General features: G+C 71.4%; 52 protein-coding genes, 2 tRNA genes and 1 pseudogene (1 of these 55 only partly in view). 37 read left to right on the top strand and 18 right to left on the bottom strand.

What is annotated here, in order from left to right; all coding sequences use genetic code 11:
• The 4 genes from ACFSE6_RS18570 to ACFSE6_RS18555 form a co-directional block, all read right to left on the bottom strand.
• A protein-coding gene (locus ACFSE6_RS18570) for a branched-chain amino acid transporter permease (protein WP_388010962.1) crosses the window boundary here: on the bottom strand, positions 1–191 show its 5' portion. It extends 130 nt beyond the left edge of the window; only the first 191 of its 321 coding nucleotides appear in the window; it begins with the start codon at positions 189–191; its stop codon lies off the left edge, out of view.
• Positions 184–882 carry an AzlC family ABC transporter permease gene (locus tag ACFSE6_RS18565; RefSeq protein WP_388010959.1) on the bottom strand — a complete coding sequence of 233 codons (699 nt, stop codon included), beginning with the start codon at positions 880–882 and terminating at the stop codon, positions 184–186. Before ACFSE6_RS18565 ends, ACFSE6_RS18570 begins: the two co-directional genes overlap by 8 nt.
• A 57-nt stretch (positions 883–939) precedes the next feature.
• Positions 940–2,910, bottom strand: coding sequence for an acetate--CoA ligase (acs, locus tag ACFSE6_RS18560; protein WP_388010956.1), 1,971 nt, complete (start codon positions 2,908–2,910; stop codon positions 940–942).
• Positions 2,911–3,028: 118 nt separating this feature from the next.
• The gene (locus tag ACFSE6_RS18555; protein WP_388010953.1) at positions 3,029–4,057 is read right to left on the bottom strand and encodes a hypothetical protein; all 1,029 of its coding nucleotides are present in this window, start codon (positions 4,055–4,057) and stop codon (positions 3,029–3,031) included.
• 215 nt (positions 4,058–4,272) lie between these two features.
• Between ACFSE6_RS18555 and ssd the strand changes: the two genes are divergently transcribed.
• The 7 genes and pseudogenes from ssd to ACFSE6_RS18520 all read left to right on the top strand — a co-directional run.
• Positions 4,273–5,292: a septum site-determining protein Ssd gene (ssd, locus tag ACFSE6_RS18550; protein ID WP_388010950.1), complete on the top strand. Its 1,020-nt coding sequence runs from the start codon at positions 4,273–4,275 to the stop codon at positions 5,290–5,292.
• Entirely contained in the window at positions 5,289–6,476 is a 1,188-nt protein-coding gene (locus tag ACFSE6_RS18545) for a TadA family conjugal transfer-associated ATPase (protein ID WP_388010947.1), read from the top strand. The genes ssd and ACFSE6_RS18545 overlap by 4 nt, the downstream gene beginning before the upstream one ends.
• Positions 6,473–7,252, top strand: a complete 780-nt coding sequence (locus ACFSE6_RS18540) for a hypothetical protein (protein WP_388010944.1) — start codon at positions 6,473–6,475, stop codon at positions 7,250–7,252. The genes ACFSE6_RS18545 and ACFSE6_RS18540 overlap by 4 nt, the downstream gene beginning before the upstream one ends.
• On the top strand, positions 7,249–7,806 hold the full coding sequence (locus ACFSE6_RS18535) for a secretion system protein (protein ID WP_388010941.1): 558 nt from the start codon (positions 7,249–7,251) through the stop codon (positions 7,804–7,806). The genes ACFSE6_RS18540 and ACFSE6_RS18535 overlap by 4 nt, the downstream gene beginning before the upstream one ends.
• A gap of 157 nt (positions 7,807–7,963) precedes the next feature.
• Complete coding sequence (locus ACFSE6_RS18530; RefSeq protein ID WP_388010938.1) at positions 7,964–8,182, top strand: DUF4244 domain-containing protein; 219 nt, start codon at positions 7,964–7,966, stop codon at positions 8,180–8,182.
• The gene (locus ACFSE6_RS18525) at positions 8,182–8,637 is read left to right on the top strand and encodes a TadE family type IV pilus minor pilin (RefSeq protein ID WP_388010935.1); all 456 of its coding nucleotides are present in this window, start codon (positions 8,182–8,184) and stop codon (positions 8,635–8,637) included. The genes ACFSE6_RS18530 and ACFSE6_RS18525 overlap by 1 nt, the downstream gene beginning before the upstream one ends.
• A pseudogene (locus tag ACFSE6_RS18520) lies at positions 8,634–9,026 on the top strand (Rv3654c family TadE-like protein); the annotation flags it as partial. The gene ACFSE6_RS18525 and the pseudogene ACFSE6_RS18520, both read left to right, overlap by 4 nt.
• Positions 9,027–9,109: 83 nt before the next feature.
• Here ACFSE6_RS18520 and ACFSE6_RS18515 read toward each other — a convergent pair.
• Entirely contained in the window at positions 9,110–11,536 is a 2,427-nt protein-coding gene (locus ACFSE6_RS18515) for a DEAD/DEAH box helicase (protein WP_388010932.1), read from the bottom strand.
• 211 nt (positions 11,537–11,747) lie between these two features.
• Here ACFSE6_RS18515 and ACFSE6_RS18510 point away from each other — a divergent pair, with 211 nt between their 5' ends.
• Entirely contained in the window at positions 11,748–14,060 is a 2,313-nt protein-coding gene (locus tag ACFSE6_RS18510; RefSeq protein ID WP_388010929.1) for a sodium-translocating pyrophosphatase, read from the top strand.
• 45 nt (positions 14,061–14,105) lie between these two features.
• Here the strand turns inward: ACFSE6_RS18510 and ACFSE6_RS18505 are convergent, their stop codons facing one another.
• Together ACFSE6_RS18505 and ACFSE6_RS18500 are read right to left on the bottom strand one after the other, a co-directional pair.
• Positions 14,106–14,663 (bottom strand): DUF421 domain-containing protein, encoded by a 558-nt coding sequence (locus ACFSE6_RS18505; protein ID WP_388010926.1) that lies wholly within the window; start codon positions 14,661–14,663, stop codon positions 14,106–14,108.
• A gap of 129 nt (positions 14,664–14,792) precedes the next feature.
• The gene (locus ACFSE6_RS18500; RefSeq protein WP_388010923.1) at positions 14,793–16,673 is read right to left on the bottom strand and encodes a BCCT family transporter; all 1,881 of its coding nucleotides are present in this window, start codon (positions 16,671–16,673) and stop codon (positions 14,793–14,795) included.
• A gap of 365 nt (positions 16,674–17,038) precedes the next feature.
• On the opposite strand from ACFSE6_RS18500, the gene ACFSE6_RS18495 reads away from it, so the two are divergent.
• From ACFSE6_RS18495 to ACFSE6_RS18470, 6 genes are all read left to right on the top strand, one after another.
• Entirely contained in the window at positions 17,039–17,893 is an 855-nt protein-coding gene (locus ACFSE6_RS18495) for an SDR family oxidoreductase (RefSeq protein WP_388010920.1), read from the top strand.
• Positions 17,894–18,086: 193 nt separating this feature from the next.
• Complete coding sequence (locus tag ACFSE6_RS18490) at positions 18,087–18,968, top strand: phosphatase PAP2 family protein (protein ID WP_388010917.1); 882 nt, start codon at positions 18,087–18,089, stop codon at positions 18,966–18,968.
• 108 nt (positions 18,969–19,076) lie between these two features.
• The gene (gene topA / locus ACFSE6_RS18485; protein ID WP_388010914.1) at positions 19,077–21,836 is read left to right on the top strand and encodes a type I DNA topoisomerase; all 2,760 of its coding nucleotides are present in this window, start codon (positions 19,077–19,079) and stop codon (positions 21,834–21,836) included.
• A gap of 2 nt (positions 21,837–21,838) precedes the next feature.
• Complete coding sequence (locus tag ACFSE6_RS18480; protein WP_388010911.1) at positions 21,839–22,123, top strand: hypothetical protein; 285 nt, start codon at positions 21,839–21,841, stop codon at positions 22,121–22,123.
• A gap of 14 nt (positions 22,124–22,137) precedes the next feature.
• The gene (locus ACFSE6_RS18475) at positions 22,138–22,401 is read left to right on the top strand and encodes a hypothetical protein (RefSeq protein WP_388010908.1); all 264 of its coding nucleotides are present in this window, start codon (positions 22,138–22,140) and stop codon (positions 22,399–22,401) included.
• A gap of 84 nt (positions 22,402–22,485) precedes the next feature.
• On the top strand, positions 22,486–23,514 hold the full coding sequence (locus tag ACFSE6_RS18470) for a Gfo/Idh/MocA family protein (RefSeq protein ID WP_388010905.1): 1,029 nt from the start codon (positions 22,486–22,488) through the stop codon (positions 23,512–23,514).
• A 44-nt stretch (positions 23,515–23,558) separates the two neighbouring features.
• Here ACFSE6_RS18470 and ACFSE6_RS18465 read toward each other — a convergent pair whose 3' ends face one another.
• The gene (locus ACFSE6_RS18465) at positions 23,559–24,179 is read right to left on the bottom strand and encodes a mycothiol-dependent nitroreductase Rv2466c family protein (RefSeq protein ID WP_388010902.1); all 621 of its coding nucleotides are present in this window, start codon (positions 24,177–24,179) and stop codon (positions 23,559–23,561) included.
• A 58-nt stretch (positions 24,180–24,237) separates the two neighbouring features.
• Here ACFSE6_RS18465 and tmk point away from each other — a divergent pair, with 58 nt between their 5' ends.
• From tmk to ACFSE6_RS18430, 7 genes are all read left to right on the top strand, one after another.
• Positions 24,238–24,915, top strand: a complete 678-nt coding sequence (gene tmk, locus ACFSE6_RS18460; protein ID WP_388010899.1) for a dTMP kinase — start codon at positions 24,238–24,240, stop codon at positions 24,913–24,915.
• Entirely contained in the window at positions 24,912–26,081 is a 1,170-nt protein-coding gene (locus tag ACFSE6_RS18455; protein ID WP_388010896.1) for a DNA polymerase III subunit delta', read from the top strand. The genes tmk and ACFSE6_RS18455 overlap by 4 nt, the downstream gene beginning before the upstream one ends.
• A gap of 64 nt (positions 26,082–26,145) precedes the next feature.
• On the top strand, positions 26,146–27,714 hold the full coding sequence (locus ACFSE6_RS18450; RefSeq protein ID WP_388010894.1) for an alpha/beta hydrolase: 1,569 nt from the start codon (positions 26,146–26,148) through the stop codon (positions 27,712–27,714).
• Between the two features lie 87 nt (positions 27,715–27,801).
• A tRNA-Thr gene (locus ACFSE6_RS18445) sits at positions 27,802–27,874 on the top strand.
• Between the two features lie 458 nt (positions 27,875–28,332).
• Positions 28,333–28,503: a hypothetical protein gene (locus ACFSE6_RS18440; protein ID WP_388010891.1), complete on the top strand. Its 171-nt coding sequence runs from the start codon at positions 28,333–28,335 to the stop codon at positions 28,501–28,503.
• Between the two features lie 145 nt (positions 28,504–28,648).
• Complete coding sequence (locus ACFSE6_RS18435) at positions 28,649–28,975, top strand: histone-like nucleoid-structuring protein Lsr2 (protein WP_388010888.1); 327 nt, start codon at positions 28,649–28,651, stop codon at positions 28,973–28,975.
• A gap of 80 nt (positions 28,976–29,055) precedes the next feature.
• The gene (locus ACFSE6_RS18430) at positions 29,056–29,793 is read left to right on the top strand and encodes a phosphoglyceromutase (protein ID WP_388010885.1); all 738 of its coding nucleotides are present in this window, start codon (positions 29,056–29,058) and stop codon (positions 29,791–29,793) included.
• A 115-nt stretch (positions 29,794–29,908) separates the two neighbouring features.
• On the opposite strand, the gene phoU is transcribed toward ACFSE6_RS18430, so the two are convergent.
• On the bottom strand, positions 29,909–30,589 hold the full coding sequence (phoU, locus tag ACFSE6_RS18425; RefSeq protein ID WP_388010882.1) for a phosphate signaling complex protein PhoU: 681 nt from the start codon (positions 30,587–30,589) through the stop codon (positions 29,909–29,911).
• A 188-nt stretch (positions 30,590–30,777) separates the two neighbouring features.
• Between phoU and ACFSE6_RS18420 the strand changes: the two genes are divergently transcribed.
• Together ACFSE6_RS18420 and ACFSE6_RS18415 are read left to right on the top strand one after the other, a co-directional pair.
• Entirely contained in the window at positions 30,778–32,121 is a 1,344-nt protein-coding gene (locus tag ACFSE6_RS18420; RefSeq protein ID WP_388010879.1) for a sensor histidine kinase, read from the top strand.
• Positions 32,118–32,810, top strand: coding sequence for a response regulator transcription factor (locus ACFSE6_RS18415; RefSeq protein ID WP_388010876.1), 693 nt, complete (start codon positions 32,118–32,120; stop codon positions 32,808–32,810). Before ACFSE6_RS18420 ends, ACFSE6_RS18415 begins: the two co-directional genes overlap by 4 nt.
• Before the next feature lie 70 nt (positions 32,811–32,880).
• On the opposite strand, the gene ACFSE6_RS18410 is transcribed toward ACFSE6_RS18415, so the two are convergent.
• Positions 32,881–33,393 carry a hypothetical protein gene (locus tag ACFSE6_RS18410; protein ID WP_388010873.1) on the bottom strand — a complete coding sequence of 171 codons (513 nt, stop codon included), beginning with the start codon at positions 33,391–33,393 and terminating at the stop codon, positions 32,881–32,883.
• Between the two features lie 197 nt (positions 33,394–33,590).
• On the opposite strand from ACFSE6_RS18410, the gene ACFSE6_RS18405 reads away from it, so the two are divergent.
• The 3 genes from ACFSE6_RS18405 to ispF are packed head-to-tail and all read left to right on the top strand — an operon-like array spanning position 33,591 to position 35,349.
• Positions 33,591–34,073, top strand: a complete 483-nt coding sequence (locus ACFSE6_RS18405; RefSeq protein ID WP_388010870.1) for a CarD family transcriptional regulator — start codon at positions 33,591–33,593, stop codon at positions 34,071–34,073.
• Between the two features lie 50 nt (positions 34,074–34,123).
• Positions 34,124–34,858, top strand: a complete 735-nt coding sequence (gene ispD, locus ACFSE6_RS18400; RefSeq protein ID WP_388010868.1) for a 2-C-methyl-D-erythritol 4-phosphate cytidylyltransferase — start codon at positions 34,124–34,126, stop codon at positions 34,856–34,858.
• Positions 34,859–34,863: 5 nt separating this feature from the next.
• On the top strand, positions 34,864–35,349 hold the full coding sequence (gene ispF, locus ACFSE6_RS18395) for a 2-C-methyl-D-erythritol 2,4-cyclodiphosphate synthase (protein WP_388010986.1): 486 nt from the start codon (positions 34,864–34,866) through the stop codon (positions 35,347–35,349).
• A gap of 122 nt (positions 35,350–35,471) precedes the next feature.
• On the opposite strand, the gene ACFSE6_RS18390 is transcribed toward ispF, so the two are convergent.
• On the bottom strand, positions 35,472–36,161 hold the full coding sequence (locus ACFSE6_RS18390) for a DUF998 domain-containing protein (protein ID WP_388010865.1): 690 nt from the start codon (positions 36,159–36,161) through the stop codon (positions 35,472–35,474).
• Between the two features lie 101 nt (positions 36,162–36,262).
• On the opposite strand from ACFSE6_RS18390, the gene ACFSE6_RS18385 reads away from it, so the two are divergent.
• On the top strand, positions 36,263–36,742 hold the full coding sequence (locus tag ACFSE6_RS18385) for a MarR family transcriptional regulator (protein ID WP_388010862.1): 480 nt from the start codon (positions 36,263–36,265) through the stop codon (positions 36,740–36,742).
• Positions 36,743–36,951: 209 nt separating this feature from the next.
• A complete protein-coding gene (locus tag ACFSE6_RS18380; protein WP_388010859.1) occupies positions 36,952–38,010 on the top strand; it encodes a hypothetical protein in 1,059 nt (352 codons plus the stop codon).
• A 27-nt stretch (positions 38,011–38,037) separates the two neighbouring features.
• Here ACFSE6_RS18380 and ACFSE6_RS18375 read toward each other — a convergent pair whose 3' ends face one another.
• Positions 38,038–39,384, bottom strand: a complete 1,347-nt coding sequence (locus ACFSE6_RS18375) for an MFS transporter (RefSeq protein ID WP_388010856.1) — start codon at positions 39,382–39,384, stop codon at positions 38,038–38,040.
• An 82-nt stretch (positions 39,385–39,466) separates the two neighbouring features.
• On the opposite strand from ACFSE6_RS18375, the gene cysS reads away from it, so the two are divergent.
• The 6 genes from cysS to ACFSE6_RS18345 all read left to right on the top strand — a co-directional run bounded on the left by cysS (position 39,467) and on the right by ACFSE6_RS18345 (position 45,522).
• Positions 39,467–40,909: a cysteine--tRNA ligase gene (gene cysS / locus ACFSE6_RS18370; protein WP_388010853.1), complete on the top strand. Its 1,443-nt coding sequence runs from the start codon at positions 39,467–39,469 to the stop codon at positions 40,907–40,909.
• Positions 40,909–41,904 (top strand): 23S rRNA (guanosine(2251)-2'-O)-methyltransferase RlmB, encoded by a 996-nt coding sequence (gene rlmB, locus ACFSE6_RS18365; protein ID WP_388010850.1) that lies wholly within the window; start codon positions 40,909–40,911, stop codon positions 41,902–41,904. Before cysS ends, rlmB begins: the two co-directional genes overlap by 1 nt.
• A 42-nt stretch (positions 41,905–41,946) precedes the next feature.
• Positions 41,947–42,339 (top strand): PPOX class F420-dependent oxidoreductase, encoded by a 393-nt coding sequence (locus ACFSE6_RS18360; RefSeq protein ID WP_388010847.1) that lies wholly within the window; start codon positions 41,947–41,949, stop codon positions 42,337–42,339.
• Between the two features lie 165 nt (positions 42,340–42,504).
• Complete coding sequence (locus ACFSE6_RS18355; RefSeq protein WP_388010844.1) at positions 42,505–43,200, top strand: response regulator transcription factor; 696 nt, start codon at positions 42,505–42,507, stop codon at positions 43,198–43,200.
• A complete protein-coding gene (locus tag ACFSE6_RS18350; protein WP_388010841.1) occupies positions 43,193–44,554 on the top strand; it encodes a sensor histidine kinase in 1,362 nt (453 codons plus the stop codon). The genes ACFSE6_RS18355 and ACFSE6_RS18350 overlap by 8 nt, the downstream gene beginning before the upstream one ends.
• On the top strand, positions 44,551–45,522 hold the full coding sequence (locus ACFSE6_RS18345) for a TAXI family TRAP transporter solute-binding subunit (protein WP_388010838.1): 972 nt from the start codon (positions 44,551–44,553) through the stop codon (positions 45,520–45,522). The genes ACFSE6_RS18350 and ACFSE6_RS18345 overlap by 4 nt, the downstream gene beginning before the upstream one ends.
• Before the next feature lie 251 nt (positions 45,523–45,773).
• Here the strand turns inward: ACFSE6_RS18345 and ACFSE6_RS18340 are convergent, their stop codons facing one another.
• The 4 genes from ACFSE6_RS18340 to ACFSE6_RS18325 form a co-directional block, all read right to left on the bottom strand.
• The gene (locus ACFSE6_RS18340; protein WP_388010835.1) at positions 45,774–47,015 is read right to left on the bottom strand and encodes a DUF4032 domain-containing protein; all 1,242 of its coding nucleotides are present in this window, start codon (positions 47,013–47,015) and stop codon (positions 45,774–45,776) included.
• Between the two features lie 89 nt (positions 47,016–47,104).
• Positions 47,105–48,229: an ABC transporter ATP-binding protein gene (locus ACFSE6_RS18335; RefSeq protein ID WP_388010832.1), complete on the bottom strand. Its 1,125-nt coding sequence runs from the start codon at positions 48,227–48,229 to the stop codon at positions 47,105–47,107.
• Positions 48,230–48,372: 143 nt separating this feature from the next.
• Positions 48,373–49,275 carry a trehalose-phosphatase gene (gene otsB / locus ACFSE6_RS18330; RefSeq protein WP_388010829.1) on the bottom strand — a complete coding sequence of 301 codons (903 nt, stop codon included), beginning with the start codon at positions 49,273–49,275 and terminating at the stop codon, positions 48,373–48,375.
• Positions 49,272–50,831: an alpha,alpha-trehalose-phosphate synthase (UDP-forming) gene (locus ACFSE6_RS18325; RefSeq protein WP_388010826.1), complete on the bottom strand. Its 1,560-nt coding sequence runs from the start codon at positions 50,829–50,831 to the stop codon at positions 49,272–49,274. Before ACFSE6_RS18325 ends, otsB begins: the two co-directional genes overlap by 4 nt.
• Before the next feature lie 220 nt (positions 50,832–51,051).
• Between ACFSE6_RS18325 and ACFSE6_RS18320 the strand changes: the two genes are divergently transcribed.
• The 3 genes from ACFSE6_RS18320 to ACFSE6_RS18310 all read left to right on the top strand — a co-directional run bounded on the left by ACFSE6_RS18320 (position 51,052) and on the right by ACFSE6_RS18310 (position 53,822).
• Positions 51,052–52,893, top strand: a complete 1,842-nt coding sequence (locus ACFSE6_RS18320) for a serine/threonine-protein kinase (RefSeq protein WP_388010823.1) — start codon at positions 51,052–51,054, stop codon at positions 52,891–52,893.
• A complete protein-coding gene (locus ACFSE6_RS18315) occupies positions 52,890–53,672 on the top strand; it encodes a DsbA family protein (protein ID WP_388010820.1) in 783 nt (260 codons plus the stop codon). Before ACFSE6_RS18320 ends, ACFSE6_RS18315 begins: the two co-directional genes overlap by 4 nt.
• 77 nt (positions 53,673–53,749) lie before the next feature.
• Positions 53,750–53,822, top strand: a tRNA-Thr gene (locus ACFSE6_RS18310).
• Positions 53,823–53,910: 88 nt separating this feature from the next.
• Here the strand turns inward: ACFSE6_RS18310 and ACFSE6_RS18305 are convergent.
• Both ACFSE6_RS18305 and ACFSE6_RS18300 read right to left on the bottom strand, forming a co-directional pair.
• Positions 53,911–55,218 carry a D-arabinono-1,4-lactone oxidase gene (locus ACFSE6_RS18305; protein ID WP_388010817.1) on the bottom strand — a complete coding sequence of 436 codons (1,308 nt, stop codon included), beginning with the start codon at positions 55,216–55,218 and terminating at the stop codon, positions 53,911–53,913.
• Positions 55,219–55,294: 76 nt separating this feature from the next.
• Positions 55,295–55,546 (bottom strand): hypothetical protein, encoded by a 252-nt coding sequence (locus tag ACFSE6_RS18300; protein ID WP_388010814.1) that lies wholly within the window; start codon positions 55,544–55,546, stop codon positions 55,295–55,297.
• Positions 55,547–55,845: the final 299 nt, after the last annotated feature.

Below are 55,845 nucleotides of genomic sequence, written 5' to 3'. Positions count from 1 at the left end.
GCCGTCACCTCCACCTCCGAGAGCGTGTAGACCACGAGGATCGCCATGACGCCGAGCGGCATGGTCCGCGCGAGGTAGTCGACGACGGCGGACTCGCGCACCGTGGCCAGAGCCACGAACGGCGCCAGCCGCAGCGCATAGGTGACGGCGAAGATCACCGCGAGGGTGAGCAGGATCCGGGAGTCAGGCAACGCGGCGCCTCCGCAGTGTGTAGCGGCCCAGCAGGACGAACAGGAACGCGGTCAGTGCCGCGACGAGCATTCCGCCGGGTACGAACGCGAGGGCGAGTGCGGCGCAGCCCAGTGCGAGCACCAGGGTCCCGACGTCCGGCGCGCTGCGGTAGGCGTCGATGGTGAGCACGACGAACAGGGCAGTCAGCGCGAATCCCAGGCCCTCGACGTCGAGGCCGACCCCGGCGCCGAGCAGCGCACCGAGCGTCGAGCCGGTGAGCCAGTAGAGGTGGCAGAGGATCTGGGTCGCGAGCACCTGTGGCCCGGTCAGCTGTGCGTGGGGCCGGGTGGCGAGCAGCGCGTAGGCCTCGTCCGTCAGGGCGTGCACGCCGTAGAGCCGCCCGATCGGCGACCGGACCTTCAGCAGGGGGAAGCTCAGGCCGTAGAAGACGTGCCGGAAGTTGACGAAGAACGTCGTCGCCGCGACCTGCGCCAGGCCCACGCCGCCGGTGACCAGGCTGATGGCGAGGAACTCCATGGACCCGGCGTAGATGACGACCGAGAAGATCGGCGCCCACCACCACTCGAGCCCGGACGTGACGAGGAGGATCCCGAAGGCAGCACCGAGCGGAACGTATCCCATCCCGACGCCGGCGCTGTCCCGCAGTGCGGTGACGACCTCGTCCCGGGTACGGACGGGTCCAGCTGGCATGCCGACCAGCGTAAGTCAGCGCCCACCGTCCAGCCCAGGACTGGTGCGAGGACGGTCTCAGCCGGCCTTCATGCCCTGGGTGATCTGCTCCATCACGGACGAGTCGGCGAGCGTCGTCACGTCACCGGCCTCGCGGCCCTCGGCGACGTCCTTGAGCAGGCGCCGCATGATCTTCCCGGAGCGGGTCTTCGGCAGCTCGGAGACCACGAGGATGGACCGCGGCTTGGCGATCGGGCCGATCTCCTTGGCGACGTGGTTGCGCAGCGCCGCGACGGCCTCCTCACCGGCCGCGTCCTCGCCCGCGGCGGCGCGCAGGATGACGAACGCGACGACCGCCTGACCGGTGGTGTCGTCCTTCGCGCCGACGACGGCGGCTTCCGCGACGGAAGGGTGCGAGACCAGCGCGGACTCGACCTCCGTCGTCGAGAGGCGGTGTCCGGAGACGTTCATGACATCGTCCACGCGGCCGAGAAGCCAGATGTCACCGTCCTCGTCCTTCTTCGCGCCGTCGCCGGCGAAGTACATGCCCTCGAACCGCGACCAGTACGTCTCCTTGTACCGCTCCAGGTCGCCCCAGATCCCGCGGAGCATCGACGGCCACGGCTCGGTGAGCACCAGGTAGCCTCCGTGCCCGTTCGGGACGGACTCGCCGGCGTCGTTGAGGACGTCGACGGATGCTCCCGGCAGCGGCACCTGGGCCGAGCCCGGCTTCGCGGCCGTGACCCCGGGCAGCGGCGAGATCATGATCGCGCCCGTCTCGGTCTGCCACCAGGTGTCCACGATCGGGGTCTTCCCGCCGCCGATGGTGTTGCGGTACCAGATCCATGCCTCGGGATTGATCGGCTCCCCGACACTGCCGAGCAGCCGCAGCGAGGACAGGTCATGGCGACCCGGGTACTCGTCACCCCACTTCATCGCGGCCCGGATCGCCGTCGGCGCGGTGTACAGAAGGGAGACCCGGTACTTCTCGACGATGGCCCACCAGCGGTCCTTGTCCGGAGTGTCCGGGGTGCCCTCGTAGAGTACCTGGGTGGCGCCGTTCAGCATCGGGCCGTAGACGATGTAGCTGTGGCCGGTGACCCATCCGACGTCGGCCGTGCACCAGTACACGTCGGTCTCCGGCTTGTGGTCGAAGACGTAGCGGAAGGTGTAGGCGGTCTGAGTGAGGTAGCCGCCGGTGGTGTGCAGGATGCCCTTGGGCTTCCCGGTGGTGCCGGAGGTGTAGAGGATGTAGAGCGGATGCTCGGCCTCCACCTCCACCGGCGTGTGCTCGGGCGAGGCCGCCTCGAGGGCTTCGGCCCACCTGACGTCGCGGCCCTCGGTCCAGTCCACGTCTTGGCCGGTGCGCTCGACCACGAGGACATGACGCACATCGGTGCCCTTGGCCAGGGCCTCGTCCACGGCCGGCTTGAGTGAGCTCGGCTTGCCGCGGCGGTATCCGCCGTCGGCGGTGATCACCACGCGCGCGTCCGCGTCGATGATGCGGCTGTGCAGCGCCTCGGCGGAGAACCCGCCGAAGACCACCGAGTGAGGGGCACCGAGGCGCGCGCAGGCGAGCATCGCGATGATCGTCTCGGGGATCATCGGCATGTAGATCGCCACCCGGTCGCCGGTGGCGACGCCAAGGTCGGCCAGAGCGTTCGCGGCGCGGGAGACCTGTTCCTTGAGGTCGGCGTAGGTCAAGGTGCGGGTGTCGCCCGGCTCGCCCTCGAAGTGGATGGCCACCCGGTCGCCGTGGCCGGCCTCGACGTGCCGGTCGACGGCGTTGTACGCGGCATTGAGCCGCCCGTCGCCGAACCAGCGCGCCACCGGCGCGCCGGAGAAGTCCAGCCCCTCGGTGAACTCGGTGGACCAGGACACCAGACTGCGGGCCTGCTCGGCCCAGAAGGCCCCGCGGTCCGCCGCGGCCACCTGGTACAGCTCGGCCGTGGCGTTGGCCTGGGCGGCGAACTCCTCGCTGGGCGGGAACGTCCGCGTCTCGTGCAGAAGGTTCTCGAGGTCGGCCTCGGGGGCGTCGTTCTGGGACATCTACGTCCTCCTCTGACGAGGGTGGTGGTGGGCGGCGGCGGTCAGCCGGGGCCCGCAGCAACTTGTCGAGAGCAACATATCGAAGATGCCACGGCGTGCAGCGCGGGCCGAGTGCTGCTCACGCCGAGCGCTTGCGGCGTTCGTACGCCTCCCGGCGACGCTGCTCGGCGCGGCCGTGGCGGCGGGCGCCGGCAGCGACGACGCCCACCAGGAGCAACGTCAGGCCGTACAGCGCCAGCCGGCCGCTCGGGCCGTCCTCCTGCACGTGATGCGCCACGTTGCCGCCGAAGGCGTTCCAGTCCTCCAGCCACGTGAGGACCGGGTCGAGGGACGTCGCGGTCTGCGCGGGGACGGCGATGAAGGCGGCGCCGGCGAGGAGGACCACGACACCCATGACGGTCGCTCCCAGAGCGGACCATCGTGCCGCGAGCAGCACGACGGCGACCACCACCAGACCGGCAGCCAGTTCGATGACCGCGGCGACCGAGATCTCACCGGTCGCCCACGGGCTGTCCTCACCCAGGGTCAGTCGTGCTCCGGCGTCGGCGACCAGATACCAGGCCACCGGTGCGAGCAGGACGGAGATGATCAGGCTCCACCAGTGCGCGGGTGCACGGGAACGCGGCTTGGCCTGGGTGGCGCCGGCGAGCACAGCGTCCGACGAATCGGCGGTGCTCTCGCGGTCCTCGCCACTCCAGCGGCGCCGCAGCTCCTCGTCCGAGCCGGACAAGGGTTCGGTGCGGGCCGGAGATTCGGCCGGCACCGGCGATCGGGACGAGGTCGCCACGCCCGGCGCCGTTTCGGACGAGGTCGACCCGGTCGCGGACGCTCGCGGGGAGGCGGGCGTGGCGGTGCCTGCGGTCGCGGGCTCGGCGGCGGGTCGCGACGGCGTCGCCGCGTCCTGCGGCGGCTCGGTCTCGGCCCGGTGCAGACCGAGGAAGCCCTGCCGCCGGTCGGCCGTGGACGTGGGGTCGTCCTCGTCCGTGCCGGTGGCCACCGTGTCGTGGCCGGTGCCGGATTCGTCGGGCTCGGTGAGCCAACCGGGACGGCGTCGCGCGGGCGCAGCGTCCGGGGACCCGCCGCGCGTGCTCGCCTCGGCGGGCCCCTCGTCGGGCGCGTCGTGGCGGTGGGGATCGGGACTCGTCACGGGTCCTCCTCGGTCGGATGGGCGTCGTCCACGCTACTCAGGACCCCGCTCGGGACCTCGCCGGACGCGCCGAATCCACAGCAAGTGGTCGATCTGACGCCTCATCCACAGCCCGCTCGCCGGCCCTTGGGAGCGGCCTGGTGTGTTCGCCATCCTCGAGACCGACCGCAGCTCGACGAGACGAGGCCACCGTGACGACATCCGCGAGGACTCCCATGCTGCTGGCACCCGAGCAAGGCCCGCCGTCAGCGGGCCGAGGGGCGCCGGCGGTGGTGCGTACCGACGACGAGGACATGGTCCAGCAGGTGAGCCGGCTGGCCGACCTGGCCGGCGTCGAACTCAGACGCGTCCACGGCGGCCTGCCGCTGCCTCCAGCGGCGGTGCTACTCGACGACGAGGGCGGGGTGCTGGCCGTCCGGGTAGATCCGGAGCGCGCCGCCGCGGCCGAGACGCCGATCCCGGGGCGGCTACGGATTCCCGGGCAGGAGTCGCATCTGCTCGATGTGCTGGTCACCGCCGCGACTGCGCACCGCGCGCGTGTGGTCGGGGTGCTCGCGGCGCACGGCGGTGCCGGGGCCTCGTCGCTGGCGGCGGTCCTGGCTCGGGCGTGCGTCTCCGCCGGCGGCGCGACCGCACTGGTGGACCTGGACCCGGCCGGCGGCGGGCTTGACGTGCTGCTGGGGCTCGAGTTCGACCCCGGACGCCGGTGGGCGGACGTGCGGGAGGAGCGCGGCGCGTTCGTGCCGGAACGGCTCGCCCTGGCGCTGCCGACGTGGAACCTGGTCCGGGTCCTTTCCGGAGATCGCCGAGGTGGCGCCGACGTGGACGACCTCGCGGTGCGCTCGGCCGTCCGGGCGCTCGGGCAGGGGCATGATGTCGTCGTCCTCGACCTGCCTCGACAGGTGCTGGCCCCGGGCGCCGCCCGAGAGGTGTGGCTCGGCCGGTGTGACGACGTCGTCCTGCTCAGTTGCGGCGGCGTCCGTGCCGGTGCCGCCGCGATGGCCGCCGCGCCGCTCGCAGCCGCGGGCTGCACGGTGCATCTGGTGGTCCGGGCGGCGCGTGCCGAGGCGGAGGAGGTCGCCACCTCGGCCGGGCTACCGCTTGCGGCAGCCATGGGCGTCGAGCGCAAACTCGCGGCCGATATCGAGCACGGCCTGCGCCCAGGGGACCGGCGCCGGGGCCCGCTGATGACGGCGGCGCGCTCCCTGGTCGGCAGGTTGGAGCTGGTGCCATGACGGCCGAACCGGTCAGCCGGGTGCGGCGCGCGCTCGTGCGTGGCGAGCCACTGGCGGGCGCCGTGTCCGGAGCGGATCACGTCGCGGCCGGGGAACTACTGCACCTCGACAGCGCGGTGCGCGCCGAGATCCGTGGCGCGGGGCCCCTGCAGGGTCTGCTCGATGACCCGGCGGTCACCGATGTGCTCGTCAACGGCGGCGAGGGCGGCGTCTGGGTCGACCGCGGCACCGGGTTGGAGCCGTGCCACATCGAGGGACTCGACGCCGCGGCCGTGCGCGGCCTGGCCACGCGGCTGGCCGCGGCGAGCGGTCAGCGCCTCGACGACGCCAGCCCGGTGGTCGACGGCACATTGCCGGACGGCACGCGCCTGCATGCCGTGCTCCCGCCGCTGTCCGCGACGGGCACGCTCATCTCCCTGCGCGCGCACCGCCCGCGAGCGTTCACCGTGGAGGAACTGGTCGCCGGTGGCACGGTGCCGCGGCCGCTCGCGCCCGTGCTGCGCGCCATGATCGACCGGCGGGCCAACGTCCTCGTCTCGGGCGCCACCGGCTCGGGTAAGACCACCCTGTTGGCAGCGCTGCTCTCGCTGGTGCCGCCCACCGAACGGATCGTGTGCATCGAGGAGTCGGCCGAGCTGCAGCCCGCGCATCCGCACGTGGTCCACCTGCAGGTCCGGCGCGCCAACGTCCAGCAGGTCGGCGGCGTGCCGCTGGCCGACCTCGTGCGCGCCGCCATGCGAATGCGGCCCGACCGGCTGGTGCTGGGAGAGTGTCGCGGCGCCGAGGTCCGTGACGTGCTCGGTGCGTTGAACACCGGCCACGAGGGCGGCTGGGCCACCGTCCACGCGAATACGGTCACGGACGTCCCGGCCCGGCTCGTCGCGCTCGGCTCCTTGGCCGGGCTCACCGAGGCCACCATGACGGCGCAGGCCGTCAGCGCGCTCGATGCCGTGGTGCATCTGCGTCGCGGTCGCGACGGGCTGCGTCGCCTGGACGAGATCGGCGTCCTGGTCCGCGACGGCGGGCAGTTGCGCTGTGACCAGGCGGTGGTCGCCGACGCCACCGGCCCGGTCCCTGGCCCGGCATGGGACCGTCTCGCCGCCCGCCTGGAGGTGGACCTCGCACATGCCCATGCCCCGGCCACCGCCAGCGGCCGCCGCCGCGGCCGGCACGCCGGCACATGAGTACCGCCGCCGTCGCGGTGGCCGTGGGTCTCGCCGTCCTGCTGCTGCTCACCCCGCGCCGGACCGGCGGCTCGCCGGCCGGGCCAGGCCCCCGCCGCCGGCCGACGTGGCGACGACGACCGCGCCGCGCCACGACCGACCTCGATCTCGGCGTGGTCGCGACCGAGGTCGCCACGCGGCTGCGGGCCGGTGCTCCGGTGGACCAGGCCTGGCGGGAGACACTGGCCCGGACGGGCGTCCCCAGTTCCGGCGGGACGCCGAGGGCCACCGAGCACGGCGTACCCCTGGACCTGCTCGAGCTGGCGGCACGCCCGGTCCGCACCGGCCGCCTCCGACGGCGGAGTGCCCCTGGCCTCGGTCCCGCGACAGCCGGGGCGATCCCGTCCACCGTGGCGGCGTGCCGGCTCACCCACGAGCTGGGCGCGCCGTTGGCGGACGTGCTGCAACGGTGCGCCGACGGCCTCACCGAGGCGGGCAACGCCCAGGCGGCGCGTGCGGTGGCGCTCGCCGGCCCGCGCGCCACCGCACGCCTGCTGGGCTGGCTGCCTGCCCTTGGCCTCGTCCTCGGGCTGGCGGTCGGCGCCGATCCGCTGACCGTCCTGCTCGACGGCGGTGCCGGAACCGTCTGCCTCGTCCTCGGGATCGCCCTGGCCGTTGCCGGACGCCGCTGGGTCGCCTCGTTGGAGCGCACGGCCAGGGCGGCCGGCTCCGTCGGGGGAGCGGATGCGTCGGTCGCCAGAGGTCGGAGACGTGGTACGGAACCCGATCACTCATGACGCCCGCGGTCGTCCTGGTTCTCGGTGTGGTGGCCGTCCTGCCGTGGCTCCTGACGCGGCGGGGACCGCTCCCGCCGCGCCGTCCTGCACCGGCGACGACGTCGGTCGGCGGCGTCGATGTCGCCGTTCTTCTCGATCTCGCCGATGCGGCGCTCTCGGCCGGGTCCTCGGTCCCCGGCACACTCACCGCACTGGGGCGGGCCGTCGACCCGGCACAGGGCGCGGGCACCACCGGAACGACCCTCGCCGAGGCAGGACGGAGCCTGCTGCTCGGAGCGCCCTGGGCCGAGGCCTGGGACGACGCGCCGCCTTCTCTGCACCCGCTGCGGGACGCGCTGGAGCCGGCCTGGGTGGACGGCGCGGCGCCCGGGCCGCTGCTGCGCCAGGCGGCGGCCGGCCTCCGCGCCGCGCGCACCCGGCAGGCCCAGGAGGCCGCGGCACGGCTCGGGGTCCGGCTCGTGCTCCCGCTCGGCCTGTGCTACCTCCCGGCGTTCGTGCTCGTCGGCGTGGTGCCTGTGGTGCTCGGTGCCGGTTGGCTCGTCCTCGGCAGCTGACGCCGCATGCACACCGGGCGGGGCTTGCGCCGCCGCGTCCACAACGTCACCACCGGCGCCTGCGGCGGTGGGCGGTCGACCCGCAGGCTCGGTGTCGACCGGCATCCACGCCGGTCGGCGTCCCGGGCGCCGGACCCGGGGAGAAAGGAGAGAACCGATGACCGTACGACGTCGGGCCGGCCGGGTGCGCGCTTCCCTCACCCGCCGCGTCCGAGCACTGCGAGCGACCGGGGACGGTGGGATGGCGACCGCGGAGTACGCGCTGGTCATGGTCGCGGCCGCCGCCTTGGCCGGCATCTTGCTGCTGGTGATCCGAAGCCCCTTCGTCCAGGAACTCCTGGAGGCGTTGTTCCGCCGGGCACTCGGAGGCGGGTGATGACCGGGGAAACCGGCCCGCCGGCGGGCGGACAGCACCGCCGGCCGGCGGGCCACCGGCCGGCCGGCCCCGCGACCGCGTCACCCTGGGCGATGCCCCGCCGGTGGACCGGGCCGCGGGACCGGGGAGGCGCCACCGCCGAGTTCGCCGTCGTGCTGCCCGCGGTGGCCATGATGCTGGTCGTCGTCCTGGTCGCGGGTGCCGCTGTGCTCACTCAGGTACGGGTCGCCGACGCCGCGCGTGCCGGTGCGCGGGCGGCTGCGCTGGGCGAGAGCGAGAGCGAGATCGCCGCACTCGCGCACCGCATCGCCGGCCCGGACGCGCAGATCGACCTCCGGATGGACGGCGACCTGCTGCTGGTCGAGGTCTCCCGCCGGGTACCCGGGCCGTTGCAGCTGGCCGACCTGGAGGCGAGTGCGCAGGCGCGAGCGATGCCGGAACCGGGCGAGGCATGACGGGCGCCGACGCTCGGAGGAAGCGGACAGGCCGGCACCGTGCGCGCACCGGGAAGGACCGTGGATCCGCCACCGTGCTCGCCGTCGGCCTCCTCGCCGTCCTCGCGGTTCTCGCCCTCGCCGCGGCCGGACTCGGCCGCGCGGTCCACGCGCGTGGTACGGCACAGGCGGCGGCCGACCTCGGCGCGGTCGCCGCCGCCACGGCACTGCACGCCCCGACGGCGGAGGTGGACCCGTGCACGGTGGCGGAGCGGGTGGTCAGCGCTAACGGCGCCAGGCTCACGGCGTGCTGGATCGCCGGGCGGGACGTCGAGGTCGCCACCACGGTGGTGCTGATCGGCGCCGTCTGGCCGGTCGAGGGCCGGTCCTTGAACGCCCGAGCGCAGGCCCGCGCCGGTCCCGAGCGTGAGGCTGCCTGGGGCAGCCCCGGGCGGCTCGGGGTGGGGTCCGGCGCGCACGGCCGGCGCGCGCGTCACGCGGGCGCGGACCGCAGGAGGAGGGACAGCACCGTGATCGCGCCGGCCTTGTCGAGCGGTGAGTTCCCGTTCCCGCACTTGGGGGACTGCACGCAGGCGGGGCATCCGTCGGCGCAACCGCACGAGACGATGGCGTCCCGCGTCGCCCGGACCCACTCCAGGGCGGCGCGGTAGCCACGCTCGGCGAATCCCGCGCCGCCGGGATAGCCGTCGTGCACGAACACCGTCGGCACCCCGGTCTGCGGATGGAGTGCGGTCGACAGGCCGCCGATGTCCCACCGGTCGCACGTGGCCAGCAGCGGCAGCAGACCGATCGAGGCGTGCTCCGCGGCGTGCAACGCACCGGGCAGGGCGTCCTTGCCCACGCCTGCCTCGGCGCAGGCCTCGGCCGAGAGCGTCCACCACACCGCCGTCGTCGGCAGCACCCGCTCCGGCATGTCGAGCGGGTAGGAGCCGACGATCTCCAGGCCGGGCAGGCGGCGCCTGTCGTACCCGGTCACCCGGCTGGTCACCTCGACGTCCCCGAAGCGCCAGGTCACCTCGGCGGGTTCACCCTCGCGTCCCGAACCCCACGTCTGCTCGCGGCGGACGGACAGGATCCGTACCGAGGACTCGGACCTGGCCTTGGTGCGGTACGCCAGGTCGGTCTCCTCGTGCACCAGGGCGACGTCGTCCTCGAGATCCTCGACGACGAAGGTCCGGCCCTGGTGCAGGTAGACGGCGCCCGGATGGACGGTGGCGTCTGCCCGCGCACCGTCGACGGTGCCGAGGACCGCCCCGGTGCCCGACTCGACGATCTGCACCGGCGGTTCGCCGCCCCCGCGCAGGTCGGTCAGGTCTTGCGGCCGCTCGGGCCGGGCGATGTTCCAGAACCAGCCGCGCGGGCGCCGTCGCAACAGGCCGCGCCGTTCCAGCTCCGCCGGCAGCGCCTCGTCGGGGAGGCCGAACAGCGGCAGGTCGGCGTCGCTCAGGGGCAGCTCGGCGGCTGCCGCACACAGGTGGGGGGCGAGCACGTACGGATTCGTCGGGTCGAACGTCGTCGCCTCGACCCCGAAGATGGTCTCCGGGTGGTGCACGACGAAGGCGTCCAGCGGGTCCTCGCTCGCCACGAGCACCGCGACGCCGTCGGTGCCCGCCCGTCCTGCCCGGCCGGCCTGCTGCCACATCGACACCCGGGTGCCGGGCCAGCCCGCCATCACCACGGCGTCCAGGCCGGACACGTCCACCCCGAGTTCGAGTGCATTGGTGGTGGCCAGCGCCAGCAGTTCGCCGGTGCGCAGGTCCTCCTCCAGGGCGCGCCGCTCCTCGGGCAGGTACCCGCCGCGGTAGGCCGCCACCCGGCCGGCCAGCTCGCCGTCGACCTCGCGTAGATGACGGCGCGTCTGCTCGGCGACCACCTCGGTCCCGTAGCGCGAACGGACGAACGCGAGCGAACGTGCGCCTGCCGTGACGAGGTCCGCCAACAGGTCCGCGGTCTCCGCGGTCGCGCTCCGCCGGGGCCCGTCGACCTCGCCCGTGAACGGCTCGTCCTGTTCCGCTCGTGCGGGCAGATCGACGCCTTCGGCGGGCCACCCCTCGGTCAGAGCCGGCTGCCACAGCGCGATGGTCCGCCTGCCCGCCGGTGCGGTGTCCTCGGTGACGGCCGTGATCTCCTCCGGTGCCACCCCCACGAGCCGCGCGGCTGTCAGCGCCGGCTCCGCCGTCGTCGCCGAGGCGGCCACCACCGTGGGGTCGGCGCCGTAGGAGCGTGCCAGCCGGAGCAGCCGGCGCAGCACCAGGGCGACGTGCGCCCCGAGGACGCCCCGGTACGCATGACATTCGTCGACGACGACGTACCGCAGCCCCTTGAGCAACCGCTGCCATCGGCGGTGGGCCGGCAGCAGGGAGAAGTGCAGGAAGTCCGGGTTGGAGAGCACGACGTCGGCGTGGTCACGGATCCAGTCCCGCTCGGTCAGCGCGGTGTCCCCGTCACAGGTGGCCACGCGCACGTCGCGCACCTGTGCCGCGGCCAGCAGACGCTCCAGCCCGGCGAGCTGATCGGCGGCCAGCGCCTTGGTAGGGGAGAGGTACAGCGTGCTCGGGCGCCGTCGATGACCGGCGATCCCTGTCGCGGCGGCACGTTCGCGGTGGTCGGACCGTACCGCCGTGACCGCCGGCAGCCAGGCGGCGAGTGACTTGCCCGATCCGGTGCCTGTGGCCAGGACCGTGTGCCGCCCGGCGTGCACGGCGTCGGCGGCGAGGACCTGGTGCTGCCACGGCTGTGCGACGCCCAGCCGCCGATAGCCCTCGACCAGGTCCGGGTCGGCCCACTGCGGCCAGTCAGCGGTTCTGCCGGCGCGGCCCTCGATGACCTCGAGGTGCACCAGTCGGCCGTCTCGGGCGCCGGTGGCGCGCAGCAGGTCGACGGGATCGGCAGCGGGCACCCGACCAGTGTGCGCCACGACGCCGCCGCCCGGGGGACACCGGCCCGCCGCAGGCAGCGGACCGCTCATGGCCGCAGAACGACCGCTCATGGGACTGAGAGCCAGATTGTCGACACGAATGTCGTGAAACCTCTGGTGCCAGGTAGGCTCACCCGCGAACTACAGCGCCGCGACGCCGTCGTCGCAGGTGGAGCGTTGCCGAGGAGGGTGGATGCTGGAACTGGGGACCACGAGCCTGACGATCGTGAGCGTCATCGCGGTGATCGCGATCGTCGCACTGGTCGTCGCCGTGCTGCTACGACGTCAGGTCCTGGCGGCGGATGCCGGATCACCGAAGATGCAGGAGATCGCCGGCGCCATCGAGGAAGGGGCGCAGGCCTACCTGCGGCGGCAGTTCCGCACGCTCGGCGTCTTCGCCGTCGTCGTCTTCGCGCTGCTCTTCCTCCTTCCCGCCGACCTCTCGGTGCGTATCGGCCGCGCGGTCGCCTTTCTCTTCGGTGCCGGCTTCTCCGCGGCGATCGGCTACCTGGGCATGTCCCTGGCCGTGCGGGCCAACGTCCGCGTCGCCGCCGCGTCCGAGAAGCCCGGGGGGCGCGCGTTCGGTGCCCGCATCGCGTTCCGCTCCGGCGGGGTGGTCGGCATGTGCGTGGTCGGGCTCGGCCTGCTCGGTGCCGCCGGCGTGGTGCTCGTCTTCCGCGGTGACGCCCCGGCCGTCCTCGAGGGCTTCGGCTTCGGCGCCGCGCTGCTGGCGATGTTCATGCGTGTCGGCGGCGGCATCTTCACCAAGGCCGCGGACGTCGGCGCCGACCTCGTCGGCAAGGTCGAGCAGGGCATCCCCGAGGACGACCCCCGCAACGCCGCCACCATCGCCGACAACGTCGGGGACAACGTCGGGGACTGCGCCGGCATGGCCGCCGACCTGTTCGAGTCCTACGCCGTCGTCCTCGTCGCCTCCCTCATCCTCGGCACGACGGCACTGGGCGAGCAGGGCCTCGTCCTCCCGCTCCTCATGACGGCCATCGGGGCCGTCGTGGCCGGCCTCGGCGTGGTCATCACCCGGGTGCGGGGCAGCGAATCCGGACTCACCGCGATCAACCGCGGCTTCTACATCTCCGCCGTCGCCGGGGTCGTGCTCGCCGCAGTGGTGGCGGTGACCTACCTGCCCTCGAGCTTCGCCGACATCGAGGGCGTCAGCGCCGACCTTGCCGATCACACCGGCAACCCGCAGCTCATCGTCGTCGCGGCGGTCGTGGTCGGTGTGGCGCTCGCCGGCGTCATCCTCTGGCTGACGGGCTACTTCACCGGCACCGAGTCGTTCCCCACCCGGAACGTCGCCGCCACCTCCCGCACCGGCGCGGCCACCGTCGTCCTGTCTGGCATCGGTGTCGGGTTCTCCTCGGCCGTCTACACCGCCGGGATCATCGCTGCCGCCATCTGCGGTGTCTTCCTCATCGCGGGCGGGAGCGTCTGGCTCGCGCTGTTCCTGGTGGCCCTGGCCGGCTGCGGCCTGCTGACCACGGTCGGCGTCATCGTCGCGATGGACACGTTCGGCCCCATCAGCGACAACGCGCAGGGCGTCGCCGAGATGTCCGGTGAGGTCGGCGAGGAGGGGGCGAAGGTGCTCACCGACCTCGACGCCGTCGGCAACACCACCAAGGCCGTCACCAAGGGTATCGCCATCGCGACGGCGGTGCTGGCGGCCACGGCGCTGTTCGGCTCGTACGCGGACGCCGTCAGCTCTGCCCTCGAGGAGGTCGGCGCCGCCGGAGCCCAGGCCGCCGACGACGTCGTCGCTGCCATGGTGGCGTACGACATCATCTCCCCGATCACCCTGGTCGGCGTGATCCTCGGCGGTGCCACGGTGTTCCTGTTCTCGGGTCTCGCCATCGACGCCGTCACCCGGGCCGCCGGCGCGATCGTCTTCGAGGTCCGCCGCCAGTTCCGTGAGATGCCCGGGATCATGACCGGCAAGGATCGGCCGGACTACGCGCGCGTGGTCGACATCTGCACGAAGGACTCCCTCCGCGAACTCGCCACTCCGGGCCTGCTGGCCGCGTTCGCGCCCATCGCCGTGGGGTTCGGCCTCGGTGTCGGACCACTGGCCGGCTTCCTGGCGGGCACCATCGGGGCGGGCGTCCTCATGGCGGTCTTCCTCGCCAACTCCGGTGGCGCCTGGGACAACGCGAAGAAGATCGTCGAGGACGGTCACTACGGTGGGAAGGGCTCGGAGGCGCACGAGGCCACCGTCATCGGTGACACGGTGGGCGACCCCTTCAAGGACACCGCCGGTCCTGCGATCAACCCCTTGATCAAGGTGATGAACCTCGTCTCGCTGCTCATCGCGCCCGCGGTGATCCAGCTCAGCGTGCCCGAGGACGTCAACCACGGCATCCGCATCGCCATCGCGCTGGTCGCCGCCGGGATCGCCGGCTTCGCCGTGCTGACCGCGCGGCGTCGCGGTGGGCGGGTCGACATCGACGGCGGTGCGGACGAGAGGGAGTCGCTCGCGAGCGAGTCAGCCTGAGCCTGCCTGAATCGGGGCGGCTCGCCGAGGCGGTGCGCCCGTCCCTCACGCGGCCGGACGGCGCAGGTCTGCGGGGAGACGGTCCGCGCCGCGGACCTCGGCCAGCAGTCGCGGGTCGATGGGCTCGCCGCGGCGCAGCACGCTGATGGCTCCGGTGGGCTCGAGCACCACGGCCGCGACCTCACCGGGATGCCGGACCCCACTGATCCGCAGGCGTGAGCGTAGCTCGGCCTCGGTGATGTGGGCCCGTTCGAGGTGACCGGTGAGGACCTCGGTGCCGGCCATGAGCAGCAGCGGCGGGTTGCACAGCACGCGCTCGACCCAGTCGAACCGACGCAGCACGCCGATCAGCCCTTCGAGGGCGACGAGGGTCAGCAGCGCGATCAGGCCGCCGGCGAGGGTGGGACTGTGGCCCATCGCGGCCCGGCCGAGGATCGCACCGAGCACGATGACGACGGCGACGTCGAGCGTGGACAGCGTGGCCAGGACACGCTGGCCCAGCAGCCGGGTGAGGGCCACGAACGCCGCGTACAGGACGCATGTGGACAGGACGACCGCGAAGGCGTGAGGCGGCGTGATGCCGACGAGATCCCACAGGTTCATGGCGGCAGGATGCCACCGTCGCAGGTCACGGCATCGGCAGCCGGTGCCCCGTGAGACGAGAACGAGGTTGCCGGACCCGGTGGATGACTCACCGGATCCGGCAACCTCGTCGCCTCGGGCCGGAGCGGACTACCGGCGTCGGCGGAAGCGTGACATCCGCTGCCCGCCGGAGGTCCCGGAGCCGCGCGAGCCGGAGCTGCCGGAGCCGAGGCTGCCGCCGTTGCTCTCGGTGACCTCGGAGATGGCCTCCTCGAAGCGCTCGTCGAAGCGCTCGTCGAACTGCTTCTCCACGTGCTGTTCGACGTGTTGCTCCACGTGCGGCTGCATGCGGTCCTGGAGCTCGCGCTGCAGCTCTTCGCGGCGCTGCCGCCGTTGTGCGCGGAGCAGGACGGAGTGCTCGGCGCTGAACGCGCGGTAGGTCGCGATACACATACCGACCATCACCACGGAGACCGGGATCGCCGTGAGGATGGCGGCGTCGCGCAAGGCCGTCAGGCCCCCGCCGCCTGCGAGCAGCAGCGTGATCGCCACCGCGCCTTCGAGCAGGGCCCACATCGCGCGGCTCCAGCGCGGCGGGTCCGGGTCACCGCCGGAGGAGATCATGTCGACGACGAGCGAGCCCGAGTCGGAGGAGGTGACGAAGAAGATCGCCACCAGCAGGGTCGCCACGACGGCCAGGATGATCGAGACGACGTCCGAGGAGTGGACGACGTCGATGTAGTTGAACAGCACCTCTTCCGGCTGCTCACCGACGGTCGGCAGGTAGTCGGGGTCCCACAGACCGCCGATGCCGTCCTCCCACGCGCGGCGGATGGCGCCGCCGCCCATGACGGTGAACCACACGAAGGTGATGGCGGTGGGAACGAGCAGCACGCCGCCGATGAACTCCCGGACGGTGCGGCCCTTGGAGATGCGGGCGATGAAGACGCCGACGAAGGGCGCCCAGGAGATCCACCAGCCCCAGTAGAAGACGGTCCAGAAGCGCTGCCAGGACAGGCCGGCCTCGCCGGTGTAAGTGGAGGTGTTGAACGTCAGGCCGACGGCGTCCTGCAGGTAGGCCCCGATCGACTGGACGAGGTCACGGAAGAGGTAGAGCGTCGGGCCGAGCAGCAGCAGCGCGACGAGGAACACGCCGGCCATGCCGAGGTTCGCGTTGGACAACCACTTGATGCCCTTGTCGACGCCGGTGAGGACCGAGGTCAGGGCGATGAGCGAGATGATCGTGATGAGAATGACCAGGACGGTGTTCTCGGCCCGGCCCTCGGCGTTGATCTGGCTGTCGGGGATGAGCCCCAGATACGTCAGGCCGGCGGAGATCTGCTGGACGCCGAGGCCGAGCGATGTCGCGACGCCGAACAGGGTGCCGATGACGGCGATGACGTCGATCGTGTCGCCCATCCAGCCCTTGACACGGTCGCCGAGCAGCGGTTCGAGCGCCCAGCGGATCGAGACCGGCCGCCCGCGGCGGTGGATGGCGTAGGCGAGGGCGAGACCGATGACAGCGTAGATCGCCCACGCGTGGAAGCCCCAGTGCAGGAACGTCTGGTTCATCGCCGCCTCGGCGCGGACGCCGGCGGAGGCGTCGGCGGAGAGCGGCGGCTTGGGGTTGGTGAAGTACTCCAGAGGCTCGGCCGCGCCCCAGAAGACCAGACCGATGCCCATGCCGGCGGCGAAGAGCATGGCGAACCAGGACAACAGCGAGAAGTCCGGCGAGTCCTCGTCCTTGCCGAGCTTGATGTCACCGAACCGGCTCAGACCCATCCACAGCGAGAAGATGATGAAGCCGGCGACGACGATGACGAACCAGGGCCCGAGGGCGGCCACGACGTCGTACATGGCGGTGTCCAGCGCCGCCGCCGTGCGGTCCGGCCAGAAGAAGGCGACGAGCACCGCCGCGACGATGATGATGGCCGCGGGCCAGAAGATCCGGGGCGCCGCAATGAGGCGGGATCGTCGCTCGCCGGGCGGCGGCGAGGCCGCCTCGGCCGTTCTCTGCGATTGTTCGCTCATCGAATCTCCTCGGTCGGGGTCTTCCGGCCGCGCCGTCACGGCACGGTTCGGGGCGAGCCGCCGTGCAGCCGCCGGGAAAAGTCCGCCCCAGACCGTAACGAGGGCCGGTTCCGTCCGGCCAGCCCCTCGCTCGCCGTCGCAGGAACGTCGCAGCGTGTCACGAGGCGACCTTGCGGTGCCCTGAAGCGGAAAGCCGGTGGCACGTCGCTTTCCTGTTTTGCCTGGAAATTACACCAACATGTGAGATTGTTCGCTGAATTGCTCCCGCGCGGCGGCGCACCGGACGCGGCCGCCACCGTACTCGCGGCTGCGGGCGCGGCGGGCTCCGCGTGCGCGCGGCGGGCGCGCACGACACGATGAGGCGCATGAGCGATCTCAGCGCGATCCCCCCGCAGCATCAGACCTGGCCCGGCAGCACCTCCGAGTTGGAACCTGCGCCGGACCACGGCGAGACGTCCTATGTCGGCAAGGACCGACTGGTCGGCAAACGTGCCCTGATCACCGGCGGCGACTCGGGCATCGGGCGGGCCACCGCCATCGCCTTCGCCAAGGAGGGGGCAGACGTGGCCATCGCCTACCTGCCCGAGGAGCAGGCCGACGCCGAGGAGACGCAGCGCCACGTGGAGGCCGCCGGCCGCCGCTGTGTGCTCTGCCCGGTCGATCAGCGCACGGAGCAGGCGAACGTCGAGCTTGTGTCACGGGCGGTGCACGAGCTCGGCGGACTCGACGTCCTCATCAACAACGCCGGGTTCCAGATGGCGCACCAGGCGTTGGAGGACTTCCCGGGTGAGCAGGTCGAGCGCACCTTCGCCACCAACGTCTTCGCGACCTTCTGGCTCACCAAGGCCGCCGCCCCACATCTCGGGGCCGGCTCGAGCGTCATCAACACCACCTCGATCCAGGCCTTCCAGCCCTCCGACCGGCTCATCGACTACGCCGCGACGAAGGCGGGGCTGAACAATCTCACCGTCAACCTCGCGGCCGAGCTCGGTCCCCGCGGCATCCGGGTCAACGCCGTCGCCCCCGGTCCGATCTGGACACCACTCATCCCCTCGACCTTCGACGGCGAGAAGGTGGACGGGTTCGGCTCGGACACTCCGCTCGGCCGGGCGGGCCATCCGATCGAGGTGGCAACGGCGTTCGTCTACCTGGCCAGTGACGAGGCGAGCTACGTCTCGGGAACGGTGCTGGGCGTCACCGGCGGTAAGCCGGTCTTCTGACGAACCCGAGCGAGGAACGAGCGGAGGGTGAGGAGGAAGGCCAGTCGAGTCCGGTCTTCTGACGAACCCGAGCGAGGAACGAGCGGAGGGTGAGGAGGAAGGCCAGTCGAGTCCGGTCTTCTGACGAACCCGAGCGAGGAACGAGCGGCCGGGTCGCGACCACGCACCGGCCGGCCGGCCGTACTGTGGCCGCGTGAGCCCAGGTACGCGCGACGGTGGCCGCCGGGCGGCCGGTTTCGTCCTCGCCGCCGCGGCGGCCGGGGCGGTGCTGCTTCTGTGGTGGGTGTTCGTCAACCATCCCGGCGGCCAGCGTCTCGAACAGGTGGCCTACGAGGGCTCCTCGATCGGGCGGACCCGGCTGGAGGACAGCGCCCAGCAGATCCTCGACGTCGTCTCGGTGCCGTTCCTCGCCGTCGTGATCGTCGTCGGGATGTCCATCTCGCTGATCCGAGGCCGCGGCCGGGACGCGCTCGCGGTCGCCGTCGTCGTGGCCGGTGCGAACGTGACCACCCAGGTGCTGAAGTACCACGTTCTCGAGCGGCCGGATTTCACCGGCGCCGCACAGATGCATTGGAACTCTCTGCCCAGCGGGCACACCACCGTCGCCGCGACGGTCGGCGCCGCGGCGCTGCTCGCCACCGTCCCGCGGTGGCGCTGGCTCGCGACCCTGCTCGGCTTCGCCTACGCCGGTGGCACGGGGATCTCGACCATGATCGGTGGCTGGCACCGTGCCAGCGACGTCGTCGCCGCCTTCTTCGTCGTCGTGGCCTGGATAGTGCTCGTCAGCGCGGTCCTGCGGATCGGCGGGGACCCGGTGCCGGCGGGTACGCCGTCATGGATGGTGGCGGCGGACCGCTACACCCGCCGCCTTTTCCTCGTGGTCGGCCTCGCCGCCGGCTTCGCCGCCCTGCTCAGCCTCATGCTCACCACGCAGAGCGACGGATCGAGCCGCGCGGAGCTGCTGATCGCGTACGGTGGCGCGAGCGTCGGGGTCCTCTCGGTCGCGTGCCTGACGGCCTTCGTCGCGCTCTGGTTCGCCGGTCCGAGGCCGGCCTCGCCACGTCCCCGCGGCTGAGCGTGCCGCTGTCCGGAGGGATCCGCGCGCCTGCGGACCCGTGAGGTGACGAGGTACCGTCAGCGGGTCCCGGTCCCTGAAGCGACCACCACCAGAAGGAAGGTCCGTGTGGCCACTACCCGCAAGCTCGTGATCGTCGAGTCGCCCGCCAAGGCGCGCACCATCGGTGGCTATCTCGGGGACGACTTCGACGTCGAGGCCAGCGTGGGCCACATCCGTGACCTGCCGCAGCCCTCGGAGCTGCCGGCGGACATGAAGAAGGGACCGTTCGGCAAGTTCGCCGTGGACGTCGAGGGCGACTTCGAGCCGTACTACGTGGTGGCCTCGGACAAGAAGAAGAAGGTCACCGAGCTCAAGCGGGCGCTGAAGGACTCCGACGAGCTCTACCTCGCCACGGACGAGGACCGGGAGGGCGAGGCGATCGCCTGGCACCTCCTCGACGTGCTCAAGCCCAAGGTTCCGGTCAAGCGGATGGTCTTCCACGAGATCACCCGCGAGGCGATCGCACGCGCGCTGGAGAACACCCGCGACGTCGACGACCGGTTGGTCGACGCGCAGGAGGCCCGTCGCATCCTCGACCGCCTGGTGGGCTACGAGCTCTCCCCGCTGCTGTGGCGCAAGATCAAGCCCGGCATCTCCGCCGGTCGCGTGCAGTCCGTGGCGACCCGGATGGTGGTCGAGCGCGAACGCGAGCGGATGGCCTTCCGTGCCGCCTCCTACTGGGACGTCACTGGCACGTTCACCGGCACCTCCGCCGAGGACCCGTCGGACAGCGGTCAGTTCCGGGCCCGGCTGGTCACGCTCGGCGGGAAAAAGATCGCCACCGGCCGCGACTTCGGGGACGACGGCGCGCTGAAGGCCTCGGCCGAGAAAGCCGGCACGCTGCATCTCGACGAGACTGTCGCCACCGAGGTCGCCACGGCCCTCGAGCAGGTCCCGGCGCACGTCGTCTCCATGGAGACCAAGCCGTACACGCGCCGCCCCGCCGCCCCGTTCACCACCTCCACGCTGCAGCAGGAGGCCTCACGGAAGCTGCGGATGAGCTCGCGGGAGACCATGCGTACGGCGCAGTCGCTCTACGAGAACGGCTACATCACCTACATGCGTACCGACTCGCCGGTGCTGTCCTCGCAGGCGATCTCGGCCGCCCGCCGCCAGGCCGCGGAGCTGTACGGCCAGGACTACGTCAATGACAAGCCGCGCACCTACGGCAAGGCCAAGGGCGCGCAGGAGGCCCACGAGGCCATCCGCCCTGCCGGAGACTCCTTCCGCACGCCAGGACAGGTGGCCGGTCGACTCAACCCCACCGAGCTCAAGCTCTACGACCTCATCTGGAAGCGCACGGTCGCCTCTCAGATGGCCGATGCCCGTGGTTCGACCGCCACGATCCGCCTCGGTGCTGACCCGGTCCTCGCCGACGGCAACACCACCCGCGCCGAACTGACCGCCTCCGGCACCGTCATCACCTTCCGCGGCTTCCTGGCCGCCTACGAGGAAGGCCGGGACGCGGACCGGTACGACACCGGCCGCGACGACGCCCGCCTGCCGGCCCTGAAGGAGGGTGACGCCGTCGTCACCGACGAGGTGACCGCCGAAGGGCATGAGACCACCCCGCCGCCGCGATACACCGAGGCGAGCTTGGTCAAAGCGATGGAGGAACGCGGCATCGGCCGCCCGTCCACCTACGCCGCGACGATCTCCGTGATCACCGACCGTGGCTACGTGGACCGGCGCGGGCAGGCCCTGGTGCCCACCTGGCTCGCCTTCTCCGTGGTGCGACTGCTCGAACTGAACCTTCCGCGTCTGGTCGACTACGACTTCACGGCCGAGATGGAGACCGACCTCGACCGGATCGCCGCCGGCGACGAGCAACGGGTCGACTGGCTCGCCCGCTTCTACCGCGGCGACGACGGCGCCGACCGGCCGGGGCTGCGCGCCCTCGTCGCCGACCTCGGCGACGACATCGACGCCCGCGCCATCAACAGTATCGATATCGGCGAGGGCATCACCCTGCGGGTGGGGCGCTACGGCCCCTACCTGGAGGGGCCGGACGAATCCGGCGAGCAGCGCCGCGCGTCCGTGCCCGAGGACATCGCGCCGGACGAGCTCACCGTCGACGTCGCCCGGGAGCTCCTCACCAAGCAGGCCGACGACGGGCGCGAGCTCGGCGTCGACCCGGAGACCGGGCACACCGTCGTGGTCAAGAACGGGCGGTTCGGGCCCTACGTCACCGAGGTGATCCCGGAGATGACCGAGGAGCAGATCCAGGCCCACCTCGACGCGCAGCCCACCGAGTACTACAAGAACGGCAAGCCCAAGCCGAAGAAGAAGCCGGCCCGGCCCAAGCCGCGCACCGCCTCGCTCTTCAAGTCCATGCAGATGGAGACGGTCGACCTCGACCAGGCACTGAAGCTGCTCTCCCTGCCGCGCGTGGTGGGCACCGACCCCGACGGCGTGGAGATCACCGCGCAGAACGGCCGGTACGGGCCGTACCTCAAGCGTGGGACGGACTCGCGGTCCCTGGAGACCGAGGAGCAGATCTTCGACATCACGCTCGAGGAGGCCCTCGCGATCTACGCCCAGCCCAAGCGTGGCCGCGGCGCGACCTCGCGGCCGCCCCTTCGGGAGCTCGGCGAGGACCCGACCTCGGGCAAGCCCGTGGTCGTCAAGGACGGACGGTTCGGCCCGTACGTCACCGACGGCGAGACCAACGCGACCTTGCGCCGGGACGACGACGTCGAGTCGATCACTCCCGAGCGTGGTTACGAGCTCCTCGCCGAGAAGCGCGCTCGTGGTCCGGCCAAGAAGCCCGCCCGCCGGCGCAGCTCGGGCGGGACACGGTCGCGGTCGACAGCGAAGAAGGGATGACGATGAGTGCTGGTCCCGACGGAGCCAGTCAGCGGCTCACCCGGTTCTTCCTGACCTTCGCCGTGATCGAAGGAGCTGTGCTCGCCGCCGTCGTGGTGCTCTTCGCCATCGGCGTGATCGAGCAGGGAATCTTCGTCGCGGCGGTGGCTGTGGTCGCGGTTGTCGGGGGCCTCGTGGTCGTGTCCTACCTGCTGCGTCACCAGCGGCGTCTCCGGGACGGGGCGGCGCCCTCGAGCGACCCGACCGAGACCGGCGAGGGCTACGACCCGATGTCGAAGTTCCGCTGAGCGAAGGGCTGGGCATGAGCAGGCTCAGGGAAGGCCGGCGGGGACCGGACCGACGGCTGGGCTATCTCGGGGTGCTTCTGCTCGCCGCCGGGGTGACCGTGGTGATCCTGTACCTCACTGGCATCCTCGACGCACCCCGCCTCATCGGTGCGATGGTCGCCCTGCTCGGCCTGGCCAGCATCCTTGCGCAGCGGTTACGGCGGCCGGCACGAGGTCGTCGCCGGCCACGACGGCCGACCCCGGACAACAGGCCGCCGCATCGGGGCGGCACCGACTGAGTCTCATCCTGCAGCCGCCCGCCGGCATCCCGCGGATCGAATGCCGCCCGTGGCATGGGCTCGACCCCGCTAGATTCGGGGCACATGAGCACCCTGGCGACGCGGACGCACCTGCAGACACCTCCCGACCCCCGTGAGGCACCGCCGCTGCGGTGGGGGATCCTCGGGGCCGGCGGCATCGCCGGACGGTTCGCCCGCGAGGTCCCGGCGCTGTCCGCCCAGCAGGTGGTCGCCGTCGGGTCGCGGGACCTCGCACGGGCCGAGGCGTTCGCCCAGACGCACGCACTGGCGCGCGCGCACGGTTCCTACGCCGGGCTGGTCACTGATCCCGAGGTCGACGTCGTCTACGTCGCCACACCGCACAGTCACCACCATGCTCACGCGATCCAGGCCCTCGAGGCCGGCAAGCCGGTCCTCGTCGAGAAGGCGTTCACCCGCAATGCCGCCGAGGCGCGTGAGGTCTTCGCGGTCGCGGAGCGGCAGGGCCTGTTCGCGATGGAGGCGATGTGGAGCCGGTTCCTGCCGCACATGGTGGCCCTGCGTGACCTGGTCGTCTCCGGCCGGCTCGGGGAGATCCTGGCCGTGCACGGTGATCACGGCCAGCGGCTGCCGCACGTCGAACGGCTGCGCGAGCCGTCACTGGCCGGAGGCGCGTTGCTCGACCTCGGTGTGTATCCGATCTCGTTCATCCACAGCCTGCTCGGTCGACCCGGTTCGGTGCACGCCGTCGGCATGCTCTCCGAGCTGGGCGTCGACGTCCACGAGGCCGTCACCCTGGCTTACGGCAACGCCGTGGGCCTGGCGACGGCGAACATGTGGGCGCGTACCCGCACGGCGGCGTCCGTGATCGGTACCGAGGGCCGCGTCGACATCGACGGTGTCTTCTACGTACCCGGGCGGCTGTCCGTCACGCCCGCCGACGGCGAGGTATGGACCTGGCCCGACGGCGAGCCCGCCCCCGGCGGGTTCCAGTACCAGGCCGCCGAGGTGGCCAGGCGGGTGAGCGCCGGCGAGCGCGAGTCCGGCGTGATGCCCTGGTCGGCAACCGTCGAGGTCATGGAGATCATGGACGAGGTCCGCCGTCAGCTCGGGGTGGTCTACCCGGGGGAGTAGGCATGGCCGGAGTCGCGGCCTGCGGCGGGCGTCGACTGGCAGTGTCAGTACGTCGGGTCGAGCTCCGGTTCCGCGTGTGGGCCGCCCTTGAGCTCGTGGAATCCCGGTATGGCCGCGACAAGTACCGCCCCGTCCCAGAGCCGCCCGGCATCCTCGCCGGTGGGCACTCGTGATATCACGGGGCCGAAGAATGCGGTCGAGCTACCCTCGGGCCCTGTCGTCCGGACCACTGGTGTGCCGACGTGCTCACCCAGCTGCGCGATCGCCTCCGCGTGCGAGGCCCGGACCGCGGCGTCGTGCACCGTTGAACCCCCCGCATGGGCGAGGGACTCCGGCAGGTCGGCGGCACGCAACGCGGCGTACAGGTCGCCGAGCCAGTCGCCCGTGCGCGCCGTCGTCCACATGGCCGCGTACAGGCGGGCGAGCGCCGCCTCGCCGTGCTCGCTCAATGTGGCCATGCACACTCGCACGGGTACCCACAGGTAACCCGCTGAGTCTCCCTCGGGATCGTCCTCCCGGTCCTCGTTGAGCACCGACAGGCTCATCAGGCGCCAGCGGATGTCGACCGGTCGGACCCGTGCGACCTCCACCAACCATCGCGAGGTCAACCAGGTGTACGGACAGGACGGGTCGAACCAGAACTCCGCCGTCGTCCGCCCGGTCATGCCGTCCACGGTAGCCCCGTCGGCGCGCCGTGTCGTGGTGTCCGACTACTCTGACCGCGTGAGTCCTGAGGTTCCCGCCGGCATACCGGCGCTGGCTTCCGGTGCGGCCGGGCAACTCGCGGGCTGCTTCATCTCGCTCGAGGGCGGGGACGGCGCGGGTAAGACCACCCAGCGCGACCTGCTGGGGCGGTGGTTGACCGACCTCGGTCACGAAGTGGTCCTCACCCGCGAACCCGGCGGCACCGACCTGGGTCGGGTGCTGCGTGAGGCGGTGCTGCACGGCGACGACGTCGACCCACGCACCGAGGCGCTGCTCTACGCGACCGACCGGGCCCACCACGTCCACCACCTGGTGCTGCCCGCGCTGGAACGCGGCGCCGTCGTCGTCACGGACCGCTACCTGGACTCCTCGGTGGCCTATCAGGGGGCCGCACGGGACCTCGGCCCGGAGGAGATCCGCGGGCTCAACCTGTGGGCCACCCGCGGCCTGCTCCCTCACCTGACGGTGCTGCTCGACCTCGACCCGGCGATCGGTGCGCAGCGCCGCCACGGCACGCCGGATCGGCTCGAGCGTGAGTCGCTCGACTTCCACATCCGCGTGCGACACCACTTCCTCGACCTCGCCGCAGCGGATCCGGACCGGTTCCTCGTCGTCGACGCGGCGGCCGCTCCGGAGGACGTCCATCACGCCGTCCGTGACCACCTCAGGCCCATGCTGCCGGAGCCTGCCCGATGAGCGTCTGGGACGACGTCGTCGGGCAGGACGCGGCGGTGGCGACCTTCAAGGAGGCGGTGCTCGCCTCCCGGCAGGCCGGCGGCGGCGACGCGAGCATGACGCACTCCTGGCTGATCACCGGTCCTCCCGGGTCCGGCCGCTCGGTCGCCGCCCGTGCGTTCGCCGCGGCGCTGCAGTGCAGCGATCCGGACGAGCCCGGCTGCGGCCGCTGCCATGAATGTACGACGGCGCTGTCCGGGTCTCACGCCGACGTCACGCTGATCGGCACCGAGAAGGTCGTCTTCAGCATCGACGAGATCCGGCCCCTCGTCTCTCAGGCCCAGCGCTCCCCGGCGCGCGGCCGTTACCGCGTGATGCTCATGGAGGACGCCGACCGGATGGTCGAGCGCACATCGAACGTGTTGCTCAAGGCGGTCGAGGAGCCACCCCCGCGAACCGTGTGGCTGTTGTGCGCGCCGAGCCCGGAGGACGTCCTGACCACGATCCGCTCGAGGTGCCGCGGCGTCCACCTGCGCGTTCCGGCCCCCGGGGCGGTGGCCGACCTGCTGGTCCGCCGGGACGGCCTCGACCCGGACGTGGCGCTCGCCGCCGCGCGGGCGACGCAGTCGCACATCGGGTTGGCTCGGCGGCTGGCGAAGGACCCCGAGGCGCGGGAACGCCGACGCCGCCAGCTTGCCGTCCCGGCGGGGATCCGCGGTGTCGGCGACGCCGTGCTCGCCGCCGCGGAGCTCATCGAGACTGCGAACGCGGACGCCAAGGCGGCCACCGAGGAGCGCGACGCCGAGGAGAAGGCCGAACTCCTGCGCAGCCTGGGAGCCGAGGCGGGATCACGGTTACCGCCCGCCCTGCGCACCCAGGTCCGGCAACTCGAGGACGAGCAGAAGCGGCGTGCCACCAGGGCGCAGCGCGACGTACTCGACCGCGCCATGGTCGATCTGCTGTCTCTCTACCGCGACGTCCTCGTGGTCCAGCTCGAGGCCGGGGTCGACCTGGTCAACACGGACCTCGAGCGGGAGGTGCGGCGGCTCGCGGCGGATTCCACGCCCGAGCAGACCGTGCGTCGGATGGACGCGGTGGGCGTCGCACGGGAACGGCTGGAGGCCAACGTCGCGCCGTTGCTCGCCGTCGAGGCCATGATGGTGGCGCTGCGCCCGCAGGCCGGCTGACGGGCTGTCCACAGGCCGGGCCGCCTGTTCGGGGGCCGGGGCGGGTGCCAGGTAGCGTGGCCGGGTGCGCCGAGTCCCGCTGACCACGTCACTGGCTGCCGTCGCCGCGGCGGTCGCCGTCCTGACCGGTTGCTCGTCCCCGACGCCGATGGATCGTGTCGAGCCCACCGGCGGCGAGGAGCGCGGGAGCGGAGCTGCGGAACAGGAATCCTCCTCGGGCGAGCCAGAGCCCGATCCCGAACCGGCCGAGCTGGCGGAGTACTACGGTCAGCAGCTCGACTGGCAGGAGTGCGGAGCTCGTGAGTGCGCCACCGTCACGGTCCCGGTCGACTACGCCGAGCCGGCCGGCGAGACGATCGAGCTCGCCGTCCAGCGGCGCAGCGCCGACGGGGAATCTCTGGGATCGCTCGTGATCAACCCGGGCGGCCCTGGCGGTTCCGGCCTGGAGATGCTCACCACCGTGGATCAGATGTTCTCCGGCGACCTGCTCGCCCGGTACGACGTCGTCGCGTTCGATCCTCGCGGTGTCGGCGAGTCCGCGCCGGTCGACTGCGTCAGCGACGCCGAACTCGACGAGTTGCGTGCGGCCGACTACGAGATGGACACCCAGCAGGGAATTGCGGACTTCCGGGCGGATGCGCGGCGCATCGCCGAGGGATGCGCTGCGGGTTCCGGGCCAGTCCTGCGGCACATCGACACACGATCGGCGGCCCGGGACATGGACGTCCTACGGGCCTCCCTGGGAGAGGACGACCTGGACTACCTCGGCTACTCCTACGGCACGCTGCTCGGGTCGGTGTATGCCGAGACGTTCCCGGGGCGGGTCGGCCGGATGGTGCTCGACGGCGCGATGGACCCGAGTCTGACGGCCTCGGAGATCTCGCGAGACCAGGCCGAAGCCTTCGAGCAGGCGCTGCGGGCGTACGTGGAGGACTGCCAGGCGGGACCGCAATGTCCGCTCGACGGCGACGTCGAGGACGGCATGGAGCAGATCCGCACCCTGCTCGACCTCGCGGGTGAGGACCCGTTGCCCACGGCCGACGGGCGCGAGCTCACGGCTCCGCTGGCGCTGTCCGGCATCCTCACCGCCCTGTACAACGTCGGGAACTGGCCGGTGCTGACCAGCGCCCTCGAGCAGGCGATCGGTCAGTCCGACGGATCCCAGCTGATGTTCCTCGCCGACTTCCAGGCCGGACGGACCGAGGACGGCAGCTACCGGGACAACTCGACCGAGGCGAACTGGGCGATCAACTGCCTGGATCACCCCGTACGGGGCAACCTCGAGCAGTGGCGCTCCGAGGCAGAGGATCTCGCCGAGGCTGCTCCGACTTTCGGCCCGTCGCTGTCCTACGGCGACCTGTTGTGCGAGCCGTGGTCGGTCGACGGTGACGGCGTCGAAGGACCGGTGCAGGCGGCCGGCGCGGCCCCCATCCTCGTCGTCGGCACCACCGGTGACCCGGCGACGCCGTACCGGTGGAGCGAGAGCCTGACCGAGCAGCTCGCCAGCGGCACACTGCTCACCTACGAGGGCGAGGGGCACACCGCGTACGGCAGTTCCAACGCGTGCGTCACCGAGGCGGTCGACGCCTATCTCATCGACGGCGTCGTCCCCGAGGACGGCACCATGTGCTGAGTGTCGTACGTGTCACGGTCCCAGGCTTTGAAGACCCTGCCACGGGGCTTGTAGAGTGATCTGCGCTGAGACGCCGCTCGGCGTCGTGCCGCCTTAGCTCAGTCGGCAGAGCGATTCACTCGTAATGAATAGGTCGTGGGTTCGATTCCCACAGGCGGCTCCGAGACGGCCCGGCACCATGTGCCGGGCCGTCGCTGTCTATTCCGCCGTGTCCCCATTAGTCCGGCGGCGCCGAGCCGGACGACGGCGGCAGCAGAAAACATGCAGCGTGAACATTTCGTCCGATCAGCGATCGCGCCGTGACGAGGAAATGTTCGCGCAGCTTGGACGCCGATGCGGCGTATCGGTCGTGACGTGTCGGGTAGGGCGCCGCATTGTCGAACGTATTGTCCGTTTGGAGCACGGTCCCAGCAGGTGCCGCATTCGGTGGGCTTACCGGGCGGTCAACGTCGGTGCATTGGCAGTGATGTATTGACCCGGAGTCCGCACGCCGGCGCTCGTCTGGGGAGAGGACGCGCCCGTTACGGCACTGCGATGTCTCCCAGCGCGGTGAGGGCTTGCCCACAATGCTCGCCGCTCGCCACGACGCCGCACGGGTGCTGGACGTAGACTTCCAGCGTGGACTATCTGGTGGCGCTCGTCCCGTCCATCGGGACCGGAATTCTCTTCTATGTGGCCATCCGCGCCATCGTCACCGCGGACCGTAAAGAGCGCGCCGCCCTGCGCGAGCAGGACCGCCAGGACGCTGCGCAGGTGAGGAAAACGCAGCCCAGGCGCGCGACCGAATAGTTACCGACCGCGCTCGCATAGTTACCTCCGAGTGAGTGCGGCATGACAATTGCGGGCGAAACAATTACGCTGGTGACACGTCGGGGAACACACGGCCGTGCGTACCCGAGAAATGAGCTACTTAACGTGATGCAGGGGAGAACACATGGCCCAGAAGGTGCAAGTCCAGCTCATCGACGACATCGACGGATCCTCGGCGGACGAGACCATCACGTTCGCGCTCGACGGCGTCACCTACGAGATCGACCTGTCCGAGGAGCATGCGAAGGCGCTGCGTGAGTCGTTCTCCGAGTGGGTCGGGCACGCACGCCGTGCCGGCGGACGCCGCAACGCCCGCCGGTCCTCCCGGTCGGGTTCGAGCTCGGACGCGGGCAAGATCCGCGAGTGGGCGCGCAAGCACGGCTACGAGGTCTCCGAACGGGGCCGGATCTCGGCCGAGGTTCGCCAGGCCTACGAGAAGGCCAACGGCTGAGCACCTTCGCGCGAACTCACTGACGGCCGGCCGCCCGCACGGGTGGCCGGCCGTCGTGGTCCTCGTGGTGGAATGGGACCATGACCTACACCCTGGTACTGCTCCGTCATGGCGAGAGCGATTGGAACGCGCAGAACCTCTTCACCGGCTGGGTCGACGTCCCGCTGTCCGAGAAGGGCACCGAGGAGGCGCTGACTGGTGGTCGGCTCATGGTCGATGCCGGCGTCCTGCCGGACATCGTGCACACCTCCCTGCTGCGGCGGGCGATCTCCACGGCCAACCTCGCGCTGGACGTGGCCGACCGTCACTGGATCCCGGTCCATCGTCACTGGCGACTGAACGAGCGCCATTACGGCGCCCTGCAGGGCAAGAACAAGAAGGAGATCCGCGACGAGTACGGTGAGGAGCAGTTCATGCTCTGGCGCCGTTCCTACGACGTTCCGCCGCCGGAGATCGAGCCCGGCACCGAGTTCTCCCAGGACGCCGACCCTCGCTACGCCGGCGAGCCGATCCCACGTTCGGAGTGCCTCAAGGACGTTCTGGAGCGTGCCCTCCCGTACTGGAACGAGGCGATCGTCCCGGACCTGAAGAGCCGAAAGGTCGTGCTAGTGGCCGCGCACGGCAACTCGTTGCGTGCGATCATCAAGCACCTGGACGGCATCGACGACGAGACGATCTCCGGGCTCAACGTGCCCACCGGTATCCCGCTCGTGTACGAGCTGGACGAGAATCTCACCCCCACACAGCCGGGTGGGCGCTACCTGGACCCTGAGGCGGCCAAGGAGGCCATCGCGGCTGTGGCCAACCAGGGCCGGTAGGCGACGACGCGCGCCCGAGACGTGGCCGGGCCGGTGGCTGCAGGTATCGCCTGCATCCACCGGCCCGGCTCGTCGTCGGCCCGCTCCGGCCCCGCGGTCGGGGGCGGGTCAGGGGTCACTGCACGTCGGTGCCGTTTGTCTCCGTCGCCACTGCGTTGGTCAGGTCTCCGGTGACGAGGAACGAGATCCGCCGGGCGATCGAGACACCGTGGTCGCCGAACCGCTCCAGGTAACGGCCGAGCAGCACGACGTCGACGATCTCCTGGCGCGGTAGCTCGACCGTCTCGTCCAGCACGACCTGGAACGACTCCTCGTGGAGCTGGTCGAGGACCGAATCCTCCGACTCGATGCTGGCGGCGAGATCGAGGTCCTGGGTGTTGACGAGGCGGACCACCTGGTCTCCGACGTTGACCGCCTGTCGCCCCATCCGCATGAGCACGTCATGACCGGCACCGCGGGCGGCCGTCTCCGGGTAGCGGCCCCGGGCGACGTCGGCGACGTGCCGCGCGAGGTCGCCCATCCGCTCCAGCGTCGAGGACATGCGCAGTGCAGTGATCACCACGCGCAGGTCGGTCGCCACCGGCTGCTGGCGAGCCAGCAGCGAGACGGCCTGCTCGTCGATGTTGTGCTGGATCGCGTCGATCTTCTCGTCGGCGTCGATGACCTGTTCGGCCAGCGCCAGGTCCGCCTGCTCCAGCGCCGTGACCGCCTTGCCGATGGCCGTGGACATCTGTTCGGCCATGCTCGCCAGGTCCAGGCCGAGCTGTTCGATTTCCTGCTTGAAGATCTCTCGCATCGCGGGCTCCTTGCGCGGTCGACTGTCCGCCGTCGGCCGGGTGCCCCGCACCGCGCCGCGAACGGTACTCCTGTGCCAACCGTAGCCAAGTGGCTGGCCGTGTACGACCGGTGGCGCCGGGGTGAACGTCACGTGTCCCGCCCGGGTGGGGTCGGTGAACGCCGATCGAGCGGCATACGCTGACCCGTATGGAGCTCTGGCAGATCCTCGGCATCGTGCTGCTGGCTCTGCTCGTGGTCGCCGCCGGAGTCATCGCGTTCCTGCTCAGCGAGCGTGAGCGGCGCGGGCACGACCAGGGCGACGGCGACGGTCTCGACGACGTCGTCTCGGTGCTGTCCGTCCTGCCGCAGGCCGTGGTCGTGCTCGAGCCCGACGACGAGGTCCAGCGCGCCAGCGCGGCCGCACACTCCTTCGGCCTGGTGCGCAACGACGTGCTCGCCCACGCCGAGATCCGCGACATGGTCACCGCACTGCGCCGGGACGGAGAGATCCGTGATGCGGAGGTCGCCCTGGCCCGCGGGCCGATGGACGCCGGGGCGACATTGCGGATGGACGTGCGCGTCGCACCGCTGCGGCACGGCCGTGTCCTGGTCCTCGCCGAGGACCGGACGGAGGCCCGGCGGCTGGAGGAGATGCGGCGCGACTTCACCGCGAACGTCTCCCACGAGCTGAAGACGCCCGTCGGCGCCCTGTCGCTGCTGGCCGAGACCATTACCGAGGCGGCGGACGAACCCGATACCGTGCGGCACTTCGCCGACCAGATGCGCAAGGAGTCCGCCCGGCTGGCGACCCTCGTGCAGGAGCTCATCGAGCTCTCCCGGCTGCAGGAGCCGGACGCGCTGGTCGACGCCGAGCTCGTCGACGTCGACGAGGTGGTCGCGGAGGCGACCGATCGGGTACGTGTCGAGGCGGAGGCCCGCCGTGTGACGTTGGTGCACGGAGGGACGCGTGGCCTCAAGGTCTACGGCGACAGTGCCCTGCTGACCACGGCGGTACGTAACCTGCTGGACAACGCGGTCCGGTACTCCCGCCCGGCGGGACGGGTCTCCGTCGGCGTCTCCCGGAACGACGCCCTGGTACGCATCGCCGTCGTCGACCAGGGCAAGGGGATCGCGCCCGAGCAACGGGACCGGGTGTTCGAGCGGTTCTTCCGTGGTGACGAGGCCCGTTCGCGTGAGACCGGCGGTTCCGGCCTCGGCCTGAGCATCGTCAAGCACATCGTCAACGATCACGGGGGAACGGTGGAACTCTGGTCGACCTCCGGCAAGGGCTCGACCTTCACCATCGTGCTGCCCGAGGCGTACGCGAGTGCCGAGGACGCGCGGGCGGCCGAGCGCGAGGAGGACCCCGCGAACCAGGAGCCCGCCGGGCCTCCCTCCGCCCCGGAGGGGCGCCGCCGGGTGGCAGGACCCGGGGACGGATCGACGAACCAGGCGACGAACGACCGCAACGAGCCGGCCCGCGAGGCCGACCGGACCGCCCGGCGTACCGTGCGCGCCGGACGCACGACGATGGAGGACACCTACCGATGACGACGATCCTGCTCGTGGAGGACGAGGCCTCGTACCGGGAGCCCCTCACCTTCAAGCTCGAGCGTGACGGTTACGAGGTGATCGCGGTCGCCGACGGCCACGACGCCCTCACCGCGTACGACCGGGGCGGCGTCGACATCGTCCTCCTCGACCTCATGCTGCCCCGACTGTCCGGCACCGAGGTCTGCCGCCAACTACGCCAGCGCGGCAACGTGCCGGTCATCATGCTCACCGCCAAGGACAGCGAGATCGACAAGGTCGTCGGACTGGAGATCGGAGCGGACGACTACCTGACCAAGCCGTACTCCTACCGCGAGCTCGTCGCCCGCGTGCACGCCGTGCTCCGCCGTGGCGGCGCTCAGGACGACCTTTCCCAACCGTCGGTCCTCAGCGTCGGCCGCGTGCGGATGGACGTGGACCGGCACGAGCTGAGCGTCGACGACGAGCTGGTGCCGATGCCGTTGCGGGAGTTCGAGCTGCTCGAGCTGTTCCTGCGCAACCCCGACCGGGTGCTCACCCGCGGCCAGCTCATCGACCGCATCTGGGGCTCGAACTATGTCGGCGACACGAAGACGCTGGATGTCCACGTCAAGCGGGTGCGCGCCAAGATCGAGGAGGACCCCGCCCATCCGACGATGCTGCAGACCGTCCGCGGCCTCGGCTACAAGCTCGTCACGCCGGAAGAGTGATCACGGGGTACCGGGACACGGCGCAGCGGGAGTCGACGGTCACGGGCGACGACGGCCGCACCGTTGACCTTCACTCGGCGGCGGTCGGCGTCCACTCCTCACCGTTCTCGACGGCTTCGAGGTAGTCGTCGTAGGGCGGGATCGTGCCGTCCAGCACCGGAACCTGCACCGTCATGTCACCGCTGCTCTCGCTGCTGACGACGGACGGCACCACGGCTCCGGGCTCGGCCTCGAGCGACTCGGCCGTGATGCCCGCGTTGGTGAGGTTGACCTCGTCCTGGGCGTCGATCCGGACCGGGATCGGGCTACCGCCTTCCCCGATCGTCAGGGAGACCTCCGCCGGTTCGTTCGACCGGTTCACCACGGCACCGAGGATGTGCCCGGACGTGCCGTCGCCGTCGGTCAGCACCATGAGGTTCTCCACCACGAGGGCCTGATTGAGCGGGACCCTGATGCCGTCGCTCGGCGCGTACGGGTGGGCGGTGGTGATCGGGTTCATCACCGCGCAGCCGCCGGCCAGTGCGGTGACGGCCGCGGCGCCGACGCCCAGGGCGACCAGGCGGGTGCGAGCAGTGCGGGGCACGGACATTCTCCTTCGGGCGGGGATCGGGGATCGGCGCTCGGCCCTCCCGGAGCGAGATTACCTGAGAGGTCCCAGACGGCGGCGCCACGCACGTCCGGAGAGTGCTTCCCGCACGAGTGCGGGGCTGTGGGAGCCGCAGAATCACGCCATTTCGGCGTGGTAGACTGGAGGCCTTCACGACCGAGGAGCACAACACAATGACCTTCGCTGTCGGCGAGACTGTCGTCTACCCCCATCACGGGGCCGCGCTCATCGAAGACATCTCCACCCGAGTGATTCGTGGCGAGGAGAAGACCTACCTTCACCTCCGAGTAGCCCAGGGCGATCTCACGATCCAGGTCCCCGCGGAGAACGTCGATCTCGTCGGCGTCCGCGACGTCGTCGGCAAGGAAGGGCTCGAGAAGGTCTTCGACGTCCTGCGCGCGCCGTACACCGAGGAGCCGACCAACTGGTCGCGCCGGTACAAGGCGAACGTCGAGAAGATCGCCTCCGGTGACGTCATCAAGGTCGCCGAGGTGGTGCGGGACCTCTCGCGCCGCGACACCGACCGCGGTCTGTCCGCCGGTGAGAAGCGCATGCTCGCCAAGGCCCGTCAGATCCTCGTCTCGGAGCTCGCGCTGGCGGAGAAGACGGAGGAGGACAAGGCCGAGGCCATCCTGGACGACGTGCTCGCGTCCTGACCTCGCCCTGCAGCACCGCGTGAGTTCTGGCTACCGGCCGACCGCCTGAGATGACGTCGGTCGCCGTCCTCACCTCCGCCGGGTCGGGTACTCGGCTCGGTCTCGACGTCCCCAAGGGGCTCGTCGATCTCAGTGGACAACCGCTCGTGGTTCGCGCCGCGCGTGGCCTCGCCCGGGCGGCGTGCCTCGCCGGGATTGTCATCACCGTCCCGGCGGCCGAGCTCGAGACCTTCCGTAGTCGATTCCCCGGTGGTCTCGTTCCCGGCACCGATCTGCCGGTCCGCGTCGTCGCCGGGGGGTCGACCCGGCAGGCCTCGGTGGCGGCCGGACTGGCTGCCCTGGATGACGACGTCGACGTCGTTCTCGTCCACGACGCCGCCCGGTGCCTCGCCCCACCGGATCTCATCGCCGCCGTCGAGCAAACCGTTCGCTCCGGACGCCGCGCCGTGGTTCCCGCCCTGCCCGTGACCGACACGATCAAACGTGCCGGCGACCCTGGGGACGACGGCGCCGCGCCGGTGCACGAGACGGTCCAGCGCACGGCGTTGCGCGCCGTCCAGACACCTCAGGGCTTCGACCGCAACCTTCTCGACTCCGCCCACCGCGCGGGAGGTCATCTCGCCGCCGACGAGCGGTCGGCGGTCTCCGACGACGCCGGTCTGGTCGAGGCGCTCGGGGAGCAGGTCTGGCTGGTGCCCGGCGACGAGCGTGCGTTGAAGATCACCACCCGCCGCGACCTGGCACTCGCCGAGATCCTGCTCCGCGAGGAGCCCGAGCTAGCGTGAGCGTCATGCAGCTGCGCACCGGGATCGGGACCGACGTGCATGCGTTCGCGCAGGCGGCCTCCGGGCGCCCCATGCGGTTGGCCTGCCTCGACTGGCCCGGCGAGGTGGGGCTGGCCGGACATTCCGACGCCGACGTGGCCGCGCACGCCGCCTGCGACGCCCTGTTCTCCGCCGCCGGGCTGGGCGACCTCGGGACGCAGTTCGGGACCGACGATCCGGTCTGGGCCGGCGCGTCCGGCGCAGCGCTGCTGGTCGAGACGGTCCGGCGGGTGCGTGCGGCGGGCTTCGACGTCGAGAACGTCGCGGTCCAGGTCATCGGCAACCGGCCGCGCGTCGGCGGCAGGCGCGGCGAGGCCGAGGAGGCGATGTCCGCCGCCGTCGGGGCCCCCGTGTCACTGTCCGCGACCACGTCCGACGGGCTCGGCCTGACCGGCCGTGGCGAGGGCGTGGCTGCTGTGGCGACCGCCCTGCTCGCCCGGTCCACCGGCTGACCGCCCCCGCCGAGAGCGGACACCCGAACCCGCCGAGAACGGAAACCTGAGTCAATAGCGGACGTTTGAACATCCGCTCTTGACTCAACTGTCCGCTCTCGGCGCGTGGGGGCGCCGAGGGATCACGGCGCGTGGCTACGCCGAGCGATCACCGGGTGTGGCACGACGGCGTAGACCCGCAGGGAGGCGAGAAACAGCCAGCTGAAGGCGCTGACCACCGCGAGCCACAGCAGGGCGACGCCCGCCGGTCCGGCGGAGAGGGCAGCTCCGACGACGAAGGCGGCGACGATCGTGACGCCGGCGAGGCGTGACCAGGTCACAGCCGCCCGGTTGGCGCGTTCGGCGAAGAACGGTGCCAGCAGGAGTCCGGCGACGGCGAAGGCGACGAACTCGAGTCCACCGGCGACCAGATGGAGCATGCCGCCGGTAGTGACGTTGGCCGCGGCGCCGTCGGGGAAGCCCGCCACCGGGTCGGGCTCGAAGACGGCAGCGAGGATCATGGCAGCCCCGGCGACGATGACGGCGATGCCGGCGCCGCGGCCCTTCCTGGTCAGAGCTCGCCGCAGCCCCCACCCCGCAACGATCGTCATCACCCCGGTCAGCGCGAGGTTGAGCACCTGCAGCCATCCGCCGTCGCCCAGCATCAGGAGGCTGAGGGCGTGCCGGGAGAAGTCGAACCCCTCCCGCGTCAGGCCGAGAATCATGCCGAACACCAGGTAGAACGGTCCGGCCACCAGGCCCCAGCCGAGCATGGAACGGGTCACGGCTGCCGCGGTGTCGAAGCCGTTCTTCGTGCTGTCGGTGGTGGCCATGGTCCCCGTCCTTCTCATCCCGGCTCGGAGTCGAGCGCGATCACGAGCTTAACCAATTATTTCGGAAACCGAAAGGTATGAGAGGCTGCCAAGATGGGCGCGTGGGTGACGCGGTTCCGGACATCAATCGGGGCGACTCGCTGCCCTGGCAGGTCAAGGACAGGTTCCGCGAACTCGAAGTCCAGCTCGCGATCTTCGGTCACCACCTCAGCGCACACCTCGGCATGCGGCCGGTCGATCTGCAATGCCTGAACCTGGTCCATCGGCATGGCTCGATCAGCATCGGCGCACTGGCCCGGCAGATGCACCTTCCGCCGCCGACCACCACCGGGATCGTCGACCGGCTGGCGTCCACCGGGTGGGTGGCACGCGAACGCTCGGACGGTGACCGCCGCACGGTGATGGTCCGCGGGCTCGCGGACCGCCTGCCGGAACTCTTCGGGTCGCTCGTACCGCTCGGTGAGGAGCTCGATGCAGCGTTGGCTGGGCTCGACGAGGATGCCCAGCAGGCCATCGCCTTCTTCCTGGACAGTGCGACGCGCGCGACCAGCCGGGCAACCGGGTTGCTGGACGACAGCTGAGCCCCGCAAGAATTGGCGGCGTCCCCACCGAGAGCGGAAACCTGAGTCAATAGCGGACGTTTGAACATCCGCTCTTGACTCAACTGTCCGCTCTCGGCGTGTGGGGGGGACCGCCTGGTACGGGTCGGCGCTTTCCACACGCGCCATTCGGTGCCGTGCCGTCCACACCCCCCGACGTCGAGGCGGGTACGGGAGGCCACTGTGTCTCGATGGCTGACGACCACGAGCCCGGTGACCAGGATCTGCAGGTCTTCCTCACGCGCGATTACGGCAGCACCTCGATCCGGACGGCACGCCACGCGGGCGCCGTCGAGAAGCTGAGAGCCGGGGCGTGGATCGCACGACCCGATCCGGAGGAGGCGCGGTGGCGGATGCGGGAGCGCAATGAGAAGGCCCGGTGTCACGCCCTCGACCGGCAGCTGCGGTCCGCGCACCTCTTCTGCCTGGTCTCCGCAGCCCTCTTGCACGGCTGCCGGGTGTGGCAGCTGCCCACCGGCGCTGACGTCGTCCAGAAGAACACCGCAACTCGGGCACGCTCGCGGGACGTGCGCCGGCACAGCTTCTCGGTACCGGATCATGACGTCTGCCAGGTCGACGGACTGGCGGTGACCTCGCTCGAGCGCACCCTCGTCGACTGTGCGCGGTTCCTGCAGCCGCGTGATGCCATGGTCATCGTCGACTCCGGTCTCGCGCTGCTCAGCGACCCGGACAAGTGGCACCGGGAGGAGTCCGACTCCCGGGTCGAGACCGCCCGCGTGCGACTCCTTGCCCGGCTCGACGGGCTGGGCGGAAGGCGAGGTGTTCGCCGCGCCCGCGCCGTGATCACCCATGCTGACGCGTACGCCGAGTCCGCAGCGGAGTCGGTGCTCCGGTGGATCGCCGTCGCGCACGGGTTCCCGCCGCCACTGACGCAGTACCGCATCGACGTCGGTGGCCGGACGTTCTTCACCGACCTCGCGTGGCGCGTCGTGGACGGACAGGTGACGCGGATCGTGCACGCCGAGTTCGACGGCGAGCTGAAGTACGGCGGCGAGCTCGGTCAGCGCGAACTCGTCAGGGAGAAAGAACGTGAGGACCTGATCCGCGAGCGAGGGGATACGTTCCGGCGGTTCGTGTCCGGGGACCTTCGCAGCCTCCCGCGGACGATTCAGCGTCTCGCGTCGGCGTTCCCGCTCTCCGCCCGGGCGTCGTTCCGGCCGGTGCCGGATCTCCTCGGCGTGCCACGACCAGCGCGCTACCGACGCCGAAAGCGGAAACCTGAATCATGAGCGGACGTTTGAACAACCGCTATTGACTCAACTGTCCGCTCTCGGCGTGTGGGGCTCGCGGCGCGCGACCTTGAGGGGGAGGAAGGCGGCCAGGCCGAGCGCGAGGGTGACGACGATCCCCAGCAGCCCGAAGCGCGCACCCGCCAACGCCGTGAAGACACTGATGAGGAAGGGCGAGAGGAAGCTGACCGCGCGGCCCGCCGTGGCGTAGAGGCCGAAGGTCTCGTTGACGTCCTTCGGCGGCACGATCCGGGTGAGCAGCGTGCGAGACGCCGACTGGATCGCGCCGACCTGGGCGGCGATGCCGAGCCCGAAGACCCAGAACACCCAGGTGGCGTCGACAGCGATGATCACCAGCCCGAAGGCGATCATCGTCACGAGCGTCCCGATGATGATCGGGCGCGGGCCGAACAGGTCGTCCACCCGGCCGAGCGCCCAGGTTCCGACGGCGGCGATCACGTTGGCGGCGATCCCGAAGATCGCCACCTGCACCGTGTCCATCCCGTACGAGCTTGCGGCGATGATGCCCGCGAAGGAGAAGACCGAGCTCAGACCGTCACGGTAGATCGCGGCGGCGACGAGGAAGTGCAGCAGCGAGCGCTCCGAGCGCCACATCGCCACGATTCGGCGGATGATCTCCCGGTAGGCCTGGACCGGCCGGAACGGCTCGCGGACCACCTCGGTCTCGGGCGCCTCGCGCGGCCCCCAGATCATCAGCGGCACGGAGAAGAGCAGGAACCAGCCCGCGCACAACAGCGCCACACCGCGCGCGTTGGCTGCGTCCTCGGTCGGCAGCCCGAGCATGCCGCCGTCGAGCATGAACCCGAAGACGGCGATGACGAGCGCGATGACCCCGCCGACGTACCCCATCGCCCACGCGGTCCCCGAGATCCGCCCGACCGTGGTCGGCGAGGAGATCTGGTGCAGCATGCCGTTGTAGAAGACGACGGCGACCTCGGCGATCACCGAGGCCAGCGCGATGAGCGTGACCCCGAGCAGCAGGTAGGACTGCTCCGGCCGGACGAACCACATCGCCGCCATCGTCGCGACCACCAGAAGCGTCGAGACCGTCAACAGCAGACGCCGGTTGCGCACCCGGTCCGCCCAGGCCCCCATCAGTGGCGCGAGCAGGGCGACCCCGAAGCCGGCCACGGTCTGCGCGTGCGCGTAGACCTGCTGGCCGGTCTCGGCGTCGGCGGCGACCGTGTCGGTCACGTAGACCGAGAACACGAACGATAGGATGACGGTGTTGAAGGCGTTCGAGCCGAAGTCCCACAGGCTCCAGGCCGCGATGGTGCGCCGGGGTGCCGGCGTGGACGGCAGGTCGCCGGCGGGTGCGGCCGGTGAGGCGCCGGATTCGCGCGGGAGGGTCACACGCGAACCGTAGCGGCAGGAGTTGACCAGAGCGTGACGACGGCGCACTCGAGCGGCACCGTCACGCCGGTAGCCTGGCCGGGTGAGCCTCAGCCTGTACGACTCCGCCACGCGCACGGTACGCCCCTTCGAACCCGCCGAGCCGGGCAAGGTTGGCATCTATCTGTGTGGCGCGACCGTGCAGAGCTCACCGCACGTCGGCCACATGCGCGCCGCGATCGCCTTCGACGTGCTCTCCCGTTGGCTGCGCCGCCGCGGCTTCGAGGTCACGCTCATCCGCAACGTCACCGACATCGACGACAAGATCCTCACCAAGTCGGCCGAGGCGGGGGCGCCCTGGTGGGCGTGGGCGTACCGCTTCGAGCAGGAGTTCACCGACGCCTACGACGCCCTCGGCGTCGCGCGGCCGACCTACGAGCCTCGAGCCACCGGGCACGTGACCGAGATGGTCGAGCTCATCGAGACCCTGATCGAGCGCGGCCACGCCTATCCGGGCGATCCGGGCAACGTGTACTTCGACGTGCGCTCCCTGCCGGAGTACGGCTCGCTGACCCGGCAGGCGCTGGAGAACATGATCCCTGAGGACGCAGCCGACGAGGCCGCCTCCGCCCCCGCGGACAAGCGTGACCCGCACGACTTCGCGTTGTGGAAGGCGGCGAAGCCCGGCGAGCCCGAGACCGCGTCCTGGCCGACGCCGTACGGCCGCGGCCGCCCGGGATGGCACCTGGAGTGCTCGGCCATGTCCCGCAGGTACCTCGGCGACACGTTCGACATCCACGGCGGCGGCATCGACCTGCGCTTCCCCCACCACGAGAACGAGCAGGCGCAGTCCCACGCGGCCGGGTACGGCTTCGCCCGCTACTGGGTGCACAACGCCTGGGTCACCACGAGCGGCGAGAAGATGAGCAAATCGCTCGGCAACTCCCTCGTCGTCGCCTCGGTGCTCGAGCACGTCCCCGCCGCGGTGCTGCGCTACGCCCTCGGGACCGTCCACCACCGCTCGACCGTCGAGTACTCCGACGTCACGGTCGCCGAGGCCGCCGGCTCCTGGGGGCGCTTCTCCGGCTTCGTGCAGCGCGCCGCGGAGAAGGTCGGGGAGGTCCCGGCCGACGAGGTCGCTGCGGGTGGAGTCGACACACTCCCGGACGGGTTCGTCGCGGCCATGGACGACGACCTCAACCTCTCCGCCGCGCTCGCCGTCGTCCACGAACATCTCCGCGCCGGCAACACCGCCCTGACCGAGGGGGACGACGTTGCCGTGCGCACCGAGCAACTCACCGTGCGCGCGATGCTCGACGTCCTCGGCCTCGACCCGCTCGCGCAGCCGTGGCGGGAGTCCGGTGGCTCCCTCGAGCGCGACGCGCTCGAGACGCTGGTCGGCGCGGCCCTCAGTGAGCGCGACCAGGCGCGCGCAGAGAAGGACTACGCCCGAGCGGACGCTCTGCGCGAGCGACTGCACGCCGCCGGCGTCGTGGTCGAGGACTCGCCCGAGGGCGCCCGCTGGCACCTGAAGGGATCCCACTGATGCCCGGTAACTCCAAGCGCCGCGGTGCCGTCCGCCGGCCCGGTACCAAGAAGGGGCAGACCGTCGGCTCGGGCGGCCAGCGCCGCCGCGCCCTCGAAGGCAAGGGGCCCACGCCCAAGGCCGAGGACCGGCCGTACCACCCCGCTGCCAAGCGCAAGGCAGCGCGGGATAAGCAGGAGGCGCGCCGCCCCGCCCGCCCCGAGACGGCCGCAGCGCAGCGAGCCGCCAAGGTTCGCGCCGCCGTCGGGATCGACGCGGAGAGCGAGATCATCGCCGGGCGCAACGCGGTCACCGAGGCCGTCCGTTCCGGTGTGCCGCTGCGCCGAGTGCTCTTCTCGGGCGGCAAGGCCGCCGACGACCGGGTCGCCGAGGTGGTGCGCACCGCCACCGCGCTCGGCACGCCGCTCGTCGAGATCTCCCGGAGCGATCTCGACCACCTCACCGAGGGGGCCGTCCACCAGGGCGTGGCCATCGAGGTCCCGCCGTACGACTATCGCGATGTCGAGGACCTGCTCGCAGCCGCCGGCCGCTCCGGCCGTCCGGCGCTCGTGGTCGCGCTGGACGGTGTCACGGACCCGCACAACCTCGGCGCGGTGCTGCGCAGCGCCGGTGCGTTCGGAGCGCACGGCGCACTCGTGCCGGAACGCCGGTCGGCCGGCGTGACCGCGACGGCGTGGAAGGTCTCCGCCGGTGCGGCCGCCCGCGTCCCCGTCGCACGGGCGACCAACCTCGTGCGCGCCCTGGAACACCTCAAGGAGGCCGGGTGCTTCGTCGTCGGCCTGGACGGCGAGGGCCCCGTCCCCGTCCGCGACCTCGAGCTGGCCACGGAGCCGCTGGTGCTCGTCACCGGTTCCGAGGGCAAGGGCCTGTCGCGCCTGGTGCGCGAGACGTGCGACGTCGTCGCCTCGATCCCGATCGCGACGTCGGTCGAGTCGCTCAACGCCGCAGTAGCCACCGGCATCGCCCTGTACGAGATCGACCGCCGGCGGGCGTAGCCGCGCGCCGAACCGTCGCGAACCGCCGTCGAAGGAGGAGTCATGCCCCAGCCACCCGTCCCGCAGTCGCTGACCGCCGTCCTCGAGCGTGCCAATCCGGCCGTGATGGCAACCGTCCGGCCCGACGGCGCCCCGGTCTCCGTGGCCACCTGGTACCTCTGGCAGGACGATCAGGTGCTGCTGAACCTCGACGCGGGCCGCAGACGCCTGCAGCACCTGCGGGAGAACCCCCGGGTCTCCCTCACCGTGCTCGACGGCGAGAGCTGGTACCGGCACATCAGCCTGCAGGGCACGGTCCGCATCGTCGACGACCCGGACATGAGCGACATCGACCGGCTGGCGCGGCACTACACCGGTGAGCAGTACCCGGTGCGCGACCGTCCCCGCGTCAGCGCGTGGATGTCGGTCGAGACCTACCACGCCTGGGGGTTCTGACTCCGGACTGGACGAGCGGACGCCCCCGGTTCTCGTCGCTGTCCTCGCCGCCACCCTCCCGCGCCGGCCGGCCCGCTCGTCAGTGCACGCTGCGGACCATCCGGCGCCGGCAGCCCGGATGGCCGTATCCTCGCGCCCGTGGACGCCTGAGGGGGAGTGGGCTGCGTGCAACTGCTGCTGGTTGAGGACGACGAGCACGTCGGGAACGCGCTCGAGTCGCTGCTCACCAAACGCGGCTTCGAGGTGGTGCGCGCCCGCGACGGCGCGAGCGCGCTGTCCGCGCTCAGCCCCGGCACCGAGATGGTCCTCCTCGACCTCGGTCTGCCCGACATGGACGGCCTCGACGTGCTGTGGCGGGTGCGCAAGGTGTGCGACGCCCCGGTCATCGTCGTCACCGGCCGCACCGCCGTCACCGACCGGGTGCGTGGGCTGGAACTCGGCGCCGACGACTACGTCACCAAGCCGTACGACTTCCGCGAGGTGCGGGCACGCATCGAGGCCGTGCTGCGCCGCCGCCGCGCCGAGGAGACGATCACCGGGCCGGCCACCGGGCCGCTGCAGGTAGCCGGGCTGACGGTGGATCTGGCCACGCGGGTCGTCTCGGACGGCGACGGCGCACCGATCGTCCTGACCCGAAAGGAGTTCGACCTGCTCGCCGCCATCGCCCGACGCAGCGGCGCTGTCGTGGCCCGGGAGCGACTTCTGCACGAGGTCTGGGGGACGGGCTGGCGAGGCCTCGAACGCTCGCTCGAGGTGCACGTCGCCTCGCTGCGCCGCAAGCTCGGCGAACGCGAGGTCGTCGAGACCGTCCGCGGCGTCGGCTACCGCCTCGCGGACGCCGTGGGGCCGGGCGATGCGTAGACGACTGACGATCATCCTGTACGTCCCGAGCGTGCTGCTCCTGCTCGTCCTCGGCCTGGCGTACGCGGAATCCACCGCGGGCGCGCAGCAGCAGCGGGTCTACGTCGACCGGCTGGCGGACGCCAGCTACCTGGTGCGGACCGCGCGGCAGTCCCTCCTGTCCGACGATCCGTCGGTGGTCAGCGCGGACCTGAACCGGTATCACCACGTCTACGGGGTCCGGGCCGCCGTCGTCGACGCGTCCGGTCGGGACTGGGCCGGCACGGGACTGGACGCGACGGCGCTGGCCGAGACCGAGGCGGCGCTCGCCGGCCACCGCAGCGAGTTCCGGAAGAGCTTCCTGCCCTGGGACGTGGACCAGATCGTCGTCGCCGAACCCGTCTACGACGGGGGAGACCTGCTCGGTGCCGTGGTCACCGTCTCCGACGCCGAACGGCTGGCCCGGGACATCTGGCTCAACTGGGGGATGCTCATCGCCGGCGTGGTGCTCGTGCTCGCGCTGGCGGTGGTCGTCGCCGACCGCACCGCCCGGTGGGTGCTGGGTCCGGTCCGCGCCGTCGACCACGCCATGACCGACGTCGGCCGGGGCGACCTCGCCGCCCGCATCCCCTCCTCGGCCGGGCCGCCGGAGCTGCGCCAGGTGGTCGAGCACTTCAACGACATGTCGGACCAGGTCGAACGACTGGTCCGCAAGCAGCAGCAGTTCGTGGCCAACGCCTCGCACGAGCTGCGCAATCCGCTGAACGCGCTGATGCTCCGGGTGGACGCGCTCGTCGAGTCCGCCGCGGACGCCGACCGGGAGGACGCCGAGTTCGTCCGGGCCGAGGCCCGGCGCCTGGCCAACATCCTCGACGCCCTGCTGCTCCTCGCGGACGACGCGGCGCCGCATGTCGAGACGGAGGTGGAGGTGAGCGAGGTGATCCGCGGCCGCGTCGAGAGCTGGCGGCAACTCACCCGCGGCAGGCCGATCCGGGGTCCGGAGCCGGCGCGGGACCCGGCCCGTGCCGTGGTTGGCACGACGGCGCTGGAGAGCGCCTTCGACGCGGTCATGGACAACGCGGTGAAGTACTCGCCCGCAGGCGCGCCGATCGAGGTGTCGGTGCACACCGACGACGGCGTGGTCGAGGTCGCCGTCCGCGACCACGGCCCGGGTGTGCCGGCGCAGGCACTGGGGCGGATGACCGAACGGTTCTGGCGGGGCCCGCAACGCACCGGCGTCTCCGGCTCGGGTCTCGGGCTGTCGATCGCCTCGGAGCTGCTGGCGCCGAACGGTGGTGAGCTGGTGCTCGGTCTGGCGTCCGGCGGAGGGCTCGAGGCCCGGATCCGGTTGCCGCGGAACGGGGACGGGCCGTGAGGCGGCGGCGCCGGCAGGTCCTCGCGTTCGCCGCGGCGGCGGTGGTGGCGACGGCGGCCGTCGGCTGCGACGGTGGCGAGGAGGACCCGTGGGAGGGAGACCGGCCGGAGACGCTGGACATCTCGGCGGGCAGTCCCTCCGGGATCTACCACGCCTACGGCCAGTCCTTCGCGGCCGAGGTATCGAGCCGGTTCGACGTCGAGGCCGAGGTCCTCGAGTCTGCCGGGTCGGTGGAGAACATCGAGCGATTGGCGACCGGTTCGGCCGAGGTGGCGTTCGCGTCGATCGACACCGCCGAGGCCGCGGTACGCGGCGGACCCGGTTTCGGCGAGCCCCAGGACATCTCCGCCCTCGCCCGCGTGTACGACGACTTCGCCCACCTCGTCGTGCTTGCCGACTCCGAGATCGACTCGGTCGAGGACCTTCCCGGACACGCCGTCTCGATGGGGGCCGCGGGCTCGGGCACGGCGCCGATCGCCCGGCGCCTCCTCGAGGCCGCGGACATCGAGGCCGGGGATGTCGACACCCGTGCCATGGGTCTGGCCCAGTCCCTCACCGCGCTGACGAACGGCGAGATCGACGCCCTGTTCTGGTCGGGCGGCCTCGACACACCCGGCCTCGCCTCACTCGCCGACCTGCACGAGGTGCGCCTGGTCCCGCTCGGTGAGTTGGTCGAGCCGTTCCGCAGCCGGTACGGGACCGGCTACCGGCACGCCGTCGTCCCGGCGGGGACGTACGGTGTGCCGGAGGACGTCGCGACCCTGGCCGTGCCGAACATCGTCCTCGTGCCCGGGTCCATGCGCGCCCCGGTGGCGCGCGCCCTGCTCGCCGCCCTGTTCGACGCCCGGGAGGACATCGCGCGGGACGTGCCCGCGGCCGCGTTGCTGGACCGTCGTCAGGCGATCTACACCGAGCCGATCCCGCTTCACCCGGGGGCGTTGGACTACTACCGGGACACACAGGAGTGAGGGCCCCGGGCTGCCGGTGCGGGCAACTCGGGCGGCCGGGATGGCCGGCGCCGGAACCGGGGCACGTCGCCGGCGCGGACGACGGCGCGCCGCGCCGATCTGAACCGGCCCGGCGCTCCCCTGCCCGTCGGGCCGGCACAGGCCGCCGCGGCGCGCGTCCGGCAGGCTGTGCCCCTTCGACTATGGGGGATGAGGCGATCAGCCCGGCATGGCGTTGAGCAACCTCTGAGGTGCGGGCCGGGCGTCGGCGGCTAGTCGACGGCCGGGATATCGGCCGTGTCCCGGTCGAGGAACGAGCGTTCGTCGGGGCGGTGGCGCAGCACCTGGTCGACGTAGGACTGCACTGCCTCGGACATCGGTACGTCGCGTTCCTGCTGCTGGGAGATGAACCAGCGGTGCTCGAGGACCTCGTGGAAGATCTCCGCCGGCTCGAGCTTGCGCCGTAGGTCGCGCGGCACGGCCTGGACGGTGGGGTTGAAGACCTCGTCGAGCCAGTCGTGCGCCACGATGACCGGGTCGTCGTTCTGCCGGTCCGATTCGGCACGGTAGGAATCGAGGTCGTTGAGCATCCGCCGCGCCTGGTTCTCCTGCACGTCCAGGCCCGTCAGCCGCATGATCTGGCGGTGGTAGTGCCCGGCGTCGACGACCTTCGGTGCGATCGAGACCGACGTGCCGTCCACGTCGGTGGTCATGGTGAGCTCCCCGACGTCGAAGCCGAGGTCGTTGAGCCGGTTGATGCGTTCGGTGACCCGCCAGCGCTCCGAGGCGTCGAACGACTCCACCTGGGTCAGCTCCGCCCACAACGACTCGTACCGGTCGACGATCTGGTTGCCGACCTCGACGACGTCGACGTCCTCGTCGAGCACCTCGCCGGCCTGCAGGTCCATCAACTCGCCGATGATGTTGGTCCGGGCGAGATCGACGTCATAACTGCGCTGGCCCGGACTGAGCGTGTCGTGCAGCTCGCCTGTCTCGGCGTCGACGAGATAGGCGGCGAGGGCGCCGGCGTCGCGCCGGAACAGCGTGTTGGACAGCGACACGTCGCCCCAGTAGAAGCCGAGCAGGTGCAGCCGCACCAGCAGCACGCTGAGCGCGTCGATGAGTCGGCTCGCGGTCTCCGGCCGCATGTACTGGCTGAACAGGGCGCGGTAGGGCAGGGAGTACTGCAGGTGCTCGGTCACCAGCACCGAGTTGAGTTCCTCACCCGCGGCGTCGGTCCGCCCGGTGATGACGGCGACCGGCTGGACGGACGGCGCCTCCAGCCGCCCGAGCGCGCGCAGCGTCTCGTACTCGTGGTAAGCGACCCGCTCGCCGATCTCCTTGACCGCGAAGATCCGTCCGGACAGCCGGACGAAGCGGACCACATGCCGGGAGATCCCTCGCGGCAGGGCGGCGAGGACATCCGGTGGCCACTCCTCCAGGGGTAGTTCCCACGGCAGGTCGAGCAGGGCAGGTTCGACCGTCGCCGCGGTGATCTGCATCTGCTGGGGCATGGTCCGCTCCTGGAAGCCGGCCGGGACAGGCCAGGGGCGGGTCCGCCGGACCCGCCCCTGGTTCGTGGTCGCTGGTGCGACAGTACTGCTCAGACCGGCAGGCGCTGTCCCGTCGCGCTGGAGAACACGTGCTGCTGGCCCTCACGGATCCGCACGTGGATCGTGTCGCCCTTCATCGGCACGTCGCGCGGGTCGACGCGCACGATGATCTGGTCGGCGTCCTCGCCCGAGCCGAGGCTCTCGGCCATCTCCTTGTCCCCGGCGAGCGAGCCGTAGACGAAGGCGTCCGAGCCCAGCTCCTCGACCAGGTTCACGCTGATCGGGATGCCGCCGTTGCCGGCGGAGGTCGTGTCGAGCGCCTCCGGGCGGAAGCCCAGCTTGATCTTGCCGTTGTCCTCCGGGGTGACGGCGTCGAGCGTGGCCCGGGTCAGCGGCACGCGCGCCGAGCCCAGCACGGCCTGGCCGTCCTCGATGTGGAAGTCACCGAGGTTCATCGCCGGGGACCCGATGAAGCCCGCGACGAAGACGTTGGCCGGGTGGTCGTACATCTCACGCGGGTTGCCGACCTGCTGCAGCACGCCGTCCTTGAGTACCGCGATGCGGTCACCCATGGTCAGCGCCTCGGTCTGGTCGTGGGTGACGTAGACGGTGGTGACGTTGAGGCGCCGCTGCAGCGAGGCGATCTGGGTACGCGTCTGGACACGCAGCTTGGCGTCCAGGTTGGACAGCGGCTCGTCCATGAGGAACACCTGAGGCTGACGCACGATCGCGCGCCCCATCGCGACACGCTGACGCTGACCACCGGAGAGGGCCTTCGGCTTGCGGTTGAGGTACTCGGTCAGGTCGAGGATCTTCGCGGCGTCCTCCACGCGCTGGCGGATCTCGGCCTTCGGCGTGCCGGCGATCTTCAGCGCGAAGCCCATGTTGTCGGCGACCGACATGTGCGGGTAGAGCGCGTAGTTCTGGAAGACCATGGCGATGTCACGGTCCTTGGGCTGGACGTCGGTGACGTCCCGGTCCCCGATGAAGATCCGGCCGGAGTTGACGTCCTCGAGGCCCGCGAGCATCCGCAGCGACGTCGACTTGCCGCATCCGGACGGGCCGACGAGCACGAGGAACTCGCCGTCGCCGACCTCGAGGTCGAGGGCGTCGACCGCCGGGCGCTCGGTGCCCGGGTAGATCCTGGTGGCTTTGTCGTAGGTGACGGTGGCCATGGTGGTGCACATCCCTTCACCGGCAGGTACGTGCCGGACGATCCGTTGTGAAAGGTGTCAGCTCGAGTGTCCGCACTGACACAGCTGACGTCCCGAGCGTCATGCTCGCGACATCGGCCGAGCACATACTGTCACATCGGAGGTTACGGGTGTGTGTCCGTCTCCTGGGAAAGCTCTGGACGGGGCGCCGTACGGCTCTCGAACAGGTCCACCAGGCGCATGAGCACGACCGAGAACTCCTCCGGGTCGGTCACCCGGTAGCCGGCGGCCGTCTCACCGGCGCCGACCTTGACCGTCACGTCGCCCGCCGCGAGATCGAGGGACCGGAACGCGTCCTCGTCCGTGGTGTCGTCGCCGGCGTAGAACGCCGCCGACGCTCCGGCCGAGTTCTTCAGCCGCACCATGGCGTCGCCCTTGGTGACCTCGAGGACCGCCATCTCGACGACCTGCTTGCCGACGACGACACGGACCCCGTCGCGGGCCGCCGGTCCGTCCAGCGTGCGCCGGGTCAGCGCCTCGGCCGTCGCGGCGTCCAGACGCCGCGTGTGCAGCACGACGGCGGTCGGTTTGGTCTGCACCCACGCGCCGTCGACCTCCGCCGCGAGGGTCATGGTCTCCCGTTCCAGGTCGCGCAGCAGCGTCACCTGTTCCTCGGTGAGGTCCAGCGGCTCCGACTCCAGGACCGGGCCGTCACCGGTATCGACGGAACGTCCCCACTCGGCGCCGTGCGAGCCGATGACCCGGGTGCCCGTGGGCAGGGCGGCGAGAGCGACGACGTCGTGCGCGCTGCGGCCGGTGACCACGGCGACGTCGACGCCGGGTGCGGCGGCGAGGCGGGCGACGGCCTCGGCCGTGGCGGGCAGCATGTGGGCGGTCGTCGGATCGAGGACGATCGGTGCGAGGACGCCGTCGAAATCCAGACCCACGACGACGGTTTCGCGTTCGGCGAAATGCTCGAGGGCGTCCTCGAGCTCACCCCCGAGGTGGGTGAGGAAGATGGGCTGGTCCTGCGGGCCTCCGGGGGAGCCGTCGGCCGGCTGGGTCACGTGGTCTCCTTCGAGGTCGGCTGCTCGTCGGTCGGTTGCTCGTCGGTCGGTTGCTCGTCGGTCGGGTCCGGACGGTTCTCGTCGGTCGCGGGAGGCTGAGTGCCGAGCCGAGGTGTCTCCGGTGGTCGCAGGTCGGGCGGCGGCGGCACCGACATCGCGAGGTAACCGAGGAAGTCGTCGGCCCAGCGCTGCACGTCGTGTTGCATGACGCGTCGTCGCAGACCCCGCATCCGCCGCCGCGACTCCTTCCGGTCCATGTTGACCGCCCGCATCACGGTGGCCTTCGTGCCGTCGATGTCATGCGGGTTGATGGTGAGGGCATGGGTGAGCTCGTCGGCGGCGCCGGTGAACTCCGAGAGGACCAGCGCCCCGCCGAGGTCGGAGCGGGCCGCCACGTACTCCTTGGCGACGAGGTTCATCCCGTCGCGCAACGAGGTGACGAGCATCACGTCGGCGGCGCGGTAGAGCGCCGCCATCTCGGTCGCCGGGTAGGAGTGGTGGAGGTAGTGCACTGCGGCGCGCCCCAGGGCGCCGTAGTCGCCGTTGATGCGGCCGACGGTGACCTCGACCTCGTCCCGCAGCGTCTTGTACTGCTCGACGCGCTCCCGGGATGGGCTGGCCACCTGCACCATGCACGCCTCGGGCACCCGGAGCTGACCGTCCTCGAGGAGCTCGCCGAACGCCTTGAGCCGGTGCCGGATGCCCTTGGTGTAGTCCAGACGGTCGACGCCGAGGAGCAGCACGTCCGGGCTGCCGAGCTCGACGCGGATCTGCTTGGCACGCTCGAGCACGTCGGGGCGGCGGGCGAGTTCCTCGAACGCTGTCGAGTCGATGGAGATCGGGAACGCCTGGGCGCGCACCGCACGGTCCGGCCGGGACCAGCGGCCGGGAACGGTGACCTGCGGACCGCGGACCTGCAGGTCGGTCAGGCGGCGGACGGCGCGCAGGAAGTTCGACGCGTCGCCGGGACGCTGGAAGCCGACCAGGTCGGCACCGAGCAGGCCCTCGACCACCTGGTGGCGCCACGGGAGTTGGGTGAAGATCTCGACCGGCGGGAACGGGATGTGGTTGAAGAATCCGATCTTCACGTCCGGGCGTAGCATCCGCAGCACCGAGGGGACGAGCTGGAGCTGGTAATCGTGGACCCAGACGGTGCCGCCGGGGGCGACGGCCTCGGCGGCCGCGGTGGCGAACCGCCGGTTGACCGAGGTGTAGGTGTTCCACCAGGCGCGGTGGAACTCCGGCGGGACGATCACGTCGTGGTACAGCGGCCACAGCGTGGCGTTGGAGAAGCCCTCGTAGTAGCGGGCGATCTCGCCCTCGCTGAGTGGGACCGGGCACAGCCGCATGCCCTCGGCGTCGAACGGCTCGTGCTCGAACCCCACCTTGCCGGACCACCCCACCCAGCCGCCGCCGTTCTTCTGCATCAGCGGGGCCAGTGCGGTGACCAGTCCGCCCGGCGAACGTTCCCAGCTCAGTGAGCCGTCGTCCTCGATGGTGATGTCGACGGGAAGTCGGTTGGCGACGACGACGAACTCGTGTTCTCCCGCAGGCACGTCTCTTCCCAACTCCTTCACGACCACGGCCCGCCGCTGACGTCTCGTTCAGGGCTCGGGCCGGCACTGACGTGCCCACCGTACTGTCCGCCGTCGGGCGGTGCCTGCCGGTCCCGGGCGTGCGGCGACGCGGTGGGGCGCTCCGGCGCCGCCGGCACGGGACCGCGTGTCGAGGCGCGTCCGGCCGCCCGGCACGCATCGGCTCGGTACGTTTGTGGGCATGACGGAGCCGGTGGAATCCTCGCGCGAGGTCGGTGGGTACCGGCTGCTGCGACGGCTGGGCTCCGGCGGCATGGGCACCGTCCACGAGGCCGTCGACGCCGATGGTCACCGGGTGGCCCTGAAACTGCTGCATCCACATATCGCCACGGATCCTCAGGCGCGTCAGCGGCTTGCGCGTGAGGTCGCGTTGCTGCACCGCGTCAAAGGTGCCGGCGTGGCTCGGGTGCTGGATGCCGAGGTCGAGGACGCCGAGGCGTTCGTCGTCACCGAGCTGGTCGAGGGGCCGACCCTGGAGGACGACGTCAACGACGGCGGGGCGTTCAGCCTGGACGAGCTCGCCGGACTGGGCCACGGTCTCGCGGCCTCGCTGCGCGCCATCCACGCCGAGGGCATCGTGCATCGCGACCTCAAGCCCGGCAACGTCATGCTCGCCGACGACGGGCCGGTGCTCATCGACTTCGGAATTGCCCAGGTGGCCGACGACGTCCGGCTCACCCAGACGGGTCTGGTCACCGGAACGCCCGGTTACCTGGATCCGGGTGTCATCGCGGGCGGCGACCCGGGCCCGGCGGGGGACTGGTGGGCATGGGCCGCCGTGCTGCTGTTCGCGGCCACCGGCCGACCACCGTTCGGTCGCGGGGCGATGGAGGCCGTGCTGGCCCGGGTCGCCACCGGCCGCGCGGACACCACCGGCCTGCCGGGCTCGGTGGCCCGGACCTTCCAGGACGCGTTGGCTCCCGATCCGGAGCGGCGGCTGCCGCCGGAGGAGGTGCTCGCCGCGCTGGACGCCGCGGCCGACGACCCGGCCTCCGCCGGGTCACCGCAGTCGGCGGACGACGCCGTGGCCGGGGCGGCGGCTGCAGGTGCGGCCGCCGTGGCCGCAGGCGATGACGCGCCACCGACGGCCGCGTGGGGGACCGGGGCGCCGGCTACGGCTCCGGTGATCCCCCCGACGATGCCGGTGGCACGGGACCGCGGGCCGGGCGCTCCGGCGGAGGGGGCGACCTCACCGCTGCCGACCTCCGGCTACGGCGCCCCCGAGGGCGGGTCCGCCACACGAGTGATGCCCGCGGTCCCGCCCGCCGGCGACGGCCAAGCCCCCGGTGCGCCGGCGCCTGTCGATCAGCCACAGCCGCAGGGACTTGCCCTGCCCGGCGAGGAGTATCCCGGTGCGATGCCGCCGGGATATGCCGCCGGAGGCCCGGGGACGAGCACCGAGGGGTGGTCCGGTCAGCCAGGTGCCCCGGCGCCCAGGTGGGCTCGCCCGCCGCGGCGGCGCACCGGCATCGTTCTCGCCGTCGGCGTCGGCGTCAGCGCCGCCGCGGCATCCTTCCCCGGGATCTTCGCCGTGGTGGCGGGACTGCTGGTGGTGCTGACCGCCACCACCGGGTGGGCCGGCCGGTCCCGGCGCAACTCCCGGTTGCGGCGCGGGGTCCGCAGCGGCGACGACGCGCGCATGGTCGCGGGCCTGCCGTGGCATCTGCTGCGCGGCGTCCTCGCGGTGCTGCCCGGGGTACTCATCGGCGCCGTCATGGGGGGCGCGCTGTGGTGGTTTGCTCCGGACCTGATGCCCGCGGCCGTGCCGACGGAGCTGCATGAACCGCTGACCTTCTGGGTGGCGGGTCTGCTGGCGCTGTTCGTGGCCTGGTTGACCCCGACCTCGGCCTCGGCCCGTGACGGTGCGCGGGCGTGGCTCGACGTGCTCACCCCCGGGCCCGGGTACCGCGCACTCCTCGTCACCGTGTTCCTCGGTTACGCCGCCGTCGTCGGTGTGCAGGTGGCGCTGGACCAGACCCCCGACGTCACGTGGACCCCGTTGCCTATTACGCTGGAGCGGTGACGAACCAGAAGTCCCCGTCGAAGGCGGAGCGGCGTGAGGCCGCTCGTGAGCAGGCCCGTAAGCTCCGCGAGGCCCAGGCGCGCCGCGAGAAGCGCAATCGCGTGCTCATGATCACCGGCGCCGTGGTGCTGATCATCGCCGTCGCGGTCGCCGCGTTCTTCATCGTCCAGCAGGGCACGAGATCGGTGATCGCGGACGTCGAGAACGTGCCTGCGAACTCCGAGGTCGAGGACGGTGGCATCTCGGTCGGGTCGGACATGGCCGCCGGCACCGAGAACGAGGGTGCGCCGGTCCTGGACGTCTACCTCGACTTCGCCTGCCCGCACTGCGCGGACTTCGAGCAGATCAACGCCGAGGACATCGACCAGATGGTGGCCGACGGTGAGGTCACCGCCGTGTACCACCCGGTGTCCCTCCTCTCGCGTGGTGACCGTCAGAGCTGGTCCTGGCGCGCTGCCGAGGCGGCCGCGGTGGTGGCCGACCAGGCGCCGGAGCAGTACAACGCCTTCCAGACGGCCCTGTTCGAGCTCTACGCGCAGTCCGGCGGTCAGACCGAGCCCAGCGACGAGCAGATCGTCCAGGCCGCCCGGGACACCGGCGTGCCGCAGGACGTCGCCCAGGCGATTCCGCAGCAGACTTTCGACGAGTGGGTGGATGCCACGACGCGTCAGTTCAGCCGCGACGGGTTCGAGGGCACGCCCACGGTGCTGGTCGACGGTGAGGAGTTCCAGAACTGGTCCGAGCCGGGCGCGCTCGCCGACGCCGTCGGGGGCGAGTGAGGGTTCCGACCACTCGGTGCCGGCGTCTCTGGGGCGAGGTCGTGGCACACTGATCGTCGGTGACGCGTGATCATCCCGCCGCCTTAGCTCAGTTGGTAGAGCGTTCGCCTTGTAAGCGAAATGTCGTCGGTTCGAATCCGACAGGCGGCTCCCGTGGCGCGGTGCGAACGAGGTTGCAGAATCCGTCGAAAAACGAGCGGATCCTGCAACCTCGTTCGGCGCGAGGCGCTGGCGGCGCTCAGAACACCCAGCGGCGTAGGAACGCGTTGGTGAACGTGCCCTGCGGGTCGAGGTCCCGGGCCAGGTCGACGAAGTCGGACCGGCGCGGGTAGAGGCCGCGGACGCGCTGCGGGTCGGCGTCGAAGACCTTGCCCCAGTGCGGGCGCCCCTCGACCGGCCCGAAAGCCGCGTCCAGGTGGGGCAGCGCCGCCGCCACACGCTCGTTGTCCCGGACGAGCGTGAAGTGGAAGGCCAGGCAGTCCTGCTGATACATCGGGCTCATCCAGGCCGTGTCGGCCGCGATGGAGCGCACCTCGGCGACCTGCACCAGCCCGGCCAGGGGTCCGGAGAGCTCCCGGAACGCCTCCAGCGCACGCACGGCATGCTGACGCGGGACGAGGTACTCGCACTGGATCTCCTCGCCCGCGCTGGGCATGTGGTCGGCGCGGAAGTGTGGCAGCCGGTCCCATGACGGGCCTGCGGCCCCAAGCTGCTGCGTGGCGTTGGCCGGGTCGACCCCCGGGATCGGGTGGAACGGCTCCGACATCGCCCGGCTTCCGGCCACCTGCGCGGGCCAGGCGTCCTCGAGCTCGCCGCCGGCGCGCTTGACCCAGATCGAGGCGAACGTGTTCTCGCGCAGCGTCGTGAAGCAACTCACGGAGTAGCCCAGGCCGCTGACCTCCTCGAAGGCCGCGACGACGTCGTCGAAGCCTGCCGGGCCGTAGACCGTCTGAGCGACGTCGAAGGCCGGCACCGACTGCAGCGTCACGGCGGTGACCACGCCGAGTGCGCCGAGGGCGACGCGCGCGCCGTCCAATTCGGCGTCCGCGTCCGTCAGCGTGCGGACGGAGCCGTCCGCGGTGAGCAGCTCTATGCCGACGACGGACGAGGCGAGCGAGGCGTTGCCGATGCCGCTGCCATGTGTCCCGGTCGCCACCGACCCGGCGACCGAGATGTGCGGCAGGGAGGCGAAGTTCGGCAACGTGCGGCCGCGGTCATGCAGGAAGAGCGCCAGGTCCGCATATCGGGTCGAACCCGTGACGCGCACCCGGCCGGTCGACTCGTCGAGCTCGGGCTCCACCGACGACGGCGGTGCGTCACCGTCCGTGGGTGTCGACAGCCGCGGATGGCGATAGGCCAGATGGGCGAGGTTGAGGAGGGTCTCCTCGGAGTCGGCGATGTCGTTGAAGCTGTGCCGCGAACCGAGGGCACGCACGTGCGAGGACCGGGCGACCGCGTCGGCGGCCTCGTCGAGCGTGGTCGGGGTGACGACGGTGCCGGCGAGCGTGCGGCTGCCGGACCAGTTGGAGATGCCCACGTTGTTCACGCATCAGAGCGTGCCACACGCCACACGGGGCGGAGCCTGTGCCCGAACGTCGAGATCGAGGGGCGGGGAGCCGTGTTCAGGCGGCGGAGCCGTCGTCCCGGCTGCGGCCGTAGACGAAGTCCTCCTCTTCGTCGGGCCCGGCGCCGACGAGTTCGTTGTCGTTGGCGAAGCGCTCCACGTCGGTCTTGGGAGCACCCGAGGCGCGACCCCCGCTCAGCACGTCCCGCTGGCGCCGCTCCTCGTCGTCGGCGTCGGGCTGGACCAGACCCCGGTGCACCAGTGCTTCCGTGACGAGATCAGGTCGACGGGTGGGGTCGTGGCGGTTCATCGTTCACCAGCTCCTCAGTCCATGATTGGACGGGTCGACGGCGACGGGGTGTGTCGTCGATCGGCCCTCATAGAGCGATGATGCCCACAGGGAGCGCCGGAGTGCGAGTGCGACCCGCGAAATTCACAGACCGGAAACGCGCCGAGCGCCCGGCGGCGGCGCGTTCGACGGCGTGAGAGGCGGGCTCGCCAGGCTTCGCCGCGCGGGTCAGACACCCCATGGCGTTTTGATGTCAAGCCGCAGCGTGGTGCTCGTGGGCCCAGGCCGTCGCTTCGTCGTAGGGGGTGCCGGTCTTCAGG

Origin of the sequence: Georgenia deserti, assembly GCF_042680605.1 — a bacterium.
Taxonomy (GTDB): domain Bacteria; phylum Actinomycetota; class Actinomycetes; order Actinomycetales; family Actinomycetaceae; genus Allobogoriella; species Allobogoriella deserti.
The sequence above is the reverse complement of the archived record's forward strand: the minus strand, read 5'-3'. Positions and strand labels throughout refer to the sequence as shown.

Coding starts and splice junctions, on each gene's coding strand:
- ACFSE6_RS18335 (WP_388010832.1), bottom strand. CDS start 48,229: ATGGCCACCGTCACCTACGACAAAGCCACCAGGATCTACCCGGGCACC.
- ACFSE6_RS18455 (WP_388010896.1), top strand. CDS start 24,912: ATGAGCGTCTGGGACGACGTCGTCGGGCAGGACGCGGCGGTGGCGACC.
- ACFSE6_RS18360 (WP_388010847.1), top strand. CDS start 41,947: ATGCCCCAGCCACCCGTCCCGCAGTCGCTGACCGCCGTCCTCGAGCGT.
- ACFSE6_RS18350 (WP_388010841.1), top strand. CDS start 43,193: ATGCGTAGACGACTGACGATCATCCTGTACGTCCCGAGCGTGCTGCTC.
- ssd (WP_388010950.1), top strand. CDS start 4,273: ATGCTGCTGGCACCCGAGCAAGGCCCGCCGTCAGCGGGCCGAGGGGCG.
- ACFSE6_RS18535 (WP_388010941.1), top strand. CDS start 7,249: ATGACGCCCGCGGTCGTCCTGGTTCTCGGTGTGGTGGCCGTCCTGCCG.
- ACFSE6_RS18430 (WP_388010885.1), top strand. CDS start 29,056: ATGACCTACACCCTGGTACTGCTCCGTCATGGCGAGAGCGATTGGAAC.
- ACFSE6_RS18380 (WP_388010859.1), top strand. CDS start 36,952: ATGGCTGACGACCACGAGCCCGGTGACCAGGATCTGCAGGTCTTCCTC.
- ACFSE6_RS18465 (WP_388010902.1), bottom strand. CDS start 24,179: ATGACCGGGCGGACGACGGCGGAGTTCTGGTTCGACCCGTCCTGTCCG.
- ACFSE6_RS18545 (WP_388010947.1), top strand. CDS start 5,289: ATGACGGCCGAACCGGTCAGCCGGGTGCGGCGCGCGCTCGTGCGTGGC.
- ACFSE6_RS18390 (WP_388010865.1), bottom strand. CDS start 36,161: ATGGCCACCACCGACAGCACGAAGAACGGCTTCGACACCGCGGCAGCC.
- ispF (WP_388010986.1), top strand. CDS start 34,864: ATGCAGCTGCGCACCGGGATCGGGACCGACGTGCATGCGTTCGCGCAG.
- ACFSE6_RS18470 (WP_388010905.1), top strand. CDS start 22,486: ATGAGCACCCTGGCGACGCGGACGCACCTGCAGACACCTCCCGACCCC.
- ACFSE6_RS18420 (WP_388010879.1), top strand. CDS start 30,778: ATGGAGCTCTGGCAGATCCTCGGCATCGTGCTGCTGGCTCTGCTCGTG.
- phoU (WP_388010882.1), bottom strand. CDS start 30,589: ATGCGAGAGATCTTCAAGCAGGAAATCGAACAGCTCGGCCTGGACCTG.
- ACFSE6_RS18405 (WP_388010870.1), top strand. CDS start 33,591: ATGACCTTCGCTGTCGGCGAGACTGTCGTCTACCCCCATCACGGGGCC.
- ACFSE6_RS18415 (WP_388010876.1), top strand. CDS start 32,118: ATGACGACGATCCTGCTCGTGGAGGACGAGGCCTCGTACCGGGAGCCC.
- ACFSE6_RS18505 (WP_388010926.1), bottom strand. CDS start 14,663: ATGAACCTGTGGGATCTCGTCGGCATCACGCCGCCTCACGCCTTCGCG.
- ACFSE6_RS18525 (WP_388010935.1), top strand. CDS start 8,182: ATGACCGGGGAAACCGGCCCGCCGGCGGGCGGACAGCACCGCCGGCCG.
- rlmB (WP_388010850.1), top strand. CDS start 40,909: ATGCCCGGTAACTCCAAGCGCCGCGGTGCCGTCCGCCGGCCCGGTACC.
- ACFSE6_RS18565 (WP_388010959.1), bottom strand. CDS start 882: ATGCCAGCTGGACCCGTCCGTACCCGGGACGAGGTCGTCACCGCACTG.
- acs (WP_388010956.1), bottom strand. CDS start 2,910: ATGTCCCAGAACGACGCCCCCGAGGCCGACCTCGAGAACCTTCTGCAC.
- ACFSE6_RS18475 (WP_388010908.1), top strand. CDS start 22,138: ATGAGCAGGCTCAGGGAAGGCCGGCGGGGACCGGACCGACGGCTGGGC.
- ACFSE6_RS18435 (WP_388010888.1), top strand. CDS start 28,649: ATGGCCCAGAAGGTGCAAGTCCAGCTCATCGACGACATCGACGGATCC.
- ACFSE6_RS18500 (WP_388010923.1), bottom strand. CDS start 16,673: ATGAGCGAACAATCGCAGAGAACGGCCGAGGCGGCCTCGCCGCCGCCC.
- ACFSE6_RS18300 (WP_388010814.1), bottom strand. CDS start 55,546: ATGAACCGCCACGACCCCACCCGTCGACCTGATCTCGTCACGGAAGCA.
- ispD (WP_388010868.1), top strand. CDS start 34,124: ATGACGTCGGTCGCCGTCCTCACCTCCGCCGGGTCGGGTACTCGGCTC.
- ACFSE6_RS18480 (WP_388010911.1), top strand. CDS start 21,839: ATGAGTGCTGGTCCCGACGGAGCCAGTCAGCGGCTCACCCGGTTCTTC.
- ACFSE6_RS18510 (WP_388010929.1), top strand. CDS start 11,748: ATGCTGGAACTGGGGACCACGAGCCTGACGATCGTGAGCGTCATCGCG.
- ACFSE6_RS18340 (WP_388010835.1), bottom strand. CDS start 47,015: ATGCCCCAGCAGATGCAGATCACCGCGGCGACGGTCGAACCTGCCCTG.
- ACFSE6_RS18320 (WP_388010823.1), top strand. CDS start 51,052: ATGACGGAGCCGGTGGAATCCTCGCGCGAGGTCGGTGGGTACCGGCTG.
- ACFSE6_RS18540 (WP_388010944.1), top strand. CDS start 6,473: ATGAGTACCGCCGCCGTCGCGGTGGCCGTGGGTCTCGCCGTCCTGCTG.
- ACFSE6_RS18495 (WP_388010920.1), top strand. CDS start 17,039: ATGAGCGATCTCAGCGCGATCCCCCCGCAGCATCAGACCTGGCCCGGC.
- ACFSE6_RS18530 (WP_388010938.1), top strand. CDS start 7,964: ATGACCGTACGACGTCGGGCCGGCCGGGTGCGCGCTTCCCTCACCCGC.